Annotated in this window: 52 protein-coding genes (2 of these 52 cut by a window edge); 31 read left to right on the top strand and 21 right to left on the bottom strand. The window is 46.7% G+C overall.

The window, feature by feature from the left end:
- The 3 genes in view from AC3ITG_RS28025 to AC3ITG_RS28015 are tightly spaced (each overlapping or abutting the next) and all read right to left on the bottom strand, a layout consistent with a single transcriptional unit that may run on beyond the window.
- Positions 1 to 51, bottom strand: partial view of an energy-coupling factor transporter transmembrane component T family protein gene (locus tag AC3ITG_RS28025; RefSeq protein ID WP_489251974.1) — the start only. The gene continues 777 nt to the left of window position 1, outside the view; the window shows 51 of its 828 coding nt (coding positions 1-51); the start codon lies at positions 49 to 51; the stop codon falls past the left edge of the window.
- Positions 26 to 1,912 carry an ABC transporter ATP-binding protein gene (locus AC3ITG_RS28020; RefSeq protein WP_489251973.1) on the bottom strand — a complete coding sequence of 629 codons (1,887 nt, stop codon included), beginning with the start codon at positions 1,910 to 1,912 and terminating at the stop codon, positions 26 to 28. Before AC3ITG_RS28020 ends, AC3ITG_RS28025 begins: the two co-directional genes overlap by 26 nt.
- Positions 1,905 to 2,792 (bottom strand): DUF8171 family membrane protein, encoded by an 888-nt coding sequence (locus AC3ITG_RS28015; protein ID WP_489251972.1) that lies wholly within the window; start codon positions 2,790 to 2,792, stop codon positions 1,905 to 1,907. Before AC3ITG_RS28015 ends, AC3ITG_RS28020 begins: the two co-directional genes overlap by 8 nt.
- 439 nt (positions 2,793 to 3,231) lie before the next feature.
- Here AC3ITG_RS28015 and AC3ITG_RS28010 point away from each other — a divergent pair, with 439 nt between their 5' ends.
- From AC3ITG_RS28010 to AC3ITG_RS27990, 5 genes are all read left to right on the top strand, one after another.
- On the top strand, positions 3,232 to 4,065 hold the full coding sequence (locus tag AC3ITG_RS28010) for a MurR/RpiR family transcriptional regulator (RefSeq protein WP_413030600.1): 834 nt from the start codon (positions 3,232 to 3,234) through the stop codon (positions 4,063 to 4,065).
- A gap of 300 nt (positions 4,066 to 4,365) precedes the next feature.
- Positions 4,366 to 5,316, top strand: coding sequence for a methyl-accepting chemotaxis protein (locus AC3ITG_RS28005; protein WP_413373743.1), 951 nt, complete (start codon positions 4,366 to 4,368; stop codon positions 5,314 to 5,316).
- 148 nt (positions 5,317 to 5,464) lie between these two features.
- Entirely contained in the window at positions 5,465 to 7,159 is a 1,695-nt protein-coding gene (locus AC3ITG_RS28000) for a spore germination protein (RefSeq protein WP_489251971.1), read from the top strand.
- Positions 7,160 to 7,185: 26 nt separating this feature from the next.
- Positions 7,186 to 8,283, top strand: coding sequence for a spore germination protein (locus AC3ITG_RS27995; RefSeq protein ID WP_489251970.1), 1,098 nt, complete (start codon positions 7,186 to 7,188; stop codon positions 8,281 to 8,283).
- Positions 8,280 to 9,482: a Ger(x)C family spore germination protein gene (locus AC3ITG_RS27990; RefSeq protein WP_489251969.1), complete on the top strand. Its 1,203-nt coding sequence runs from the start codon at positions 8,280 to 8,282 to the stop codon at positions 9,480 to 9,482. The genes AC3ITG_RS27995 and AC3ITG_RS27990 overlap by 4 nt, the downstream gene beginning before the upstream one ends.
- 56 nt (positions 9,483 to 9,538) lie before the next feature.
- Here the strand turns inward: AC3ITG_RS27990 and AC3ITG_RS27985 are convergent, their stop codons facing one another.
- The 5 genes from AC3ITG_RS27985 to AC3ITG_RS27965 form a co-directional block, all read right to left on the bottom strand.
- Complete coding sequence (locus tag AC3ITG_RS27985) at positions 9,539 to 11,932, bottom strand: ABC transporter permease (RefSeq protein ID WP_489251968.1); 2,394 nt, start codon at positions 11,930 to 11,932, stop codon at positions 9,539 to 9,541.
- A 12-nt stretch (positions 11,933 to 11,944) separates the two neighbouring features.
- Positions 11,945 to 12,703, bottom strand: a complete 759-nt coding sequence (locus AC3ITG_RS27980; RefSeq protein WP_489251967.1) for an ABC transporter ATP-binding protein — start codon at positions 12,701 to 12,703, stop codon at positions 11,945 to 11,947.
- 121 nt (positions 12,704 to 12,824) lie between these two features.
- The gene (locus AC3ITG_RS27975; RefSeq protein WP_489251966.1) at positions 12,825 to 14,267 is read right to left on the bottom strand and encodes a sensor histidine kinase; all 1,443 of its coding nucleotides are present in this window, start codon (positions 14,265 to 14,267) and stop codon (positions 12,825 to 12,827) included.
- A gap of 21 nt (positions 14,268 to 14,288) precedes the next feature.
- Positions 14,289 to 14,993, bottom strand: a complete 705-nt coding sequence (locus AC3ITG_RS27970) for a response regulator transcription factor (protein ID WP_489251965.1) — start codon at positions 14,991 to 14,993, stop codon at positions 14,289 to 14,291.
- Positions 14,994 to 15,189: 196 nt separating this feature from the next.
- Positions 15,190 to 16,008, bottom strand: a complete 819-nt coding sequence (locus AC3ITG_RS27965; RefSeq protein WP_489251964.1) for a helix-turn-helix domain-containing protein — start codon at positions 16,006 to 16,008, stop codon at positions 15,190 to 15,192.
- A gap of 144 nt (positions 16,009 to 16,152) precedes the next feature.
- Between AC3ITG_RS27965 and AC3ITG_RS27960 the strand changes: the two genes are divergently transcribed.
- The gene (locus AC3ITG_RS27960) at positions 16,153 to 16,929 is read left to right on the top strand and encodes a sugar phosphate isomerase/epimerase family protein (protein WP_489251963.1); all 777 of its coding nucleotides are present in this window, start codon (positions 16,153 to 16,155) and stop codon (positions 16,927 to 16,929) included.
- 27 nt (positions 16,930 to 16,956) lie between these two features.
- Positions 16,957 to 17,976 carry a Gfo/Idh/MocA family protein gene (locus tag AC3ITG_RS27955; RefSeq protein ID WP_413030587.1) on the top strand — a complete coding sequence of 340 codons (1,020 nt, stop codon included), beginning with the start codon at positions 16,957 to 16,959 and terminating at the stop codon, positions 17,974 to 17,976.
- A gap of 331 nt (positions 17,977 to 18,307) precedes the next feature.
- Here the strand turns inward: AC3ITG_RS27955 and AC3ITG_RS27950 are convergent, their stop codons facing one another.
- Entirely contained in the window at positions 18,308 to 19,255 is a 948-nt protein-coding gene (locus AC3ITG_RS27950; RefSeq protein WP_489251962.1) for an aldo/keto reductase, read from the bottom strand.
- A gap of 21 nt (positions 19,256 to 19,276) precedes the next feature.
- A complete protein-coding gene (locus AC3ITG_RS27945; RefSeq protein WP_489251961.1) occupies positions 19,277 to 20,281 on the bottom strand; it encodes a Gfo/Idh/MocA family protein in 1,005 nt (334 codons plus the stop codon).
- Between the two features lie 118 nt (positions 20,282 to 20,399).
- Between AC3ITG_RS27945 and AC3ITG_RS27940 the strand changes: the two genes are divergently transcribed.
- The 3 genes from AC3ITG_RS27940 to AC3ITG_RS27930 all read left to right on the top strand — a co-directional run bounded on the left by AC3ITG_RS27940 (position 20,400) and on the right by AC3ITG_RS27930 (position 22,584).
- A complete protein-coding gene (locus tag AC3ITG_RS27940; protein WP_072735596.1) occupies positions 20,400 to 21,236 on the top strand; it encodes an AraC family transcriptional regulator in 837 nt (278 codons plus the stop codon).
- Positions 21,237 to 21,345: 109 nt separating this feature from the next.
- A complete protein-coding gene (locus AC3ITG_RS27935; RefSeq protein WP_063567075.1) occupies positions 21,346 to 21,753 on the top strand; it encodes an Rrf2 family transcriptional regulator in 408 nt (135 codons plus the stop codon).
- 381 nt (positions 21,754 to 22,134) lie between these two features.
- Positions 22,135 to 22,584: a nuclear transport factor 2 family protein gene (locus tag AC3ITG_RS27930; protein ID WP_413373735.1), complete on the top strand. Its 450-nt coding sequence runs from the start codon at positions 22,135 to 22,137 to the stop codon at positions 22,582 to 22,584.
- Between the two features lie 125 nt (positions 22,585 to 22,709).
- Here AC3ITG_RS27930 and AC3ITG_RS27925 read toward each other — a convergent pair whose 3' ends face one another.
- Positions 22,710 to 23,924 (bottom strand): sugar efflux transporter, encoded by a 1,215-nt coding sequence (locus AC3ITG_RS27925; RefSeq protein WP_489251960.1) that lies wholly within the window; start codon positions 23,922 to 23,924, stop codon positions 22,710 to 22,712.
- Positions 23,925 to 24,127: 203 nt separating this feature from the next.
- Entirely contained in the window at positions 24,128 to 25,504 is a 1,377-nt protein-coding gene (locus tag AC3ITG_RS27920; protein ID WP_489251959.1) for an MFS transporter, read from the bottom strand.
- A 211-nt stretch (positions 25,505 to 25,715) separates the two neighbouring features.
- Here AC3ITG_RS27920 and AC3ITG_RS27915 point away from each other — a divergent pair, with 211 nt between their 5' ends.
- The 5 genes from AC3ITG_RS27915 (at position 25,716) to AC3ITG_RS27895 (ending at position 29,431) form a co-directional block, all read left to right on the top strand.
- On the top strand, positions 25,716 to 26,039 hold the full coding sequence (locus tag AC3ITG_RS27915; protein ID WP_063567079.1) for an ArsR/SmtB family transcription factor: 324 nt from the start codon (positions 25,716 to 25,718) through the stop codon (positions 26,037 to 26,039).
- A gap of 141 nt (positions 26,040 to 26,180) precedes the next feature.
- Positions 26,181 to 26,369, top strand: coding sequence for a hypothetical protein (locus AC3ITG_RS27910; RefSeq protein WP_413373734.1), 189 nt, complete (start codon positions 26,181 to 26,183; stop codon positions 26,367 to 26,369).
- A gap of 84 nt (positions 26,370 to 26,453) precedes the next feature.
- On the top strand, positions 26,454 to 27,374 hold the full coding sequence (locus tag AC3ITG_RS27905; protein WP_489251958.1) for a helix-turn-helix transcriptional regulator: 921 nt from the start codon (positions 26,454 to 26,456) through the stop codon (positions 27,372 to 27,374).
- Between the two features lie 25 nt (positions 27,375 to 27,399).
- A complete protein-coding gene (locus AC3ITG_RS27900; RefSeq protein ID WP_413373730.1) occupies positions 27,400 to 28,398 on the top strand; it encodes a cysteine peptidase family C39 domain-containing protein in 999 nt (332 codons plus the stop codon).
- A 16-nt stretch (positions 28,399 to 28,414) separates the two neighbouring features.
- Positions 28,415 to 29,431 (top strand): hypothetical protein, encoded by a 1,017-nt coding sequence (locus AC3ITG_RS27895; RefSeq protein ID WP_489251957.1) that lies wholly within the window; start codon positions 28,415 to 28,417, stop codon positions 29,429 to 29,431.
- A gap of 172 nt (positions 29,432 to 29,603) precedes the next feature.
- Here AC3ITG_RS27895 and AC3ITG_RS27890 read toward each other — a convergent pair whose 3' ends face one another.
- Positions 29,604 to 31,166, bottom strand: a complete 1,563-nt coding sequence (locus tag AC3ITG_RS27890) for an FAD-dependent monooxygenase (RefSeq protein ID WP_489251956.1) — start codon at positions 31,164 to 31,166, stop codon at positions 29,604 to 29,606.
- Between the two features lie 178 nt (positions 31,167 to 31,344).
- Here AC3ITG_RS27890 and AC3ITG_RS27885 point away from each other — a divergent pair, with 178 nt between their 5' ends.
- Together AC3ITG_RS27885 and AC3ITG_RS27880 are read left to right on the top strand one after the other, a co-directional pair.
- Positions 31,345 to 32,052, top strand: coding sequence for a MarR family transcriptional regulator (locus AC3ITG_RS27885; protein WP_489251955.1), 708 nt, complete (start codon positions 31,345 to 31,347; stop codon positions 32,050 to 32,052).
- Positions 32,053 to 32,332: 280 nt separating this feature from the next.
- Positions 32,333 to 32,515 (top strand): aspartyl-phosphate phosphatase Spo0E family protein, encoded by a 183-nt coding sequence (locus AC3ITG_RS27880; protein WP_489251954.1) that lies wholly within the window; start codon positions 32,333 to 32,335, stop codon positions 32,513 to 32,515.
- Between the two features lie 55 nt (positions 32,516 to 32,570).
- Here the strand turns inward: AC3ITG_RS27880 and AC3ITG_RS27875 are convergent, their stop codons facing one another.
- Positions 32,571 to 33,449: an ABC transporter permease subunit gene (locus tag AC3ITG_RS27875; protein ID WP_163761596.1), complete on the bottom strand. Its 879-nt coding sequence runs from the start codon at positions 33,447 to 33,449 to the stop codon at positions 32,571 to 32,573.
- A gap of 12 nt (positions 33,450 to 33,461) precedes the next feature.
- A complete protein-coding gene (locus AC3ITG_RS27870; RefSeq protein ID WP_371129284.1) occupies positions 33,462 to 34,421 on the bottom strand; it encodes an ABC transporter permease in 960 nt (319 codons plus the stop codon).
- A gap of 265 nt (positions 34,422 to 34,686) precedes the next feature.
- Here AC3ITG_RS27870 and AC3ITG_RS27865 point away from each other — a divergent pair, with 265 nt between their 5' ends.
- From AC3ITG_RS27865 to AC3ITG_RS27845, 5 genes are all read left to right on the top strand, one after another.
- Entirely contained in the window at positions 34,687 to 36,447 is a 1,761-nt protein-coding gene (locus AC3ITG_RS27865) for a sensor histidine kinase (protein WP_413373723.1), read from the top strand.
- Complete coding sequence (locus AC3ITG_RS27860) at positions 36,422 to 38,014, top strand: response regulator transcription factor (RefSeq protein WP_413373721.1); 1,593 nt, start codon at positions 36,422 to 36,424, stop codon at positions 38,012 to 38,014. Before AC3ITG_RS27865 ends, AC3ITG_RS27860 begins: the two co-directional genes overlap by 26 nt.
- 99 nt (positions 38,015 to 38,113) lie before the next feature.
- Entirely contained in the window at positions 38,114 to 39,766 is a 1,653-nt protein-coding gene (locus AC3ITG_RS27855) for an extracellular solute-binding protein (protein ID WP_489251953.1), read from the top strand.
- 303 nt (positions 39,767 to 40,069) lie between these two features.
- Positions 40,070 to 41,758, top strand: a complete 1,689-nt coding sequence (locus AC3ITG_RS27850) for a DUF6138 family protein (RefSeq protein ID WP_489251952.1) — start codon at positions 40,070 to 40,072, stop codon at positions 41,756 to 41,758.
- Positions 41,759 to 41,827: 69 nt separating this feature from the next.
- Positions 41,828 to 42,874 (top strand): hypothetical protein, encoded by a 1,047-nt coding sequence (locus tag AC3ITG_RS27845; protein ID WP_489251951.1) that lies wholly within the window; start codon positions 41,828 to 41,830, stop codon positions 42,872 to 42,874.
- Between the two features lie 155 nt (positions 42,875 to 43,029).
- On the opposite strand, the gene AC3ITG_RS27840 is transcribed toward AC3ITG_RS27845, so the two are convergent.
- Both AC3ITG_RS27840 and AC3ITG_RS27835 read right to left on the bottom strand, forming a co-directional pair.
- Positions 43,030 to 44,133, bottom strand: a complete 1,104-nt coding sequence (locus AC3ITG_RS27840; RefSeq protein WP_489251950.1) for a stalk domain-containing protein — start codon at positions 44,131 to 44,133, stop codon at positions 43,030 to 43,032.
- Positions 44,134 to 44,807: 674 nt separating this feature from the next.
- Entirely contained in the window at positions 44,808 to 45,014 is a 207-nt protein-coding gene (locus AC3ITG_RS27835; RefSeq protein ID WP_076291194.1) for a hypothetical protein, read from the bottom strand.
- 329 nt (positions 45,015 to 45,343) lie between these two features.
- On the opposite strand from AC3ITG_RS27835, the gene AC3ITG_RS27830 reads away from it, so the two are divergent.
- The 5 genes from AC3ITG_RS27830 (at position 45,344) to AC3ITG_RS27810 (ending at position 50,287) form a co-directional block, all read left to right on the top strand.
- Positions 45,344 to 46,972, top strand: coding sequence for a copper amine oxidase N-terminal domain-containing protein (locus AC3ITG_RS27830; protein ID WP_489251949.1), 1,629 nt, complete (start codon positions 45,344 to 45,346; stop codon positions 46,970 to 46,972).
- A gap of 311 nt (positions 46,973 to 47,283) precedes the next feature.
- Positions 47,284 to 47,736 carry a disulfide oxidoreductase gene (locus tag AC3ITG_RS27825; protein WP_413373711.1) on the top strand — a complete coding sequence of 151 codons (453 nt, stop codon included), beginning with the start codon at positions 47,284 to 47,286 and terminating at the stop codon, positions 47,734 to 47,736.
- 17 nt (positions 47,737 to 47,753) lie between these two features.
- On the top strand, positions 47,754 to 48,200 hold the full coding sequence (locus tag AC3ITG_RS27820) for a FixH family protein (protein WP_413373710.1): 447 nt from the start codon (positions 47,754 to 47,756) through the stop codon (positions 48,198 to 48,200).
- Positions 48,201 to 48,373: 173 nt separating this feature from the next.
- Positions 48,374 to 49,855, top strand: coding sequence for an alpha/beta hydrolase family protein (locus AC3ITG_RS27815; RefSeq protein ID WP_413373709.1), 1,482 nt, complete (start codon positions 48,374 to 48,376; stop codon positions 49,853 to 49,855).
- Positions 49,856 to 49,879: 24 nt separating this feature from the next.
- A complete protein-coding gene (locus AC3ITG_RS27810; RefSeq protein WP_379447941.1) occupies positions 49,880 to 50,287 on the top strand; it encodes a MerR family transcriptional regulator in 408 nt (135 codons plus the stop codon).
- Between the two features lie 114 nt (positions 50,288 to 50,401).
- Here the strand turns inward: AC3ITG_RS27810 and AC3ITG_RS27805 are convergent, their stop codons facing one another.
- The 4 genes from AC3ITG_RS27805 to AC3ITG_RS27790 form a co-directional block, all read right to left on the bottom strand.
- Positions 50,402 to 51,079, bottom strand: a complete 678-nt coding sequence (locus AC3ITG_RS27805; protein ID WP_489251948.1) for a M14 family metallopeptidase — start codon at positions 51,077 to 51,079, stop codon at positions 50,402 to 50,404.
- Positions 51,080 to 51,174: 95 nt separating this feature from the next.
- The gene (locus AC3ITG_RS27800) at positions 51,175 to 52,143 is read right to left on the bottom strand and encodes an ABC transporter ATP-binding protein (RefSeq protein WP_413379838.1); all 969 of its coding nucleotides are present in this window, start codon (positions 52,141 to 52,143) and stop codon (positions 51,175 to 51,177) included.
- Between the two features lie 22 nt (positions 52,144 to 52,165).
- A complete protein-coding gene (locus AC3ITG_RS27795; RefSeq protein WP_489251947.1) occupies positions 52,166 to 52,966 on the bottom strand; it encodes an ABC transporter permease in 801 nt (266 codons plus the stop codon).
- The gene (locus AC3ITG_RS27790; protein WP_063567100.1) at positions 52,963 to 53,739 is read right to left on the bottom strand and encodes an ABC transporter permease; all 777 of its coding nucleotides are present in this window, start codon (positions 53,737 to 53,739) and stop codon (positions 52,963 to 52,965) included. Before AC3ITG_RS27790 ends, AC3ITG_RS27795 begins: the two co-directional genes overlap by 4 nt.
- Before the next feature lie 305 nt (positions 53,740 to 54,044).
- On the opposite strand from AC3ITG_RS27790, the gene AC3ITG_RS27785 reads away from it, so the two are divergent.
- From AC3ITG_RS27785 to AC3ITG_RS27770, 4 genes are all read left to right on the top strand, one after another.
- Positions 54,045 to 54,887 carry a DegV family protein gene (locus AC3ITG_RS27785; RefSeq protein ID WP_489251946.1) on the top strand — a complete coding sequence of 281 codons (843 nt, stop codon included), beginning with the start codon at positions 54,045 to 54,047 and terminating at the stop codon, positions 54,885 to 54,887.
- 135 nt (positions 54,888 to 55,022) lie between these two features.
- A complete protein-coding gene (locus tag AC3ITG_RS27780) occupies positions 55,023 to 55,742 on the top strand; it encodes a response regulator transcription factor (protein WP_489251945.1) in 720 nt (239 codons plus the stop codon).
- Positions 55,739 to 56,671 carry a sensor histidine kinase gene (locus AC3ITG_RS27775; RefSeq protein WP_413373699.1) on the top strand — a complete coding sequence of 311 codons (933 nt, stop codon included), beginning with the start codon at positions 55,739 to 55,741 and terminating at the stop codon, positions 56,669 to 56,671. The genes AC3ITG_RS27780 and AC3ITG_RS27775 overlap by 4 nt, the downstream gene beginning before the upstream one ends.
- Positions 56,672 to 56,799: 128 nt before the next feature.
- Positions 56,800 to 57,671 carry the 5' portion of an ABC transporter ATP-binding protein gene (locus AC3ITG_RS27770; RefSeq protein ID WP_413373698.1) on the top strand. Its footprint extends 52 nt past the window's final position, so the window shows 872 of its 924 coding nt (coding positions 1-872); it begins with the start codon at positions 56,800 to 56,802; its stop codon lies off the right edge, out of view.

The following is a 57,671-nucleotide window of genomic DNA, read 5'->3' as shown; positions in this document are numbered from 1 at the left end:
CTGAATGCGTTCAATGGATATTTTGTCAAACCAGTTGCGGACAAGCTGCATGATGCATATCCTCCTTGGTGAGTGATTGATTCAACAGGCTATCAACAAAAGCCTCGGTTGTCGGTGAAAGTGTCGGCAGTCCCATCCGGTGCGAGAGCTCCATGATCTGTGTAAGCGCAAGTCCGGAGCGACGTAGAAGGGATTCATCGGCAAACACGTCGGCAGGTGTGCCGTCTGCTTCCACCTGACCATTGTGAAGCACGATAACGCGACTGGCCCACTGAGTAACCAACTGCATGTCATGCGTGGCAATGATGGTTGTTCGCACATGCTGATCAAGTTCATCGAGTACACCTATCAGTTCCTCGCGAGTGGCGAGGTCCAGATTGGCGGTAGGCTCATCCAGTAGCATAAGTGAAGGCTTCATGGCTGCACCGATGGCAAGTGTGACACGCCGCTGTTGTCCACCACTGAGAAGCCGGGCATCCCGCTCTTTCAGCGGAGTAAGCCGGAAACGCTCCAGTACATGTGCAATTTGCTGGTCAGCTTCGGGGATGCGACGGTTCTTCAGGAAATACGCGACTTCTTTGCGTACACTGTCCTCGATAAACATATCGGAAGAGTTCTGAAAGATATAGGTGACCTTCCCCGCCAGCTGCTCCAAAGAGGAACGGTGGGTGACTTCACCCAGAACACTGACACTGCCTTCCTGAGGTAGACTAATGCCAGCCATCATCTTCAGTAAGGAGGATTTGCCGGCACCATTATTGCCAATCAAGGCAATCCGTTCTCCTTCATGGAGTGAAATATTAACACCACGAATGACTTCATGTTCTTTTTTGCCCAGTCCTCTGTAACGTAGCCGAGTTTGATGAAACTGTACAATAGGGATCAACGGTTCAGCAGCGGAAGCAATCGTTAGGCGCTCGGAATTTACCATCAGATTGGGAACGTCGTGTGCCAAGATCGAATAGGATGAAGGTTCATTTTGCAAAGAACCGGATGGAATGGATGGGTAATGCTCGGCAAAATAAACTTTTGCTTCTTCCACAGTAATCGGGAAGCGTTGTCCTGAACCTGAGGGGTCAGCATTTGTTTTTTGTTCCTGCGATATCTCCGCAGCCTGAATAGCCGCACGTGTCACCTCAGGAGGCTGAATGCCAAGCCGCTCCAGATCCGCAATGCGATTCAAACCTTCCCTAACAGGAAGATTCCACAAGACCCGGCCTTTGTCCATCAGTACCACATCTGCGCAAAAGTCGGCGATAAATTCAGTATGGTGTTCGATGACGATAATCGTCTTGGCATATTCCGTATTCAATCTCGAAAGGCACTCATAGATGAGTCTCGCATGCTGCGGGTCAAGCTGTGAGACAGGTTCATCCACGATCAGGATATCCGGGTCGAGCGACAGAGCTCCGGCCAGAGCGAGCAGATGTTTCTGCCCACCACTCAATTCCCAGATGTATCGGTTATGAATGGCATCCAGGCCACACATGGCAAGTGCGCGTTCACCGAGCTCCCGATAGTTGGGCAGTCCGTAATTGAGTGGTGCAAAGCAAGCCTCGTCCAAGACGGTGGGCCGCACGAGCTGGTTATCGAAATCCTGATAGACGTAACCGATCTTTCTGGACAGGTCTGCAACACTTCGGCCTTCGGCAGGCGTGCCAAGTACATGGACTTCACCGGAGAAGTCTCCTGTGTAGAATTGAGGGATGAGGCCATTGAACAACTTGCACAAGGTGGATTTGCCGCAACCGTTGCCCCCGATAATGGCTGTAAAACTGCCTCGTGGGAGTTCAAGCGAAGCTCCGTTCAGGACAGGCTCTTCCGAGCCAGGATACGTAAAGATGACATTTTGAATGGAAATGGCAGAATCCGATGCGGAAACAGAAGTAGAAGAAGAAATTTCATTATGCATAAGGGCGGTTCTCCGTACCGGGTACCGTTTTGTTTTTGCTCCGTTTAGCGCGCATGATCAGTAATGTCACCACGGCAACCAATGCAGCAGCTCCGATACTAATCCATATTGAAGCCGAACCATATTGATCTGCATAGTCCGTCTCCCAAACAGCGAAGTTGATGTCCATTTCGGACAGGGATTCCGCACCAAAGGCGAGCGCAAGCAGCAGCACACCGATCAGGACCAGTTTCGGACGGAAGAAGCCAATGCTTTCATATTTCATCCCTGGATTACGAGGTTTGATACCGAGCAGCGGTTCAATTTTGCCGTAGAGCAGGGGTACGAGATACAGCGTAGGCAGCAGAGCGAACAGGATACCTGAGAACAGTACGTCATTTAGAAAGCCAACCCCTTCGATCAGTACAACGCTTTCCGCAAGTCCAGGGACTGCTTCCAGCTGCTCCACACCGATCCACACTTTACCGATATCGACCAGCGAACTGAGGAACTGATGAATGATGACTCCTGTCATAGCTGCGACTCTAACCTGTCTGCGATTACGAGGATCACTGACCATACGTCCTGCGACATACATGGCAAAGGAAAAGGTAATGAATTTCTCCAGCTCGCCCAGTCCGCCGAATTGCCCCAGCATCAGCTCACCGAAGATCACTTCGCCAAGAGCCGCACCGAGGGCAGCAATCAAGGGATGGAACAAAATGCAAAGGGTTAACGGAATGAAGGCAAAGTATTCAACAGACAATTCAATCGGTCCAAGCTGGAGCTTGGGAATAAGCTCTGTGAACATGTTGGACAAGCCGTACAGTGACATGGAAAGAACAAACACCATCATTTTCTGTGAAGACGTCAGCGTATAACGCTCAGTCATCTTCTTCATCGATACATACCTCCCTGAAAGTTGGTGATCATCATAGCCACAGTCTAGGGGCAGAGTATTAACGGGAAAGAAGAGATTTGTAAATCGAATGTAATTTTTATTACACATTATAAAATTAATGAAAAAAATATTACATACATAAACCACTTCTTATTCTCTCAACTGATATACTGAGTGCAGAGCTATATAAATTGAACTAAACATTTACACGAGAACGTAGAGGACAGAAATAACCTGAAGAAGCGGAGCTAAAAGCTTTCTGAAAGAAAGCTACATCGGAAGCATACGCTTCGCCTTTATCCCCGGATTTTCCCCTTTGAAAAAAGGGAATCCAAAAAAAATCTGGGGGATAACAGCGATCGGAATGTTGTTCTGGCATCGAAGTGGCAAGTGTAAATATTCTTTAGTTCAATTTATATAGAAAAGGAGTGCATACGGAATGAATTTGTTTACTCATAAAGAACAGCTGTCACCAGGCCATCTGAAAATTGCTGATTTTGTTGAACGTAATCCGGAAGAGATTCTGTTCATGACGGAACAGGAGATTGCCGACAGGCTGGGGGTCAGTATTGCGACCGTATCCCGTTTCTGGCGTGCGGTTGGATATGACAATGCCAAAGCGTTCAAAATCCGGCTTCGTACATCCGAAGACACTACACCTGCCCTCAAATTAAATAAAACCATATCCCGCATGGATACGGACAGCCTTCCCGTTCAGTTACTGGAGGCCTCTGTCAGCCATTTGCAGGAGACGTTGTCTCATATGAAGCAGGGAGATCTGGAGCACGCAGCAGCCATCCTTGCAGAAGCACGAAGAGCATATGTATATGCTCCAGGGCCCTCCGCTGGTTTGGCGGAATTATTGTCCTTTCGGCTGTCCCGATTCGGATTGACGGTCATCCACCTCGCCGGAGGTGGTCATGAATTATTGGAATCACTGATGCACGTGCAACGGGAGGATGTTGTGCTGCTGATGTGTTTTACAAGACTCTTGCCTGAAGCAGAAGTCATTCTGGATTATGCCAGAGATACAGGCAGCAAAGCCGTACTTGTAACAGATCGGGAAGACTTGTTATATGGCTTGGCGACGGAGGTATCTTTTTACGTCAGCAGAGGGGAGCTTGGCGAATTTCATTCCATGGTTACTCCGCTCCTGTTAATGGAGCAGCTGGTGCTGGCGGTGGGATTGATGCAGAAGGACCGTGCGCTGTCCAAGCTGGAACGGCTGGCTGATCTGCGCAGTCGGTACGCAGACAAATTGCCGCGAGGCTGAAGGATGAAATAGGTAGCTTAATGCACAGAGATGACTACTGATAACATCAAAACTATGGAATGTTATCCCATAATTAGGGGCGGTTAATCCGTCCCTTTTTGTGTTAGCATTTGCTCATCAATTATAATGTTTAGACAGTTAGTTTATTGGGTATAAAAAGTCGAAACCGAATTGTTAAAAATTGATTTGGGAGTGATCCAATTGACTGCAATTGGAGTATACAATAATAGAGTCGTCTCTATTCAGTTGGATACATAATTGCACTATAACAGGAACTGCCAGAATGAGAACGGTTTAATCATGGGAAGAAGTCAGGGAGTGGGGATCGCTTTGCCTATATTAGATGTGGAAAAAAAAGATGTTGTCACCGATGCGCTGGTCATTAAGGCCATGGAGAAAAGTCTGGCTATCATTCGATTCGATATGGATCGCCGGGTTACGTATGTGAATGAAGTTTTTGCCCAGACGATGGGCTATACGGTAGCTGAGATGTACGGCATGCAGCATGAGCAATTTTGTTTCGACGAATTCGTGAAAAGCCCCGACTATAACGCGTTTTGGAGCAGTATATTTAACGGTACCAGCTTCCAGGACAAGGTTGAACGCAAGGATGCAAAGGGAAATCCCGTATGGCTTGAGGCGACATATATGCCCGTCTATGATGAGTTGAATCAGAATATATTGGGTGTGTCCAAAATAGCTACCAACATTACAAGCCGTCAGAATAATATTTCAGCTGTAGTTAACGAACTGAAGAAGATGTCACATGATCTGAACGAACATGCTGATATCGGCATTGAGCGAAGCCGTGAGCTGATGTCCAGTATCACGTATATATCTGAAGTTTCCGCCCACAACCGAGCGACACTGAACCATTTGCGAGAACAGGCACGTTCTATCCAGGGAGTTGTTAAAACGATTCGCGAAATTGCGTCGCAGACCCAGCTTTTGGCCCTGAACGCTGCGATTGAAGCGGCACATGCAGGCGAATATGGGCGCGGGTTCGATGTGGTAGCCAAGGAAGTACGCAAACTATCGGCCATGGTCGAAAATTCCATTAATGAGATTCGGGATAGTGTGAATGGGATAACGAAAGAGATTACGAACATTTCTGGCGGAACACAGAAGGTTGAAGGATATGTGGAGCGAAGTCAGCAGCAGATCGAGGTAGCTTTGAATGATTTTACTACCATCGCGTCATCTGCACATCTACTGGATGAGAAGGCACAGCACGTAACCAAAATCGTATAGACAAGGTAAACTCCATAACCCTGTAGGGAAGCGGGTGCCAATAGAGGCATCTGCTTTTTTTGTTGTGAAAAAACCGGGAATTATTGTGAGCAATCAGGGAAACAATACTCAATGTTACCAAGAAAGTCTAGATAATGGGGTGATCCGGATGTGGTCGAAAATACTTTCTTATTTGCCGGAGTGGCCTATTTGGGGACAGGCCTTTTTATTGTTTTTGTTGCCGATTTTGTATATGAAAGGGTACCAGTGGTTGCGATCATCCTTAAAGAAAGGGACCTTTTCCAATAAAGATCAACAAAATCAGGATGCATCGACCAATTCTTCTTCAAACGAAGAGACTGGAAGTTACGCAAATATACAGCTTACCGGGGATTATGCTAAGGATCTGATTAGTGTAAAAGCAACGTTTGGTCAGAATGCGGATGTATTTATACGGGAGTTTACGATAAGAGGAACTAATACGCCTGCGGCTGTGATATACGTTGATGGGCTAGTCGATCATGATCTGATCGATACGCACATGTTCACGCCCCTTATGATTAAGGGGGTTCCCGACACAGAGCGGAGAATATTTGAACAACCGAGAGATGCAAATGAACTCAAAGCTTACGTAAGAAGTCAGCTGCTGCCTGTTAGTCAAGTTCAGGAAGCGGAGACGTTGCAACAAGCGGCGCGGGCGGTTCTTACCGGCAAAAACGCTCTATTTATTGAAGGAATGACTGGAGCTCTTCTTGTTGGCTCAGCCAAGGGAAAAAGCCGCAGTCTGGAAGAGCCGGTATCGGAGGCACTGCTTCGCGGGCCAAGGATCGGTTTTACCGAGCGGTTAAGCGATAATACCGGAATACTACGGCAATTCGGAGGCAACAATGCCTTGTTTATGACCAAACATCAGGTGGGCACTAGGGTCAAGAGGGATCTGGTTATTGCGTATATTGAAGATATTGCCAATGCCGATCTTGTCATCGAGGTGGAAAAACGAGTCCAGAACCTTGACATGGATATCATGCTGGAATCCGGTTATGTGGAACAACTGATTGAAGATGATGAGCTGAGCCCTTTCCAACAGGTTCAGAATACAGAGAGACCCGACCGTGTAGTCAGTGGGTTGTTAGAGGGACGTGTAGCTATTTTACTGGATGGAACACCATTTGCATTAATAGTGCCGTCGACCTTCAGCATGCTGCTTCAATCTCCCGAAGATTATTACGAGCGCTGGATTCCGGGGACGTTTCTGCGTATGCTTCGTTTCTTGGCGGCCACGATTGCCCTGCTCGGACCAGCTTTATATATCTCCTTTATCTCGTTCCATCCGGGTCTTATTCCGACCAAGCTGGCTTTAACCATTATTCAAACCAGACAAGGTGTGCCTTTCCCGTCTATTATTGAGGCATTGATTATGGAAACTTCCATTGAAATTTTGCGGGAAGCAGGCATTCGTCTGCCCAAGCCAATTGGACCGGCGATGGGCATCGTAGGTGGTTTGATTATTGGGGATGCCGCAGTACAGGCCGGAATTGTCAGTCCGTTTCTGGTTATTGTTGTAGCAGTTACTGCCATTTCTTCGTTCGCAATCCCTACATATAGTGCCGGGATAACGCTGCGCATATTACGCTTTATAGGAATGTTCAGTGCAGCGATCTATGGATTGTTTGGGGTAGTCATGTTTTTCTTGTTGCTCTGCAGTCATCTGGTTCGGTTAAAGAGCTTTGGAGTACCTTATGTCACTCCGGCTGTGCCTTACAGCCTGTCGGATTGGAAAGATTTCTTTATTCGAGCACCGTTAGGAATGATGAAGCAGCGTCCAAGTATGATGCATCCGAAAGACCCTGATCGCAAAAAGTAGGCATATGGATATTCAGGAGGTGAACCATGAATCGTAAACAGGACCAACTGACGACAGTTCAAGCCGCAGCCTTTATCATCAATTACATGTTGGGTGCAGGAATTCTCACGCTTCCTCGAACCACGGTGACGGCTGCCAATACGCCTGACGTATGGATTTCAATTATATTGTCCGGCCTGTTAGTTATGTTGATGGGTATAATCCTGGTGACTCTGTGCCGACGATTTCCAGGGAAGACCGTTTTCCAATTCACTGAGGAAATTACAGGAAAGTGGATTGCTTATGTTCTGGGAGTAACGATCATCGTGTATTTCATTATCACCTCTGCCTTTGAAATCAGGGTGATGGCTGATGTCACCGGTTTATATTTATTGGAGGGAACCCCGGTATGGGCCATTGTCATGGTGTTTATGTGGATTGGTTTTTATCTGATCTCAGGCGGTGTCAACTCCATGGCTCGCTTGTATGAGATCATTTTGCCCATTACGCTTATACTTTTTGTGCTGGCCATTTTTCTGAGCAGCGATCTGTTTGAAATCAATAATTTGAGACCTGTGCTGGGAGAGGGGATTATGCCTGTTATTAAAGGACTTAAGCCTACGACTCTTGCGTATACAGGTTATGAAATCATGTTTGTAGTTATGGCTTTTATGAAAAATCCGGAGAAGGGAAAGAAAGCCATGGTCTGGGGAATCCTTATTCCTATGGGAATCTATCTCATCACATTGGTTATGGTCATTGGCAGCTTGTCTATTGAGGGCATGAAAACAAGAACGTGGCCAACCCTTGACTTAATGCGCAGCTTTGAAATTGAAGGGTTGGTCTTTGAACGATTCGAATCCTTGTTGCTGGTTATCTGGATTATGCAGATTTTCTCTACTTCTACCATTACCCATTATGCTGCTGCTCTCGGATGTTCGCAATTGTTCAAGAAGAAACTGCTGTCATTTATGATTATTTTGCTTCCCATCATTTACATCATTGCTATGCTACCAGAGAATGCGAATGACACATTTAAACTAGGCGATGCTGTCGGAAATGTTTCCATTTATTTGTTTGGTGTCATACCGCTATTGCTGCTGCTGTTGAGTATGATCCGAAAAAAAGGAGGAAAGCACAATTGAGCAGGTTCGGAAGACAATTAACCATTTTGTTTACGTTGTTGCTGCTAGTGTTTACTTCAGGGTGTTGGAGCAGTAAAGAAATCGAGGATCTAAGTGTTTATGTGGGTTTAGGATTGGACGTAGCTGATGAATCAAAATTTGAAAAGAGTATTAATGAACAAGGAGGTCATTATCCCAAAAATAACAATTTTACAGCTACAGTACAGATCGTTCCACGGATTGGGCCCAAACAGGAAACTCAAAAAAGTGCCGGTGCTTCCGTGGGGCAGTCTTTTTTGAATGAAAGTTTAACCGGAGATTCCCTGTTTCAGATCTTTCGTCAGTTTGCTCTAAGAAGAGACCGTCCGCTCATTGGTCATCATTTAAAAGTCATTGTTGTTTCCCATGAGTTGACCAAGAAATATAGCCTGGAGCAGCTGCTTGATTTTATTTTGCGAGATAATGATATCCGTCCCAGTTCCCTTGTTCTGGTGAGCCATGGAACAGCCCTAGAAGCTCTTAGCTCCATAGAGCCTGGGGAAATCCCAGCCTTTTATTTAAAGGGAGTGGTGGCTAACTCCTACCGTTCCAATAAGATCCTTCCACCTGTATCTCTTGCGAAACTTGACGGGAAGATGCAATCAGGAGCAAGCTTTTTGCTGCAGAATGTCCTTACAGCTGAGGGGGAACATAAATTTTCAGGGGCAGAGATCTATAAAGGAGAAACGAAAAAGTGGATCGGCTCCTTTAACCAAATTGAGGTTGAAGGATTGTCCTGGATCACAGGGGAGGCCCAAGAAGGAGCTGTGAAATCGTACGCTCATCCTAAGGGACATACGGTAACGTATGAAATCAAGTCCACCAAGAGTAAGATTACTCCAATAATCCAAGGCAATAACATTTCTTTTCATGTAAAGATTGAATCAGAGGGCCAACTCATGGAAGATTGGAGTTCTCCAGAGATCCCTTCAACGGATAAGTACATTCAGGATCTGGAGGTACAGTTTGCTGATACGGTCAAAGAACAAATACAGCAGGTGATGAGCAAAATGCAGAACACCTATCGGGTGGAAGTAGCCGGATTTGGCGATGAGCTGCGGATCAAATATCCGAAGGTGTGGAAAAAAGTGAAAAAAGATTGGGATGAAACGTTTAGTCAAATTCCTGTGACATATGATGTGAAGTTGAATATTAAAGATTCCGGTTCATCGACGGATTAAAAAAATGAGGGGGAAGTCCGAATTCCCCCTCTTAGAATGTTATTCTTTTGCCTACGTTATTCAATGACCAACATACGTGGGGATGCTTCACGAATAATTCTTGATGAGAACCAGGAGCCAAGAGCTGCTGCGCCAATGCTTAGGCAAGCGAACAGAATAATGCCTCCCCAATTTAAAATAAGCGGAAGATGTACGATGCCATATCCAGAAAGGACCGTCTCAAGTAGCATAGGTAGTACATACACACCTACTGCGGTACCCAGTATCGCTCCAATGGCAGACAAAATCGTTATTCCCATGGCAACCGACAATCGAATACGACGGGAGGTCATGCCAATGGATTTGTAGATTCCGTACGTTCTGCTCTCTTTACGGATACTGATTCGGCAGGTACTGAAAATAATGATGAATGTAGCAAGGATAAATAATAGCCCAATCAAGCTCATGGGATAGATGAGGATGTCAGCGGCTTCTGCATAGACCGAATCGAGCAGTGTCTTTTGGGTTACGACTGAAGCGGAAGCTTTGAATTGCTCATTTAATTCCCCTGCAATCGTATCTGCTTGCGCTGGATCTTTTAAGTTGATGAAAATGGCATCGAAATCACCGTAAGAAGGGTTCACCGTTCTCATGGCATCGATGGTAATCCGCCCTGATACGGACATGTTCGCGATCGCCTGATAGATTCCGGTGATGATGAATGTGCGTTTTTCTCCCTCAATGTAAAGATCTATGAGGTCACCGAGTTCTTTATTTAATGCCTTAGCGACACTTACACCAATGGCAACTTCATTCGCTTGACGAGGATTATCTCCTTTTAGCGTCTCAAACCCAAGCTCCTGATAACTTCCGTCGAGTACACTCAGATATAGGCTGGTGGATTGGCCCTGCATTTCTGATGAAGACTCCGGACTAACTACTCCGGTAATATTTCCTTGCCAACCCACATTTCTAATCCTCGAATCCTTTTCTAACACGTGCTTCAGCTCAGCCTGGGGAAATGTATTTTTGTTAACAACTACAGCTGCGATATTGCTATTGTCATAACCCCATTGGGCGGCAGTCTGATAAATTCCGGTGATACTGGTCAATAGAACATACCCCAGTACCAGTACGGAAGAAGCCATTGTGGTCAGCAGCAGCATCAAAACAGAACTTTTGGTGTTCTTGATCAAATTGCGGATTCCGATGACCACGGCTACAGGCAATTGGGCAAAACCAATCCAGTTACCTAGTGGCGAATTTATTCGGTTTGCCATGCGAGCATGATCCGTCTCTGACATTCCATAGCGGATGGCCTGCACCGGCTGAATGCTGCGTGTTTTTATGGCATACAGAATGACGAATAATATTACCAGTGAAAACATGGACACACCTACTAACATGGCTTCACTAATTCCGTTAATCACAATATGACGATTGCCTACCTGGAGGGAAGACACGGAGATATTAATGATAAATTTCGATACCACCACGCTCAGTGCGATGCCTGGGAGAATGGCAATAACGGATAGTAAGGAATACTGAATAACATATGTACCTATGGTTCTGCTTGAAGTAAGACCCAGTGATTTGAGAATGCCGATCGTTTTGTAGTTGGCCAGAATGGCATCCGAAATCGTGAATCCGATAGTAATAAGGGCGATTACAAGCATAACAATACCTAGAAATATCATGATGAATCCAATGATTTGGTTGATGATCAGATAGAAAGAGGAGATGCTCTCGAACTCCATCTTGGTTTCCAGGAAAGGATTTCCCATCTCGCTCGCATAACGTTCCCAATAGCTTGAATTGGTGCTGTAATCGTCGAAATGGATACCCATCATATAATTGTCTTTACCCGCGATTGAATCGAAATCCGTTTGATAATCTGTGGGATTCATCCATACTCGTGCTGTGTTGGTGAAGGGGGCTCCATATGGCACATCGACCACAATGCCGGATACCTTCAGATCAAGTGTGCTGGAACCTGTCTTGAAGCCTATCGTATCTCCTGCCGAGATATTGTAGGCATTCGCCAATGAAGTGGGAATCCAGACCGTACCTTGCTCAGGAATAGCGCTTGAAGTTCCGTTTGAAAAAATGAGTTCATCCACACCCCATGGGGGTGGAGGGGTGTTGAGCATGTAAAGATAAACGTTGGGAATATCCGTACCCTTAAAGGCGATACCTGATAATGTGCGATAGGTCAGCAATGGAGATACTTCGATTCCTTCCTGAGCAGCCCACCATTGATGTATTTCGTTGGGATTATTCAACCCTTTCTCAAACGTCAGAATCTGATGAGATCCATTGGTTTGATCATGCATATCTTTAAATTGATTGCCTGTGTTGGTCAGGATGATGACCGCCGTAGATACAAGGAGTGTAGAAAGAAGAATCAGCAGAGCGATAAATAGGTTTTGGATTTTACTTCTGCGCAGGTAGGAGAGGCTCAGTTTCAACATGGCACCCATAGATTACTCCTTCCCCGACACAAAAGCAAAGACCATCGATTCCCGATCCTGGATCTGATGTTCGTCATATTTCTCAAACTCCATAATGCCGCCAACCTTACCATCCCGGATGAAAATAAGCCGGTCTGCTCTACAGGCTGCCTTGATATCATGTGTAACCATGACAACGGATTGTCCTTTTTGGTTGATATCCGTCAAGATATCCAACACGGCTTTGCCATGCTCATAATTCAAGCTTCCAGTTGGTTCATCGGCAAAGAGAATATCTGGAGAATTGATTAGAGCACGTGCAATGGCAGCCCTTTGCTGCTGGCCTCCCGAAGTTTGAGAAGGAAGTCGATTACGCTGACCGTCAATATCCATGGCATTCATTAGTTGAGCGGCTCTTGTTTGTACTTCGTTTTTCTTAGTTCCGGCAATATATCCCGGTAAAGCGATATTTTCTTTGATGGAAAGGTCAGGGACCAGGTTGATGCTCTGATAGATATATCCGATCCTACGAATACGGAAGTCGGACATTTCCCGTTCACTAAAGGCGTCAATACGTTGATCCTGAAAATAGACTTCGCCGGCCGTGACATGGTCAAGCCCGCTCAACAGATAGAGTAGCGTTGATTTGCCTGAGCCGGAATTGCCCATGATGACCGTGAAGTCCCCTTCATAAATATCAAGATCGACGTTGCGAATGGCATGATATTGTTCACTGCCTGTATTGTACGTTTTGCACAGATTCTGTGCACGAATGATGGTTTTTTTCGCCACGTATGATCACTCCCGATTGTAATATAGGGTTCATTCTAAAGGAGGGATATTGATGAAGCCTTATCAAATTATGAATAAAGTATTACAGGCACCATATGGCCAGACGGGGTCTCTTATTCGCTCAGCAGATCGGGAGATTAAACTGAAAGATTGTACCCTGTCCTTCTTTGCTTGAAAAGGAGATATGTCCTCCGTGCGCCTCAATAATGCTTTTGCAGATAGACAAACCTAGGCCTGTCCCTTCGTGAGCGTTTCTGTTTGACCAGGAAGTCTGGCCTTTAAAATAACGTTCAAAAACAAAAGGCATGTCCTGTGCACGTATTCCCTGACCTGAATCAGCGATTGTAAAGTTGAGTTGGTCACCTTCCAGCTCTACGTTTATACGAATGGCGTCTCCCGGAGCAGTATGCTTAAGAGCGTTTGAGACGAGATTGGATATGACTTGTTCAATTCGAACAGGGTCCATTTGGATTAATACATTTGGAATGTTTTTGGGTGCTTCATAGATCATTCCACTGGTTAGAACAACATGTCCAATCGGTTTTAACATACGCTCAAAGGTGGGGCTGCTATATACTTCATACGGCTCCACAGAAATCTGCCCCAGCTCCTGCAATGCATGAACAAGCAGGTCCTCGACAAGACGGGCTGTTTTGTCCGTATTGGTCTGCATGACTTTCATATACTCCATCAGAGTTTCTTTATCGGAGCACATTCCTTCCAGAATGGCTTCTATGTACACTTTTACTGTTGTAATCGGTGTTTTGATATCATGAGAAATATTTGTAATGAGTTCTTTTTGCGCAGTTTCCTGCCGGATACGAAGTTCGCTTAAATGCATAATTTCTGTACGCATTAGATCAAACATGGCGTATAGTTCGCTCATCTCATCCATCCGGTTATACTGAATCGGTTCACTATATTGTCCTTTGAGAATGGATTCGGCATGTTGCTTCAACTGATGAATGGGGGAGAGCAGCTGTGTCTTGAATTTTCTCTTCATCAACACCAGATAAATGCCAAGAATCATGGAAGTGACCAAGAGCGCGCCCAAAATAAAGAAAGGGAATATCACAGTTTCTTTGACCATAACCATTGCCTTAGGGATCGTGAAGATGGCATTGCCAATCTGGCTTCCTTCGGGACCAGCCATAACAGGGAAAGCGATGTTAAGCGAAACGTTTCCGTTCGTGGCCTGTACGGCATGATTCAGATCATAATGCAGGGCTGATCGCAGATTGACTTGTTTTCCTTCGGAGTTGGGAGAAGAGGACAGCAATATAGTCCCATCCAATCCAACATAGGAAAGCTCAACCCCGTTTTCCTTTACGATGGAAAGAAGGTTATCTCGAACTCTTGGTTCCTGCAGTAGATGATTGTTCTGCTCCAGGTTGAGCAGGACGGGGTTAACCCGGAGACGAACTTGCTGGATGGACAGTTTAGAATCAGTCAAATTTCGGTTTTCAAGCAAATTAAGAAATAGAACCAGACTGGATCCGATCAGAATAAACAGGAGGATGAATGATGTTTTGAGCCATCGTGCGGACCAGGTGTTCAGTGACATGTTGCCTCCTCCGATCTTTACCTATTCATGATTGAATTTGTATCCAACGCCCCAGACAGTCTTTAGAACAGTCGGGTGGGAGGGATCTGCCTCAAATTTTTCTCTCAGCCTGCGAATATACACGGTTACCGTATTTTCATCTCCGTATGCAGCATATCCCCAGATCGCATCGAGCAATTGAGACTTGGAGAAGACCTGATTTTTGTTGCTCGCCAGATAATGCAGCAGCTCGAATTCCTTGGCGGAGAGAGAAACCTCGTTACCGTCTAGGGTGACTTTATAGGCTTTCTTGTCAATTTCCAGGTTAGCCAGACGTAGCATATGTGTTCTGTCCCGCTCGCTCGCTAAAGCTATACTGTCATATCGTCTAAAGTGGGCATTAATTCGTGCGAGTAATTCGCTCAGCGAGAAGGGTTTGGTCATATAGTCATCCGCCCCGAATCCCAGACCGAGCACCTTGTCTGTATCACTGCCCCGTGCACTCAATATGAGAATGGGAATGTTATTTCTCCGGCGAATTTCCCGGCATACATCGATCCCGTCCATATCCGGAAGCATGATGTCCAGAATAATATAATCCGGCTGCAACATGTCCATCATTTTCAACCCGTCTTGTCCATTGCTGGCCACTGCGGCTTCATACTGATTTTTGGTCAAATAGTCTCGCAAAATGCGCGAAATATCTTGTTCGTCTTCAATAATTAAGATTTTACGTTTGGTTTCCATTGAAATCTCTCCAAATAGTAGAGTGGTAGAGTATAAGATTGACCTATGTATGAATCCGTAAGTACTATATTTCAACTATACTGGTTTGTTTTCATGATGTCATGGGAAGTAGAAGAGGTTCTTTTGAAGAAAGAGCCGATTGGAAATCAGCTGCTTTCTTCCCTGAAGTAAAGAGATAATCAAGCTACAACTACACTTATAGATGCTCCAGATCGATGGATTGATGGGCCTGGGATTTGAGATATTCAGCTGGGGACATTCCAAAATGGGATCGGAATACCCGGTGAAAATAGGAATAGCTTGCAAAGCCGCATGTTTCGGCAATATGCTCTAGGGTCATATCGCTGTACTTCATACGCTCTAAGGCAGCGTTCAGCCGAATCTCAATCGCATACTGGATCATCGTTTGGCCATAGTGCTCCTTGAACAATCGCACCGCACGAGACAGGCTTAGTCCTGCGTAGCGGGCGGCTTCTTCGAGTTTGAAGGTGACGGTAGCATGCTCTTCAATGAATCGTTTCAGCTTCAGTGTCGAGGAAACAGAACGATCCGTCTGGATATTCTCCTTGATGGCCCGATCGATATACAGACACAAACCGCGCAGCAGTGCATCACTCAGTTCTATATTTTCCTCCAGCGGTCCACGGCGTTTCTCCAGGAGCATACTGCGCCAGAGACTGACCAATTTATCATCCAGCCCGATGTGGCTCACCGTGGATCGATGGTGACGCTTCCACCAGCTATCAATCCAATCCCCTTCACAGAACAAATAATAGTCTCCGCTGGATAACCTGCCCTCCTTATGAAGTTCTTCTACCACGAGGTGATAGTCGTCTCCGGGTTTAAGCAGTAGTAAATCGCCGCCAGTCATCTTAAATTCTTCATCTTGCACATATACCTTGCAAGAGCCTTCGGTTTGCAGACGGAACAGATAAGTCTGCAACTCGCCCTTCATATTATGGTTAAACGCCTTATAGTGATAGGAATAGTCACAGATCAGTACTGAGGTTTCCAAAAGATGTAATCCTCCAAATTTAAAAATTTGATCAGATAGTTCATGTTCTGACGATATTGTATATGTTCATTCTAGCCTGTTTTGCGTTAGGATGAAACCAGATAGAGCAATGAAAGCAAATTTGAGAGCAGAGGTGCATCTATTATGAAAAAACTTAATATTGGTTTGCAATTGTTTACACTCCGTGATGAAACTGCAGCAGATTTCCGTGGAACTTTGCGCAAGGTAGCAGAGCTTGGTTATGAAGGTGTCGAATTCGCCGGACATGGTGACATTCCTGCCGAAGAAATGAAAGCGCTATTGGATGAGCTTGGACTGAAAGGTTTCAGCAGCCACGTTTCATTGCATGCCATGCGTGAAGATCTGCAACAACAAATCGACTACCTCAAAACTATTGGGGCTCAATATATGATCTGCCCTTACCTGATGCCTGAAGATCGCCCAGAGAATGCAGAAGGCTGGACCAAACTGTTCAACGAATTGCAACAATATGGTGCAGAAGCGACCAAACAAGGTCTGATCTTCGGTTATCATAACCATGATTTCGAATTCCACGGTCAGGTTGGCGACGAAAATGCCTTTGATGCGATGTTTGTTCAAACGACACCTGAAGCGGTTCAAGTGGAAATGGACGTATGTTGGGTACAATTTGCCGGACAAAATCCGATTGAGTATATCAACAAATACGCAGGCCGTCTGCCGTTGCTTCACTTGAAAGACTTCAGTAAAGACGAACAGGGCCAGATGAAGACACTGGAACTGGGACAAGGTTCAGTTAATCTGCCAGCTGTTATTGAAGCGGCTACAAGTGCAGGTGTAGAATGGCTGATCGTGGAACAGGACGTTTGCCAGAATCCACCACTTGAAAGCGTAGCCAACAGCCATAACTGGCTGAAGCAGAATTACTTGAACCAATTCTAATTTATTTGTCAAAGGGGACATTTGTACATGAGTAAAATTAAAGTTGCTGTATTCGGCTGTGGAGCCATTGCCGAGCGCAGACATATTCCAGAGTACGCTGCCAATGAGAACGTAGAACTTGTCGCTTTTGCCGATCCGATCGTGGAGCGTGCGGAGAAGATGGCCGAAACTTACGGCGGTAAAGCTTACTCTAGCTACGAAGAATTGCTTGCAAGCGAAGAAGTGGATGCAGTCAGCGTTTGTACACCGAACTACCTGCATGCCTCGATGGCCATTGCTGCTGCGAATGCCGGTAAACATGTACTGGTGGAAAAACCGATGGCGGTTACAACCGAAGAAGGCGAGCAAATGATTGAAGCTGCCAAGAAAAACGGTGTGTATCTGATGGTTGGACACAACCAACGTTTGATGCCTCCACACGTAAAAGCCAAAGAAATTCTGGACTCCGGCAAACTCGGTAAAGTCCTGAATTTCCGTACTTCCTTTGGTCATCCAGGTCCGGAAGGCTGGAGCGTAGACGGTGCAGAAAGCTGGTTCTTCCGCAAAGAAGAAGCGATTATGGGAGCCATGGGTGACCTGGGCGTGCACAAATCGGACTTTATCCGTTATTTGCTGGATGATGAAGTATCCGAAGTTGCTGGTTTCATCAGCACACTGCACAAGGAAAATACCAAAGTGGACGATAACGCAACTTGCCTGCTTCGCATGAAGAGCGGTGCAATCGGTACGCTGGTAGCGAGCTGGACACAATACAGAGCAGGAGATAACAGTACGGTTCTGTGGTGTGAAAATGGTGTGATGAAGATCGGAACGGTAGAAGGAGACGAGGTTATCGTTGAGCTGACTAACGGTACGGTTGAAACATACAAAGTTGGCGCAATGTCTACCAACGAGAAACAAGTACCAAGCGGCGTTATTGACGCTTTTGTGGAGTCGATTGTAACGCAAACACCTCCAAGCATTTCCGGTGAAGAAGGTCTGCGTTCCCTGCAAGTGATTCTGGCAGCATTTGAATCCGAGAAGACTGGTCAGATCGTGAAGCTGTAATCGTAACGATATCATCGTCATTACTTTAATTAGTGTGACTATCTCATATTAAAAAGGGGCTTACCTCCAGAGAAATATTTCTGGTGGGTAGTCTCTTTTTATTACTTTTTCATGGCATCCAGATTGGTAGAATCCGCAATAGAGGACAAGTCTGGACCCGAAGTTTGGCGATATGCTGGTCCTAGCGAAAAGCGATTATTGATCCTGCCTGCGGCATGGCTACAATGGTTGAATGGTTAGCTGGCATTCCAAAAAGGACTGACTACTCCGCTATATCGCGGAAGAGTCAGTCCCTTTACCATCAAGATTGAATTAAAAGTGTATGCCAGTTTTACACGCTTGGTTTCACATTACTGCCCAAATCCAGCCAATCCAGTTCTTCACGAGTTAGTGTGATGCGAGAACCTTCGTCACAAGACAAAAGTTCTTCCCGATTTTGAGCACCAATCAGCGCACAGGTTGGAAACGGTTGGTTCAATACATAAGCAAGTGCAATCTGAATTGGCGTGGTATTTTTCGACTCGGCCAGCTGTTCCGCCCGGTGCAAACGTTCCCAGTTGCCGTCACTGTAAAATACACGAACCAGATCTTCATTATCCCGCACTTCAGGTGTGAATCGTCCGGTAAAGAAGCCACGAGCCTGGGAAGACCAGGACAGCAAAGGAAGTTTGGTGCGCTCATGCCATGCCAGCGTCTCTTCGTCTGCCGATACACAGCCTGCCCAGAACGGTTCGTTCGCTTTGGCAAGACTGAGATTCGGACTGCTGAATGTGAATCCTTTCAGACCGTTAGCAGCTGCATATGCGTTAGCTTCCTCCAGCCGCTGCCAGGTCCAGTTGGAGGCGCCGATCGCGCCGATTTTGCCGGATTCAATATGTTCATTCAACGCTTCGAGAATCACGCCAACAGGTATGTTTGGATCATCCCGATGCAGGGCATATAGCTCTACATGTTCCGTTTGAAGCCGCTCCAGACTGGTAAGAAGATCGCTGCGGATAGCATCAGCATTAACGCGTGGGCCGTTCTGGTCATGATGCGCACCTTTGGTCAAAATAACGATCTCGTTACGGTTACCCCGTTCCTGCATATAACGTCCGAGCACTTCTTCACTCTGCCCGCCACAATAAATATGCGCGGAGTCAACGGTATTACCGCCAATCGCCAAGAATGCATCCATGTTCGTAGCTGCTTTCTCATAGGAATCATGGTAAAAATAATCGGTTCCTTTAATCAATCGGGAGATAGGTTTACCTGCACCAGCAATTTCAATGTATTCCATAATTCAGTTCATCCTCTCTTCTTATAGTGTAATACGTGTACGTTCTTCCGCTGAACGAAGGCAAGCTTCGAGTACTTTCATATTGGCTATAGCATCGGATGGATCGAAGCGCAGAGCTTTACCTTGAAGCACAGCCCGTGCCATATCGTCCCCCTGGAGGGAGTAGTGATTCACCTGTGGGACTTCAATCTCCTTACGCTCACCGTCAACAGTTACGAAGAAGTTGGAGCTGCGGTCCCGATTACTGATAAAGGCAGAAGGAACCTCAATGATGCCATCCGATCCAAGTACCTCCAGTGTGTTGCGGAAGGCTGCCCACATGCTGCTGTCAAAGGTGACGCCAATATGATTGTCGAACTCAAGCAAGCCGGAAGCCATCATATCCACATGATCATGTTCAGGGGAGAACATGCCAATGACGGTTGCCGCCGAAGGCTCTTGGCCAAGTAACAGGCGTGCTGCACTGATGGAATAACAGCCGATATCATACAGCGCACCGCCACCCCAATCACGCCGAAAGCGAACATTACCTGTTGAGCCTGAACTGTTGAACGAAAATGTACTATGAATGCCGCGGATTTCACCAATTTCTCCGCTGGCGATAATATCCTTAATCTGATCATAACGTGGATGGTGTCGGTACATGAGAGCTTCAGCGAGATGCACACCAGCGTCTTCGCAGGCTTGCACCATTTCCTGAGCTTCCTGCTCCGTCAGTGCCAATGGCTTTTCACACAAAATATGTTTACCAGCTTCTGCGGCACGGAGTGTCCACTCCCGGTGCAGATGGTTCGGAAGCGGAATGTAAACCGCATCAATGGAATCGTCAGCAAGCAAAGCTTCATAGCTGCCATAAGCTTGAGAAATGCCGAGTTTGTCAGCAGTTTGTTTTGCTTTTTCTTCATCTCGACTAGCAATGGCAGTCACTTCATTCAACTCGGATTGCTGCAAACCTGGAATAACGGATCCTACGGCAATGCTAGCGCTACCAAGAATTCCCCAGCGCAGTTTTCGATCTGAATTCATTTGTTGTTTCCTCCTATGAATGAATGTATATTGTGATTATAAGTAATAGATGGATGAATGAAAATGATAATATATTGAAATGAGTTAACACAATATTGTTTAGAAAAGAGAATGGGCCATGATGAGACAGACTGTACTGCTAACCTTGCAGGATATTCCATATTTTTGTTATCCAGAATCTGTTGGACTTTATGTCGACCACCCTGAGCACACCGTATTACGTGAGGCTGGCGCACTTAACAACTTCAATATTCACTACGTTGCTGCGGGCAAGGGGTACGTGGAAGTGGAGGGAGTAGTGCATGAGCTTCGTGCGGGTCAGGCTGTACTGTATTTCCCGCTGCAGCGGCAGCATTACTACAGCAGCGAAGATGATCCATGGGATGTGCGATGGGTTCATTTTTACGGTGAACGGCTGCATGATTATATGATTGAGCGGGGGTTGCATCGTAATCTGTTGTGGACGCTGCGGCAGCAGGCTCCATGGGAAGAAGCACATATGGCACTACTGAACGAAGCTGAGCAGAACCGGATGCTGCGTCCTGCCCAACTATCTACCCTGACCTACGCTGTGCTGGCCGAGTTCGTGCAGCATGCTGTTCCACTGAAAAGCACACGCACAAGCAAGGCTGAGAGTCGTATCCTTGGACTGCTTCCACAGATGCAGCAGGAGGCATGCCAACCGTTTTTGTTGCAGGATTGGGCGGATATGGCGGGTGTGAGTTCGTATTACTTTTGCAAAATGTTTAAGAGTGCCGTGGAGATGACACCGATGGAATTTATAACCCGTTCGCGGTTGCAGATGGCGAAGCAGTGGCTGCTGGAACGGCCAACGGCCAACATTGGACAGATCGCAGAGGAGGCGGGGTATCCCAATGCCAGTTATTTTAACCGCCAATTCTTAGCCCATGAGGGCATGACTCCAACGGATTATCGCGGGCTTTACCACAGTTAAATGTAATGATGTCCGTTTGTTTGATTCTGTGGAAATCTTCGACGTTTGACAGAGCGTTCAATCAAGTCTATTATAGATAAATTAAATCCGTATATAATGAGGTGCCCTCATGAAATATTCGAAAGCTACAAACTATGCCCTGCACACCATGCTTTTCCTGGTTGCGACCGAACCGGAACAACTGGTCAGTGTACATCAATTAGCTGAGATGCAAAAAGTATCTCCAACCTATTTGTCTAAAATATTGACCAAGCTGGTCAAAGCCGGTATGATCGAATCGACTTCTGGTGCCAATGGTGGTTATCGGCTTAGCCGGAAGAATCCGGACCCTTCATTTCTGGAGATTATCCATGCCATTGAAGGACAGGCTTCCCTGTTCGAATGCTCGCAGGATCATAACGAAGGCTGCCTGATTCAGCAGGTGATGGTCCGTGCGGAAGAAGAGATGGAGAGCTATTTGAACAATAAAAAAATGTCTGAGCTGGCTGCCCAAATGAAAGCTGCACATTCCGTATAACCTGAATCGGAGGTGCAGATGATCCTAAACGCAGCGCCCGATGAAGGGCGAATTTAAAATCCTTCCTCTCCCGCTTAAGGGAATTGGAAGGATTTTTTGCTGTACTCGGATGTGGGTCGAAGTTATAAGTTTCAGATGACTCTGGAAGACAAGAGGAGAGGAAATGATGCTCGTGGTCTGACGATTGAGCAGATGCGTAACCCGGACCCCATTGAACAATGCAATGTATACCCTCAACATCGGGAGTGTTCAAGATGGGGCGAATGATAGTATACAAACGTATAATATGCCATTGTACCTAATATGAGCGGAATGGTACAATAAGGAAAAAATTTATTAATACATATTTGCTTACATCTTAGATTTCTGGAGGGACAACACATGAGCCAATCAACTATCACAGGACTGGAACAACTGCTTGCACTGGAAAACATTCGGAATACCAAAGCTCGCTATTGCCGTTATATTGATACGAAGCAGTGGGATACATTAGGTGAAGTGTTCGCTCTGGATGCCGTAGCTGATTTCAGTACAGAAGGCAATCCAATCCCGGTATTAACAGGTCGCGACACCATTGTTCAAGTATTCCGAGATTTGGTGCATGTTGCCGTAACTGTGCATCATGTACATAGCGCGGAAGTTGAATTTGTAGCCGAGAATGAAGCCAAAGTAATCTCTCCAATGGAAGATTGGGTTACGTTCCCTGAAGGTAATGACAATAAATCCTTTCACGGATTTGGACATTACCATGAGACGTTTGTCAAAATTGATGGTCAATGGCTCATCCAGCATACCAGCCTGAAGCGTCTTCGTCTGGATCTGTTTGAATAATGTTTGTATTCATATAAAGAATATTAAAACGATAATAACCAAAGCCCCAGGAGCGCTATAGCTGCGTCCTTGGGGCTTTGTTTTGTTCAAGCTTTTACGTTCACTCAGGCTTGCATGCGGATTTGCTAGAGTGAAAGTGTCTGACGTTTTTCTTTTGAAAATTGTTGTGTGACAATAAGCATACCTAACGAAAGCAGAACGAGCAGCAGACATACCCAATAGGAATTTCGATACCCCAACGCTCCAGCTGTCCATCCCCCTACCAGACTACCAAATAATCTTCCCAACGTGGAGGCATTGGAATAGAGTGTTGACGCATAGCCGGGCATGGAAGGAAGCAGATCCTGCATGTAACTGATCCCGATAGCAGAGATGACGGCGACAAAGAATGCGAGCAATAGTTGTCCGGCCAGTAAGTGCCACAGTTCCGTGGAGAACAAAACTATTACATAATAAGCGGCACCCATCAGGGAGCCCCATAACATGAGTGAGCGGTTGGGATACTTAGAGGCGAGCAGACCCAAGCCTAGCATAATGGGAATCTCGAGCCCTGCGCATAGACTGGAGATCCAGCCAACTTCCCGGGTTCCCCCGCCCAGATGGTGAATAATGAACAGTGATGCATTCAGATTATTCATCCAATGTGCCATATACAGGAGTGTAGTAATGAGAAAAGGCATATAGATTCTTGCATCCTGATGCAATTTCATGTGTATGCCACCTGTAGATGCACGGAGGGTAGGAGGCTCGGGAGCCTTTTTTAAGAGAAAGAAAAATAATAGCGCATTGAACAAAAAAATAAGACATGTTGAACTGAAAATACCGGTGTATCCAATATACGCAATCAGTAAAGTTCCGAGTAAGGGCCCCGTGATAAACCCCAGTGAAAAGGCGGAGCGCAGGGTTGAATTGGCCACAGCATGATCGACGTCCGTTGCGGTATTGACCGCTTCTCTTGCAGCTGCGAACAATTGTGGCATGGCGGGAGATCCGAGCGCAGTCAGCACCGTCATATAGATAAATAATAAAGTGAAGTCGTGAATCCACAGATATCCGGCAAAAGCCAGAGCATTGCAAATCATGGCGGTCACCAGAATTTTTTTACGAGCCCCGGGTTGATCCGATCGTCTGGCGATCCAGGAACTGAACAACACACCCGCCATAAGAGTTACGGCAGTGAATAATCCAAATGTAGCGATGGATACTTCGAGACGGGTTGTAAAGTAGACCGCCAGAAAGGGAGCGCTGATTGAAATAGCCATACCTTGCAACAACATACAAATGAGAAACAGCCGGTATGTAGGGATACGAAATAGTGAATTAAACTGTTGAAGCTTCATGTGTGAAAGACATCCCCTTGGTTTTATCATTTTCAAAATATCTATACATCTGGTTATAATATAAGAAATTCAGAGATAAAGTAATACCTATTGATTTCTTATAATCTAATAACAAAAAAAAGCCAGAGATCAGACCCTATCGGTCTAATCCCTGGCTTTCTTATATGAAGAATCTATTATAAGTAAGATCCTTTATAACCTGCTTAGTTTGAAGCAACGGTTTTCTTCCGTGATTGCATTCTCAGATACACCTGGGAGAAAATAATGGATGCCAGAGCAACCACAGTCATACCCCAGAAAATATTGGTGTACGCCGAGGCTAATGGTAATTGCTGCATGGCTGTCAATGCCACACCAGTTACGGCAACACTAAATGCTCCGCTGAAGAACTGGCTAAGCTGGAACAGTCCCATGCCAGCACCAACCTGATCCATCGTCAGATTGCCTGACAATTCATTGGATACACTCGTTGTCAGTGCAGAGAAACCTACGCTAAGCAGAATGTATACGGCCATAATGGCATAGATGCTGTCGTCTGCAAATAGAGCAAACAATCCGGCAGCAGCGAGCAGCAACCATGGTGCGAACTTGAGCAGTTGTGTATTGCCGTGCCGGTCAATCATGCGGCCAATCCGATTGGATAACAGCATGGACACGATTGCACCCGGGAAGATGACAAGCCCGGACTGGGCCGGAGTCAGGCCATACAGATGTGCCAGAATTTGCGGTAGCAGGAACAGCGTCGAGAAGTTGTTAATATACGAGACAATCCCCAGTGAGCTGAGCATCATATATTTTTTGTTTTTGAATAAGGCCGGTTGAACGAAAGGATCGGCTGCACGGCGAATTCTTAACCAGAACAGAATGAGTGCAGCCGCACCTACGACAAGGGTTACCCATTCACGCGAAGTCAGGAATAGTAGGACGCCGGTTGTTCCGATCGCCAGTAACAACGCGCCGAGCAAGTCGAATGAACCCTTTTGCGGCATCTCACTTGGAAGCAGTTTGAAAAATACAGGGATCAGAAACAAGGTTAGTCCGGTAACGATAAACAGATCATGCCATCCGAGAAACTGTGTAATACTGCCGCCGATCACAGGTCCAAGTCCAAGACCCAGTGAGCTGGCAGACATAACAACAGCCATGGATTTACCCCGGCGGTCACTTGGAATGTAACGAGTAATAAGAACGATAGCTAGCCCTGGTACAGAAGCTGCACCCGCAGCCTGAATCAGACGTGCAATGAGCAGAAGGATAAAATGGTTACTGAAGAAACCAAGAACGGATGCCGCACCAAGCAGTGTAAGACCGGTCGTAAACAGCGTGCGAATCGGAATAAAATCCGATAGACGTGAGAACGTGATCGAGGAAATAGCAAAAACGATGGAATAACCGGTGACAATCCAGGAAGAAGAGACAGATGAGAGCATAAATTCAGCTGCAATTTTGGGTAGGGCCAGATTGAACATCATCGTATTCATAACGACAAGCACAACCGTGAAGCCAAGTAGACTTACGATTAACCCTTCCTGTATTCCTGCTGTCCGTTCCCCAGATGATGCAGTTGCGGTGTTGTTCATAAAAACCTCCTAGATTGATGTGTATTTCGCAACATTTCAGAAACGGTGTGTAACATTTGCAAAATGTGGTATAGAGTGAATCCCATGCCTGACAGCAGGGATACATAAACGAAATATGTTTGTAAGTTCGATTGGTATCGAACATTAGAAATATATCATGGAACTATGCTAAAATACAATGGATAGTCTGAAAAAAAAGGAGACTACAACGATGAAAATTTTGCACCATCCTCAAGTGCAGGATATCGAACTTTCTTCCGTATTGTACGCATTAAGTGATCCGATCCGTCTTGGGATCGTAACCGAAGCAGCCAGAAATGGTGAGCAGCCATGCAGTCATTTTCGTGTACCTGTTGTAAAATCTACGATGTCACACCATGTTCGGACCCTGCGGGAAGCCGGAGTCATTCGGGTAAGAGTACAAGGTACACAGCATTTCCTGACGCTAAGATCCGAGGATCTGGAAGTGCGTTTTCCTGGTCTGTTGCAGCCTTTGTTACAAGCGGCAGCTCAGTCTGAAATACATGATTCCTAAAAAATGTCCTTTCTTCAAGTTGAAGAGGGGACATTTTTTTATGTTTGGTATATTCCATACTGCTGCGACATTCTATGTCGTACCATGCCCTCTATAATAACGGTGAACACACAAACCATATCGAAAAGAGGTTCACAAACGTTGGCAAAAACAAAAAGAGGACGCGTCCTGTGGAATCTACCATCCCGAGGAAGAGGAACATGCCCGGTGTGCAGCAGCACCCGGATTAAATTGTTGTATTCGCAATCGAAAACAGATGGTACGAGTCTGAAAGTATGCAAGAAATGCTCCAAAGCTGTGCAGTCCAGAGTGGACAAGGTAACTGTATAACATAACAGGCCTGTTCTTCGGAACGGGCCATGTCTTTTGGTATAATACAATTACTAAATACGGAATGAGCCAGGGGGCGGGGAAATGAGCAATATGCATCGTATTCACTGGTTTGACGAGCAGATTCGGAGTGGACGTTTTCCGAACAGCAGCTGGCTTGCACGTGAATTTGAAATATCCCGGCGCCAGGCCCAACGCGATATTGAATATATGGCTATTTCTCTACGTGCCCCCCTGGTGTATATAGCAAAATATCGAGGGTATTGTTACGAGGATCAGACTTACCGGCTGCCCCATTTATATATGACGGAAGAAGAACAGCGGGTGCTTAAGTATCTGGCACATCGTTATCGGCATTACAATTATGATCAGTCGGATGCGGTGAAGCGTGTGGCACATTTGCTGGAGCGTTTTACGCTCGAGGAACAGCAGACGGGAAGCAGTCAGCTTCCTGTGTTTAAAGCAGATCCGCAGCAGCTTCAGTTCTTTGAGATTTTGTCTCATGCGATTGCCGAATCCCGCAAAGTACATATCCATTACAGAGACCATGCCGGAGAACGGCAATTTACCTGGTGTCCATTGAAGATGCTGTCCCAGTTCAACGCCGATTATGTGGTTGGTTACGAAACGGACCCTTTACAGCAAACGGCCATCCGGCTGGAGGGCATGATTCGTGTGCAGATTACGAACGAGACGTTTCAGTGTCAGACAGACGGGTTGCTGGGTGCATGGGAAGAGGCGCTACCTGTCCGTAAACCGTTTGTCGCTGAGATAAGACTGAAAGAAGTGCAGCAAACAGAGCTGTGGCAAGGATATCGGATTCGGGAGAAGCAAGATCAGGTTCATTGGATTGAATTTTATGATACGGATGCTTTCCTACAGCATTTGTTCATTAGTGAGTGGGAAGAACTGTTGTCTCCAACGTGGCTTAGACGAAAGCTTCAGCAAAGTGCTGAAGGAATAATCGACAGGCTCGCCGTACAGCGCAAGGCAAACGTGAATTAGAACAACCATGGAGAGGAGATTTTTTTTGACTGAAGTTGTGTTAGAAAACCTGATCATGAAGCGGGAGTCCAAATCGTATGTGGATAGCCTACACGCTGTATTGACCCATGCGGGTCTGTTTCAGGGTTCCAAGTATGGGATAGCTGGATATACGGGTATGGCATTCAAACTATCGGTGCATCGCAGACTACTGCCCATGTCGGTTACAGCCTATGGTCAATGGGGAGAATCCCATCGCCCTGGAATCGATAACTTGGGGATATTCACGATCTGGGATGGGGGACGGACACGTCATCCCACATTCGGGTATTACCAGCGGGATGCGGTGAGTGGGGTAAAACGCAGTTTGGATGGAGGCATCGGGGTGATCTACTGGATTCCGGAATTTGGTGTCATTCAAGGGTATGATGACGGTGATCGCATCTTTTATGTGCAAGATGGCTGGAGCAAGGAACCACAGATCTTGCTGTATGACAATTTCGGATTAAACTTCACCGGGTTTTGGTATTGTCAGGTCTTTGGTGACCAGGTGCATATCCCCGAACAAGAGATGCTGTTGGAATCATTGAGATTGGCGATTGAGGATTGGGATATCCCTTATCGTCTACTGCCTGATCGGAATATCGCTTCGGGCAGACTGGCGTATGATGTGTGGGTGCATGCCCTTCGGAGTGGAGATTATGATGAATCAGGTGCTGCGTATATTTTGGAATCCTATTGCCAGTCCCGAACTGAAATTCAGATGTATTTGCAGGATGCGCGGGGGATATGGACCGAACTGGACCAAGCCTATGCATGCTATGAACAGCTTGGAGCATTGATTATACAGATGAAGGGATGCATGATTCAGGAACATAACAGATGGATTATACAGGCAGATGCCACAGAGAAACTGGCACAGGCATTATTGGAAGCGAGAGCACTGGAAGAGCAGGCTGTTGATTATTTTCGTTTGATATCCCTAAAGTACCCTGATCGCAAACGGTCCACTGTGCCACGGTGGGGAGCGCACTCGGCAAGGTAGAAGGGAGGAGTAGAGGATGGAGAGCAAAATATTGCTGGATTTAATTCATTTTCCACAGAGCAGGAATTCTGCACGTGAACACATATCATGGAACGGAACGTGCTCCTATATAGATGCGATGTATCGGATTCTGGTGCATAAACAGTGGACGGATTTGCCACGTCACATGATTGCGGGTATGACCGCAAGTGTGTTTCGATTAGTAGTGGACCGGCGTCTAACGACAGAATCGATCTCAGCGTACAACTGGATGGCCGAGAACTTTGTAGCTGCTGATTTCATTGGTGTGACAGCGAGTCAGTCAGGGGGATTTTCGTTCGTGCCAACCTTTCCGCTCTATCAGAAGTGGGCCCTGTTGGATATTAAAGCTTCCATTGACCGAGGTGTAGGGGCCATTCTGTGGCATGATCAGTTTGTCATTTGCACTGGATATGATGATGGGGAGCAGGTGCTATTTATCTGTGAAACTGAAGGAACTGAGGTCGTTCATCTGCCCTATGATTCTTTTGGTCGGAACAGTACACCATACTGGTACTATCAGGTGCTTGAATCCCATACAACCGTAGACATATGGGAAGTATGTAAGGAATCATTAATTCAGGCCGTATACAAATGGGAAACCCATGATTATATGCTACCTCCTCAGGATTACGCCTGTGGACCCGCTGCTTATGCAGCCATTGCTTCTGCCCTGCAATCTGGGACATATGAAACCGATCAAGCTGCCATAGTTTTGCGCTATTATGCTAATTCAAGAAAGGATATGGCCTCCTATGTTGCAGAGCTTGAGCATTTGTCTAATCAGATGACTCATGTTGTGCAGGAGTATGCGTTACTCGCAGACCTATATGCTCAGATGATGGAGAAGGTTGAGGATTCAACAGCTTGGGATGCGAGGGAACCAGGGCATGTGCTAAGGATGATCCATCTGATTGAGCAAGCAGGGGAAACGGAACAACGTGCCATTGATGCGATTAAACAAGCATTCCCAGAGACGATTGGCAATCGTTTTGAGGATATCGGATTAAGATGAATGGAACAGTGCACATAGTTCAAAATGGAAAGAGTACAGACTAATAAGACCGGAAATGGCCCCTGCGTGTGGTCATTTCCGGTCTTATTTGCGTTTTGTTTAGCCACATATATGGCCGTAATGACGACCCTCATACATTAGCTGCATCAGCATTCATTTTCTCGCATGAGCTTCAATTCGAAATTGGCTCCGATGGAGCGCGGGGGGCCAACATTCTGGCTACGTTGTCGAAGGTTGCCTGCCAATCGGTCGTGATGATGCTCCCGATATAACCATCTGGCCGTATTATGACCAGCGTGTCGCTGGTGATGCCATAGATATGGGTCAGTTTGCCGCTGCAGTCATGGAGGACGTTCTGATCAGATTCGTGTGCGGTACCAACGACGTAGCAGTGTAATTCGGCACCGCTGGTCGGCCAGTTCAACTTGGGAAGTATCTTGGCAGCATTAGGGCCAAAGGCAAGCAAAGTAAAGTGAGGCCCCTGATAGATGTCGAACAGACGCCGTTCCCCACCGGGTCCGTTGCAGGGAGCATCTGGCGCCCGGTCACCTACATGAAGGGTCTTCGTGGCCGATTCTTCGCTAGATGCGAGCGGCCCACCATGGTACGAAAGTCTAAGCTGTCGCTCTTCGTCTCCGCGCTTGAGGCTAGCCAGGCGATTCTTGTCTAGACTTGCGTAAAGCTCGCTGGATTTGCTGAGGACACGAGCGGCAATCGGTTGACGCTCAGCCTCGTAGCTGTCAAGCAGACTATCAGGTGCACCAGCAGTGACCTGCCCTATTTTCCAGCCGAGGTTATAGGCGTCCTGTATACCCGTGTTGAGACCCTGTGCACCGGCCGGGGTATGGACATGAGCAGCATCGCCTGCAATGAAGACACGACCCGAGCGATAGTGCTCAGCCAGTCGAACGTTGGGACGAAACACCGAACTCCAGGTAATGTTGTAGAGACGCAAACCTGTAAGTTTGTGGAATTGAGCGGCCAGTGCGGCTTCGTCTAGGTTAGGCTTTTCATCCGGTGCCAACCTGATCATGACTTGGAACTGATCGGAGTGAGGCAGCGGGCAGGCTCCGACAAACGTGCCACGTGTGCGTGGCCACATATGCCACCTATTGCGAGACAGTTTGTCAATCGACCCGTCAATGATGAGCGTACGGTCAGAGTCGGTAGTCTCTCCGATAAACCGAATACCTGCCCCTTTGCGAACGATGCTCGAACCTCCATCTGCTCCGACGAGATATCTGCTGCGAACCTTCTCCCCGGAAGAGAGAGTCACCGTCACTCCATCGGCATCCTGTTCGAATTGCTCCAACCCGTTGTTAAATTCAATGATTAAGCCGAGACGTTTGAGCAGGCGGTGTAAGATGGTATCCGTTCGGTGTTGCGCCAACAGGAGAATGTTTGGATACGGATCGTTGGCTGTTGGTTTATTTTGCTGCTGCATGCGCCAAGGCACAGTTAACGGTCCAATATGAAAACCGGCAAGCGGGTAAGAACTTCCCTCTGACTGAGCCTCTTCCAGCACGCCGAAGTCCTCCAATACCTCCTGGGTTCTTGGTTGAACTCCCTTGGCACGGGAGCCTTGAAAGGCGTGAGGGGCTTTGTCAACGAGTCGGACACGAAGGCCGCGTCGTAGCAGGTCGACTGCAAGAGCGGAGCCAGTCGGGCCAGCTCCAGCGATGAGTACGTCAATATCGTAATGTTGGGTCAGTTGAATCTCCTCCTGATCACCCATATCGCAATGGATTAGATATCATGCTTTGTTTATTGTTTCTCTAGAAACTTTTTAATTTCTAATGAAACAATAATAGGTTAATCCCTCTCTATTGTCAATATTGTTTCCAGGAAACTTTAATTGTCGGACATACCCTGATATACTGGTATGAAGCTAACAATCGTTGGAGGAAAATTGAATGATCAACCCATCGGAAAATCAAAATAGAGATCACTTAATTCAAGAAGTATTGGAAGCAGTGAAAGATATACAGATCAGATTCCAATCAGAAGATGACGAAGAAAAACAGTGGCTGATCCAAAATAGTCCTAATCCGGCTGTTGAAGAGCTAATCAAAGAAATGACGGTTACGATGCTGCATGTGCTGGATGCCATTGGTACACTCGAGCCAGTAAACGGCATAACCATTTCAAAGCAATTCGGCTTCTCCAAAGGGACGGTCTCCAAAATCACGAGAAGACTCTTGTCTCAAAACATCATCGTAACCGAGTCACTTCCGGATAACAAAAAAGAAGTTCTGTTCCGTACTACATCGCTTGGAAAAGAGATTTATCGTTTGCATCAGGGCCTGCATCATCAGATTGATCTTGGGGTTCATCATTTCTTGCAACGGTATAACGTGGATGAGTTACAGTTTCTCGTCAACACCCTCCAAAAGACGTTGCATACATCATGGATTCATTCGGAAACAGAGGAGGGGGCCAGTGAACCCGTCCGAAGAGAGGCGCCTACAAGCAAGGATTCAGTAGCATTTAAGGCCAATAGTTCTTCGTCATTGATCGAGGAAATGAACGAAATCATGTCTATGCTCAACAAGTTGGATTCCCGTAATTTGAAGAAAGCAAAGACCATTTTGAATGATGTTTTTTTTGCAGACTATGAGTGACTAACTAACTTCAGCATATTTCATAAGGTAATGTTGTTTAGGGTTCTGCGAACAATAAATTAAGGTATAACAAAATACCGGATAAGGCTGATAAGCCTATCCGGTATTTTTTCGTATTTCGCCACATCTGAGTCCGTAGCTTATCCTTATTTCAACCTATACAAGAAAAAATAACCATAAATTCGATTTTGGGGTAATGTGCAGCTCCCTTTGTTCCGAATATTATAATAGATGGTCTTTTTTGGATGGAGGATATTGAAGGACAACAGGGGGCGGGAGTATGGTGCATAATCCGGAAACCATTCAGGAATGTATCGAAAAGGCACGACAGAGGCTCTACCAGATTGCAAATTCTCATAAAGAACTGTGGCATCCGGAGGTCATTCGTCAATCGATGGTTCTGGATGAACTAATTAATCAATATAACAACGCCATTCGCGGAAAGTCATCCCGAAGTGAATAACAGCGCGTTATAAACCTCGGGATAATATGATGCGAATGCATTCAGTATACGAACCCTATTCTTTTACAGCCCCAAGCACAATTCCTTTTACAAAGAAACGCTGCAAGAATGGATATACGAGCAGGATTGGCAGTGCCCCAATAAAGATCTGGGCTGCGTTAACCGTACGCTGCGACATGTTTTGAAGCTGCGTCGCATCGACATTCATATTGGAGAAATCCTGCTGTACAATAATCGTTTGCATCAATGTAGCGAGCGGATATTTGGCTGCGTCATTCATATAGATCAACCCGTCGAACCAGGAATTCCATTGCCCCACCATCGTGAATAGAGAGATCGTTGCAATGGCCGGCATGGACACAGGCAGATAGATACGGAACAATGTGGTGATATGGTTGGCGCCATCGATGAAAGCTGCTTCTTCGAGCTCTTTGGGTACGTTGCGGAAGAAGTTCATCATGAGAATCAGGTTCCAGACCGCCACAGCGCCCGGCAAAATCAGAGCCCACAGGGTGTTGATCAGTCCCAGCTTCTGAATCAGGATATAGGACGGGATCAGTCCGCCGCTGAACAGCATCGTGAAGATGAAAAACCAAGCATACAGTGAACGTCCCTTGAAATTCAGACTTTCCTTGGATAAAGGATATGCCGTCAGGGTGACCAGCACCATACTGAGCAGCGTACCGAACACGGTACGTTGCACTGAGATCCAGAGCGCGCTGAGAAAGTTACTATTACCAAACGTTTTGGTATAGGCATCTACTGTAAAATCAATCGGCCAGAGCGTTACCAGATTGGCGGAAGCTGCCGCTTTACCGCTGAAGGAAACCGCCAGAATGTGGATAAGCGGCAGCACACACAGCAGCGAGACGGCCGCGATGAAGAACAGGTTGAAGCCGTTAAATATACGGTATCCGGTCGTTTTGTGATACACCTTAATTCCTCCTTAGAAAATGCGGTAATTGGCGATTTTGTAAGCCATCCGGTAGGCAGTAATAACGAGGAACATAGCAACAAAGGATTTAAACAAACCAACCGCAGTCGCAAAGCTCATTTTGCCATTCAAAATACCCATCCGGTAAACAAACGTGTCAATAATATCGCCTTTATCATATACAAGTGGATTGTACAGGTTGAAAATTTGGTCAAATCCGGCATTAAGAATATTCCCCAGTGATAGTGTCCCCACCACAATAATCATCGGCACGAGTGCAGGCAGCGTAATGTGTAGGGTCTGTTTAAGTCGTGTTGCCCCGTCAACTTCGGAAGCTTCGTACAGAGCAGGGTTAATGCCCGCAAGGGCTGCAAGAAAGACAATGGTACCAAATCCGAATTCCTTCCATACATCACTAATGACCACGGTTACACGGAACCAGTCGCCATCTCCCAGAAAGAAGATTGGTTCAACGCCAACGGCCGCCAGAACCTGGTTAATCAGTCCGCCTTCGGGGGAAAGCATGTCCAGCAGGATGCCGCCCAGTACAACCCAAGACAAGAAATGGGGCAGGTATACCAGCGTCTGTGAGAACCTTTTGAACGTGGAGTTCCGTACTTCATTCAGCAAAATGGCAAACACAACCGGGGCCACGAGTCCAGCCACAATTTTCATGGCAGCAATCAGCACCGTGTTCCAGATGACCTGAACACTGTCCGGATATTCGAACATGAATCGGAAGTTATCCCATCCTACCCATTTGGAGCCGGTGAATCCCAGCCATGGTTTGAAATCCTGAAACGCAATAATAATGCCGCCCATAGGCACATAGGCGAACAGCAATGTGAGCAGTACCGAAGGCAGCAGCATCAGATGCAGCGGCCAATTGCGTTTGAAATTCCAGCGGGTACGTTTGCGTGGATTGTGTGTTGCCTGCCGCACCGGCGTATTGGTCGTTAGTGGTTGTTCCATAGCCATCAGGTCCCTCCTTTATATCGTCCAGCCTCTGCATAATGAGGCCAGTCAGCCTCTGCAAATAGTGGAGCAACTGAATTATAGCAATGGAAACGGGCGGGCTATAGAACAACATTTCAAGGCGGATGTTGATTTATTAACTTGTTAAAAACGTATACCGAATAGTGACTCATTTGAAATTCAGTATAGATATGTAAGGGGTTTCAATATAAAATAGGACTTCGATGTGTATCTTTACTTTAATCCGGGACAGGGTGAAGCAATGAAATTTACAGTATTCTCAAAAACAGTCATGCTGCTGGTCTGCTTGCTGGTACCAATCTTGCTGCTATATACCTACGCGAATCAGGCGAACGTGGATATGATCGTCGAGGAGAAGCAACAGTCCAGCTTGAACCAGTTCAATTATTTTAGCTCTCAGGTGGATAAAAATATTGAACAGCTCTCGCTTTACGGGCTGACTTTACTGCGTGATCCAAGCATTTTACACTATCGTTACATGACTGAATCGACCAGCCAATATGAGAAAAACAGCATCTATCTCGATATTCTCGACAAATTGTCGCTATACCAGTCCACCAGCCGTTGGAAGAACGATATAACCATTGTGCTGCCTCAGGCAGAGCTGGTCTTATCCACCATGTCGAACCGGACGGTCTTCAATGAGAAGATGTTGAAATTTCCACAGCCAGGCCGATGGCAGTTGAACGAAGGCAGCTTCACTTATTTCTTTACGGATAACTACGAGTGGAGTGAAAAACCTGTGACCACAGATGTGCGGACGGTGATGGAGATTGATTTTGACCCGATGAATATTGTTGCCATGCTGGATGATTTCAAGGAGGCTCAGGGAGGAGATCCCTTTCTTCTCGTTCCGGGCAACGAGCCTCTGTTAAATCGCAGTGCGGACCCCGAGCTAGTGGAAGCCGTGATGCGGGACATGCCATTAACCGAACTGGATAGTGAAGGTAACCATCAGCTGGAGGTGGGGGGCAAGCAGTACTTGGTCAGTTATGTGCTCTCCAAACAGCTGAACGGAATCTATGTTAACCCGGTTGTACTGGATGATTTGCTCACACCGATGGACAAGAGTCGAAATATGTTCATTACTTCCACTTTGCTGCTGCTCGTGCTCAGTATTGGTGCTGCACTGTTGTTATACCGAAAGGTACAGGTGCCGATACAACGTCTGATGAGAGGGCTGCAACAGATTCGGAAAGGACAGCTGTCCACACGAATTCCGGTCGATCACTCTCGTGATGAATTCGCGTACCTGACTCAAAGCTTCAATCACATGGCCGAGCAGATTCAGGAGCTGATTGAAAAGGTGTACGAGGAACGCATCCGCTCGCGGGAAGCGACGTTAAAGCATCTGCAATCACAGATTAATCCTCATTTCCTGTACAATTGCCTGTTTTATATTAAAAATATGACACAGCTGGGCAACCGCGAAGCGGTTATTGCCATGTCGCTCAGTCTGGGAGATTATTATCGCTACATCACACGTGATGAGAACGATATGACGACCGTGGAAGAGGAAATTCGGCTGTTGGACAATTATTTGTCCATCCAACAGATGCGCACCAACCGTTTGTCGTATGAGATTGCTGTACCGCAAGAACTGATGCAGCAGCACATTCCAAGGCTGTTGATCCAGCCTATCGTAGAGAATGCAGTCATTCACGGCATTGAACCGATGGAGGGTAGCGGCCACATCGTGGTTACAGGCATGGCAGCACAAGAGCAAATCGATGGAAGGGAATACACACGATACAGTCTGTTTGTCGATAACGACGGTGTTACTTTGACGCCGAAAGAGATTGCCGCTCTTGAGCGGGAAATCAATGAACCGATGGGTGAAGAAATTGGCACGGGTACCTGGAATGTACACCAGCGGCTCGTTACACGATATGGTCATTCTTCGGGGCTTCATTTTGCAGCGATCCCTTATGGGGGTCTCAGTGTGGAAATACGATGGTTTGAGGAGGAATATCCTAATGATGAATCTAATGGTCGTGGATGATGAACACTCAGCGGTGGAATCGATTGCAGCTTCCATACCGTGGAGGGAACATGGGATTGGACATGTATATAAGGCTTACTCGGTTAAAGAGGCATTGCAGCAAATGGCGGCAAATCAGGTCCATATTATCATCACCGATATTCGTATGCCGGGCTTGTCCGGTCTGGATCTGGTGAGTCATATTCGGCAAAAGTGGGAGCGGACCAAATGTATCATTTTATCTGGACACGCATCCTTTGATTATGCGAAGCAGGCACTCCGTCATGGAACAGTGAGTTATCTGCTGAAGCCAGTGCGGGATGAGGAGCTGATTGAAGCCGTGCAACAGGCCTCCGTCCAGATTCGGCTAGAGGGAGAAAAACAGTTGATGCACCAGCGCGCCATGTATTCGGTGAGGGAACATTTACCGGAGAAGCGGGCGGGATTAATGAAGGATGTGCTGCTTGGACATAAATTTGCAGAGAGCGAACTTGTGGAGAAGCTAGAGCAATTGGAGATTGGATTCCGTCCTCAGGATAAAATGCAGCTGCTGCTCATCCGCTATGATGACCCACAGCCAACGCACAAGGCATTCCGTCTGATGAAATACGCCATCTCCAACGTCGTGGAAGAAATCTTTGGCAGCAGCTATCATCTGTGCCATACGGACGATGCGTATGATGATCTCGTCTTCATGGCAAGCCCCAAACAGGCACAGTCTGAACCGGAACTGCTGATGGGGCGGCTCGGAGAACGGCTGCTTCACAGTGTGAAGCAGTATTTGAATGCGACGATTTCACTGTCAGTCAGCCGGATAGGCCGTTTTCCAGAGCATGTTCCACAATTGTATCATCAGGCTGTAAGTGCCTTGCGCAAGCAGGCGGAAGCAGGCAAAGGACTACATCTCAATGTGGCTGCCGGCTCCCATGGGGCAACATTGAAATCACTTGCGGCGCTGTATGAGCCACCCGGATTAACCTCACTGTTGGAAGCAGGACGGATGGAGGATGCCAATCGCAAGATTGATTCGATTTTCGCCGAGTTATCGGATAGTGTGTTCCCGGAGCATGTCTATGTTGCTTTTCACTATCTCGCAGCCGCTTTCTCGTACATGGCTCATCGGGAGGGCAGACAGTTGTCGGATGTCCTTGGTGAGCAGTATCAGCAACTGTTGAAGGATGGTTACGGCGTGTCACTTCGTAGTCTGGAAGCATGGACCCGGAGCGTGATGGAACAATGGGCTCTAAGCACAACCGACACGGGCCAGGAAAGTGGATCGAGCATGATCAGGCAGGTTCAGCAATGGATTGACCATCATTTGGGCGAAGATCTTTCCTTGCAGGTTATTGCCGGGGAGGTACATCTGCATCCGGTATACTTATCCAAAATGTATAAACAATCGACGGGTGAAGGCATCAGTGATTACATTATCCGTTCCCGAATGGAACGTGCTGTTCACTTGCTGAAGCACACGGCTATGAAGATATACGAAGTCGGTCAAGAAGTGGGATATAACAATACTCCTTATTTCATTCAAGTATTCCGCAAACATTATGGCCTGACCCCGCAGGATTTTCGGAACGGTTAACAAATCAATATGAACATTGAAATTGTGATATATGTTTGCTTCCCCGGCTGCACTATCCTTTTCATGTAAGGGTATTCAAAGTGATTGAGGAGGGGTTTCATGTATAGAAAAATGATGAGTGCATTGCTTGCACTGACGATGGTTGCCGTAACGGCATGCAGTTCGGGGGCAAAGGAAGAACCATCCAAGGAAGCGGCTACGCCACTTGCGTTGCAAGACGGTAAGTATGAACCTGCGGTTCAGATGAGCTATTTGCGAGCCTGGAATGATGATACAAAGTTTAAGAACGGAGAGACAGCACAGAACAACGTGCACACCAAATGGGCCAAAGAACGTTTGGGCATCGACCTGACCACACCTTGGGCTGTGTCCGTGACCAATGATGCGTTCTACACGAAGCTGCGCCTCTCTCTTTCGGCTAACGAAGAGCTGCCGGATATCGTCTCCATTCGTGGTGACTACAATCTGGTACGTGAGTTGATTGAGTCGGGTAAATTCGCCGATGCAGGTGAACTGTTCGACAAGTATGCATCCGACACATGGAAAGGGGCTGCCGAATCCGCACCGGAAGAGTGGTACCCGTACATGTATGAAGGCAAACGGTATGGTATCCCGATCTTCGACTATGCCTACAACGGCGACCCGGTTATGTTCATCCGTGAAGACTGGCTGAAGAAGCTGGGACTGGAAGAACCAAAAACGATCGATGAGCTCGTCACGGTGATGGATGCATTCACGAATAAAGACCCGGATGGTAACGGTAAGAAAGATACGTACGGTCTGACGGTCGGCATGAAAATTGCTCTCAATACCTGGATGACCGAATCCGGCTGGATCTTCGGAATGTATAACACAATGCCGGGACAGTGGAATTTGAATGCAGAAGGAACATTGGATTACGGCTCGATTCAACCGGGTGTGAAAGAAGGACTTGCAACGATGAAAGACTGGTTGTCCAAAGGCTATCTGCCGAAGGAAGCTGGCGTATATGATGAGATTAAGGCAGCCGAACTGTTTACAGCAGGAAAAGCCGGAATCATTGTGGGACCACACTGGATGCCGAACTGGCCGATTGATGATGTGAAGAAAAATGTGGACGGCGCTACCTACAAAGCAATTGCCCTGCCAACCGGACCGACTGGCGAGAGCCATCACCACGGTTCAGGTGCCGGCAACGGGGTCGTGTTGATCAATAAGGATATGGCAAACCCAGAAATTTTCTTCACATATCAAAATTATTTGTTTGATAACTTCGCCAATCCAGAAGTGGGTGGGGAGTTCGAACATGGCTTTGCCCAAGGATATGACTTTGATATTGTAGATGGCAAAGTGCTTGGCGAAGCTGATTTGAAAGACGGCGTATCCCCACTGAAGTATACACTCACTTATGATGGTGCGCGTATTCCGAACCTGATGATGGATACACTGGCTGAGCTTGCTACAGGCAAGGAACCTGAAACACCATTTGAGAAAAATACAAGTATTGCAAACAAACCGGAAGTGTTCGCTGCGGCTCAAGTCGTGGTAGCTCATAAGGATGATGCAATCAAGAACAAATTCACGGGTGCACCTACGGATACGATGAAAATGAAGAAAGACGCGCTCGACAAGCTGGAGAAAGATACGTTCAGCAAAATCATTTACGGTCAGGTTGGCATTGATGAATTCGACGCGTTTGTAACGAAGTGGAAATCCATGGGTGGCGATGAAATCACAACTGAAGTCAATGAATGGTTCAAGACAGTCAATTAATAGCGTGAATGATTCACCAGATGAATCATACTAAAGTAATAAAAGAAGGAAGAAGTATTTCGTGAATACACCGGATTTGGGCGGGAAATCGCCTGAATCCGGTGTTTTTGTTTTGTGTGCGGGACGCATAGACATGTACGGAAGAGCTTATCTATTAATTTCTCGGCGTACAACCGTGCGTAAGACTTATTGTTTCGCTGGTGCCTGAGAGAGTAAAATACTAGGTAATATACGAACAACAATACGTATTTTTAGCATAGATGGTTTGAGGAATGATCTGATAAATGGGAAGGCGGTCGAAGCATGAGTACACTCTATGATCAGGCAATGGAAGAAATGATTGCGGTAATTCATGAATGGTTTGATGAACAGATGAAGCGGGGTGACCTGGAAAAGGCTGTGAAGCGAACAACGCTGCAAATGGGGATCTTTAATGATATTTTGCTGGATTACAGACCTGGGCGGACCACGGTAGACAGTGTGGATCTTGGATTGGATGAAGGATTGAAATCGAAGAAGACCGGTCCCTTTACGGAGGAACAGGTACGGAATGAGATCCAGCCCAGGCTTGTAGAGGTTGTTCAGGGGAAATTGGACGAGCTGGCGGATACACCGTTGATCGACTATCGTTTTACCTTTCGCGGGAAATTCCCAACGACAGAAGGAAAGCTGCAAGTGACCATGCTCGAATATATCAACGAAGGGAAAAGGCAGCAGTTGCTTGAGCGCATTCATACATACGTAGACCAAAAGTTGCTGGAAGGTTCATATCCAACAAAGCCATTGGAATCCTTTTTTTTGACGCGTCACCTGCTTGATCCGAAATTGTTCCCTGAACTGGACGTAGCGTGGACAATAGCGCAATATGACCGCATTCAGGAGTTAAACAAAGGGCGTCAGGAAGCCCTGGCGGAGCATCGTGGTGACATTATCCGTGCGATAACGTCATGGGCAGATAATCATTTTTTGCCACTCTACTTTGATGTACAGCCTTCTGCGTACAGCGCCAATGTATATACACTTAAGCCAGATGCTTCTTTGGAGGAGGACCAGCCACAGAGTGAGTATGGGCATCATGTGGCACAGCCTATTGATCTGCTGCTATATGCAGCTGTGATGATTCTTCGTTATGAGCCTAGTTACAGTAAACCGAAAGGCCTTACTTTCTTGGAACTGGCCAAACAATTGGGTAGTAGCCGTGCGGTTCGCATGATGACGGAAGGTAGCGGAACCTATGCCAAGGAAGATATCCATTTGAAAGATGAGCAGGTGGAATGCACAGCCAACGATGTGTTCGCGATCATTACCATCATCATTCGCAAGGAAGAAGCATCTGCCTACGAACAAGCCCTTGGTTTTATCACCCGTTTGCTGAAGCAGGGCTTCCCCAAAAGTTACAAGATCAAGCTCAAATCCAGCGTGAAGAAGTATCTGCCTGTTAAAGGGCTTGCGAAGTCGGATACCCATCGATTTTTCTCAAACGCGCTGGAGTACCCGGAGCTGCATCCGCTGCTTGAAGAATATGCACGTGCGGCGATCGAAGAGTTCGAATTTTATGCGGATACAGAGGGTGAAAAGAACTGTATGCCAGGCAGTTATGCAACCTTTGGACTTGGACTGTCGGATGAGCGGTATTTCCCTTTGGTTGAATATTACATGGGTGAAGTGGATGATGAGCACCAGTTGGTACAGGATAAGTTCACCGTTGCCTTTGCTGAGATACATGGTGTAACGGCCAGTTCCGTACCTGCACTAGTTGCCTGCCTGCGTCATTCTACGGATTCCCTAAAGATGAAGATCCAGCCAGAGCTGGAGGATGAGGAGAAACTTGAACTTCTGGTCCAATCGTTGCAAGGAATGGAAACCTATGAAGTGGAGCGTGTGCTTTATCCAGTCTGGGGCAAGGTGGAGAAGCTTAAAACGCTGGCACGCAAGGCTGAGGGAAGACGGAAAGAGTTGCTTTTAGAGCTGTTAAAGGCCGCAGGGAAATAAGGATATACCCGTGAGGGCTTTTCAAGGCTGATGTGATGTATAAGGATACAAGTAAAGGTGGATGAGTGTATGGAGCCATTAAATCGGGATGTATGGGAAGGGTTGTCTGCTCAGGAAAAGGAGAAGCTGCTGCGTGATTTGGTCAATCATTTTCCGACAGGTATGAAGTATGAAGGATTGGAGTCATTTGAACGATTCGGTCAGCGAATCGAGACAGGTGTATTTTCGTATGATGAGCAGAGATTTGTGTTTGTGCCTGGTAATCGGGTGACACTCGGCTGGGATCGCTGTCAGGATGGAATGAATGAGCAGACTTCCACTGATTTGCTGGAGATGGTCAGTGAGTATGGTGTGGATGACGTGGATTCTTTTTTAAGTAGCCAGATGTCTCCAGTTAGGGAAGTGCACATTGCTCCCATGTTGGTGGAGTGCAGCAACCATTCACTTGGCTGGAGTGAATTGACGGAAGCTGAAGCGATGGCGCAAGAGAGTTCCTATTTTGCCGAAGAGTTGGAGAAATTCAAGCTGTCCGATCTTAATCAGTATGAACTGCATCAAGAGTTTCGTTTGGTTCGTCAAGGTGAGGTAGTACAGATATTTTGGTTCAATGAAGATTTGACGCTGGATTATTTAATCGATGAAGAAGCAAAAGCGGGTTTTGGTTTGCTTACTGAAGATGAGTGGGAGTATCTGTACGGAGGGGGCTGTCGCACGTTATTTCCATGGGGAGACAGCTTCGACTACACGATGAAATTGAAGCATTTTGGAAGCCTCGAAGAGGTGGAGGGAATTGTGGATGAATCGGCAGAGTCGGACCCTTTTCTAGTAGTTGAGAATGACCGTCCGTATGACTTGGAGCTGCCCAACTTTTTTGGTGTCCAGTTTGCTGGAGACCCCTATAACTATGAGCTTACGCTTGATGCGTCTGGGAACATGATGCCCAAAGGTGGCGACGGTGGCGCGATGATTTGTGGTGGCATGGGTCCGTTGGTCGGTTTCCTGCCCGCTGCGGCCGTATACTATCGTGATAGTAATGCAGGGGAATTGGATTGGGAGGATATGATCGATTATATGAACTATCGGAGAGTGATTCGTTTAGCGGGTTTGTCGGTGTGATCATATTGCAGACAAGAGGCAACAGCAATTTTAAACGAACCATCCTCGATCAGCTGAGGATATCTATAGTCGTTAGTGATATTAAGACAAAACACACATCAAATCTGCTTTCATAGGAAGAGCAGAATGATGTGTGTTTTATATGTCGTTTTATTTTATTTCATTTTTTGCACAGATACAGCCATTTGCTCCAGCTGTGTATGAGTCAATGCGTTATTTGCCGAACTGAGAGTCACATAGCGATCATCTAGTTTGAATGTCAGCATGTCGGTTTGATCCGGTGTGTACCACTTGGCGGTAATGCCATTTGGCAATTTAACATTTTTACCGTCATAGCTGAAGGAATAGTCTTTAGGTGACACAGTGACATTCATGTGATTGAAAACAAAGTTTACACCATCCCCGCCAGCAGCTACGTTTTTGAATGAATCCCCGGCAATCATGTGTTGTGGTGCGTACGCAGTCTCGAATCCTTGGAATTTCGCAAAGGCTTTGCGGATGGCAGCCGACTGGTCTTGTGTATATTTCACATCAGCGAAGCCCGTAACGCCCTGATCATTGCCTTGTACCTTTTGCACAGATACAGCAACTTGCTGCAACTGAGCCTGAGACAGCTTATGGTCAGGCGAGCTTATTGTGACATAACGATCATCCAGTTTGAACGTGAGCATACCCGTTTGATCTGGTGTATACCATTTGGCTGTGACGCCATTGGACAATTTTACGTCTTTGCCATTGTAACCGTCCGAATAATCTCTTGGAGACACATCCACTTTCATATGAGTGAAAGTAAAGTCTACTCCGTCGCCGCCAGCGCCTACACTTTTGAACGTGTCACCCGCAATCATTTGTTGAGGAGCGTATGCTGTCTCGAAGCCATCAAACTGTGCAAACGCCTTTTGAATGGCTTCTTTTTGCGCTACGCTATAGGTTACATTGCTCAAAGTGGAAGGATTGCTTGTAGCTTCTCCGATGATAACCTGTCCTTTTTTACCGTCATACGATACAGGTACATGCAGCGCATCAGCAATGGCACGTACAGGCAGATAAGTTGAATTGTTGTAAGTGATTGGAGCCAGTTTCTTGCCATTGCCATCCGTTGGTGAGTATGCCGCGCCATCTACATTGAAGCTGATCCCATGGTTGAGATATGCCGAGATTTTCTCCAGTTGAGTACCTGCGAATACGCCTGTTGCTCCTGTTAATGTCATGCCCAGTACCATCATCGTTGCTGCGGATTTCTTCAAGTTTTTCTTCATGTGTAAAACTCTCCTTTAATTTATATAAGTTGATTTGGGGGATTTACACCTTACCACTCCGAGTGCAGTACCAACTTCCGATCGCTCTTATCCCCAGATTTTCTTGAATCCTTTTATAAGGGGGAAATCCGGGGATAAAGGCGAACGCTACGCTTCTTCAGATTGGTTCTGCCCTCTCCGTTATGGTGTAAAAGTCAGATTCAACTTATATATTTTGTTTTTTATAATGGCTTGCTGTCCTTATGGCTTTATATTACCCGCTGAACATATCCAGAATAATTCTGAATTATCTCCAACTTGTAAACATGTGTAAGGATCTTGGCATTTGGAATTTGTTATTTACAGAGGAGAGCATTCACATTATAGATGTTGGAGAAGCAAGGAGAGGGGATATTCATCTCGATGTGGCAGCCGCGCTGACTTCCTCCATTCCCACATCTGTTACAGAGAGAGAAGTGGGAGAGATTGTAGCTGATTTTGAGCAGGGGTATACACAGGAAGGTAAGTCTTTCAGCAGGAAAGTTCTTTATGAACAAATGCATTTGTGGGTGATACGTGGACTCTTGGCCATCATAAGAGAGAGGGGAATGGTTCGCCAAACCATCCCATATGTACAACGAAACCTTGAACTACTGGAAAAGTTCAGACATGTACTTTGCTGAGAGTAAGGCTATTCAGTTTACTAAATACAGGATGAAACCGCCTATGCCAAGAACGATGGCACCAACGTATACATAGGTAAGTTTGCTCAGATTTTGCTTGGTCCTCCGATCATACTCGGGGTTGCTGGTCTGATTCGCTTTCGAATTCCCGATGATCATTGTAGCAATTCCACCGAACAGGGCAATGCCAACAATTAAAATATAGGGCAGCAATGTCATGCGATGACCTCCTTCATTGAAATCAATCGTTCTGTTCATTGTACTTCAAGTTTACCTTGGATGTAAGCTTTTGTTGATAAATAAAGGAAAATAAAGTCCTTCACTTACAGTATGTATGCAGTGCTGAATGGAGCGGATCACTATAATTTTAAAATTTTGAATTTGAGATAAACCTTGTTGTGGCGCGTATTTGCGGCTTTCCTGGACGGAGGCTGCAATTTTTTTTGCCCTGAGAGGTGATCCAGATTGAAGAACCCTGCGTTACACCCTATGAAGACGACGACGAGGAAACAAAGGATAAACAAAACTAACCGAGGAGTGAACACGTAATGAAAATGAAGAAATTTATCGCACCCATGCTGAGCTTGACGTTATTGATGCCAGGAATCGCCGGGGCTGCTGCAGCACCACAGACACCGATGACTACAATGAAGGCAAGTGTCAATACACCTGCTGCTGACCTAAGAGCGAGCCTGGATCACCTGTTATCCGAACACTTTGCACTCGCAGTAACCGCAATGGCGAAGGCATATGACGGAGCAAAAGATGCAGACGCAGCTTACAAAGCACTCGACCAAAATGCATTGGATATGCAGCCGGCAATCGCTTCCCTTTACGGTGATGCAGGAGCCAAAGAATTCGAACGTATCTTCCGCGCTCATAACAAATATACAGACGATCTTGTGAAAGCAACTAAAATGGGTAACCAGTCTGGAATCAAAAAGGCACAGGATAATATCAACGGTTTTGTAGAAGAATTCTCTACATTCCTCAGCACCGCAACGGAAGGCAAATTGCCAAAAGCAGCAGCCAAAAATGCTCTGAGAGTACATGAAGATCTCGTGCAAAAAGTATTTGATGAATATGTAGCAGGTGATTACACAGATGCATACAAAGCTTACCGTGAAGGTTTCAAAGAAATGTTCGATGTGAGTAAAGCACTTTCCACAGCAATTACAACACAAATGCCTGAGAAATTCGAGAACAGCAAAGCGGACACACCAGCAGCTGATCTGAGATCTGCATTGAATCACTTGGCTTCTGAGCACTTTGCTCTGTCGGCTCTGCAAATGCAAGAACAATATGATGGTCGCACAGCAGCATCCAATGTTCTGGTTACGGCTGAAGCTGGAAACACAGCAGATTTCAAAGCAGCGATCGCTTCCATTTACGGTAATGATGGTGCCAATGCGTTCGAGAAAATTTGGGTAACCAACCACGTGAATGCACAAAGTGACTATGTAACAGCGGTTAAAAACAGTGATGCAACAGCTCGTGCAGCTGTCGAGAAACGTATTGACGGATTCACAACGAAGTTCGCGACATTCCTGGATTCCGCTACAGCGGGTAACCTGCCAAAAGCTGCCGGACTACAAGCATTGACGACACATGAGAAGCAAGTACAACAAGTATTGGATCAATACGCTGCGGCTAACTACGAAGGTTCGTACACGACCAATCGTGAAGGATTCAAAGTCATGTTTGGTGTAGGTCAAGCCCTGGGTAATGCAATCGTGACGCAATTCAATGATAAATTCCAAGAGCAACCCACTACACCAACAATGCCTGAAACAGATACAACAACCGTATGGATGCAGCTGAACAGCAAAACGCTGAAAATCAATGACAAAACAACCAACATGGACACCACACCAATGCTTTGGAAAAACACAACCTACATTCCACTGCGCTTCCTGAGCGAAGGAATTGGTGCAACCGTGAAATGGGATAAAAAAGCACAACAAGTAACTGTAATGGCTGGCAATGATACACTGAAGTTCTGGGTGAACAACAACGTTATGGAAGTGAACGGCATGAAGAAAAATGTGGGTGCAACGGTCTTTGTTAACAAAGATGGACGTACACAAGTGCCACTGCGTTTCATCGCTGAGCTTCTTGGCTGGGATGTAAAATGGGCGCAAAAAGATGGCTCCATCACGCTAACTAAATCCATGTAATCACTATTTATAAAAGAAGAACGAAAAAAGCTGCCCCCCATACGGCAGCTTTTTTTATTGTCGTTTCAGCAACCTTGACCTCATCCTACTCGGTGAATCTGCAATCCATTCTGCATAACATGGACGCAAAAAGGCCGCATCAAAATATTCAAATATTTGGTATAATCAAGGGAGTCAGCAACCTCGCCGCAACTTGTTATTTATCACGGTACGGTGGTGGACTGTACATAATCGTAATCGCTAGCCCGTTGGAGTCATGTATGTTGTATTATTATTCGGTATGATCAAACAAGAAAAGGGGGTTCAAGCGGATGGACACAGCTTCAAAGCCTGAGCGACGGGCAAAAAATATTGATACCCGTCTGTTTATTGCCTGGGCCATATCAGTCATTGCGACTGGAGGCAGCCTTTATTTTAGTGAGATTAAGGGATACATCCCCTGTGATCTGTGCTGGTTCCAACGGATCTTCATGTATCCGTTAACGATTTTACTGGGCATTGCCTACTTCAAGGATGACGTGGGCATCACCAAATATGTTCTTCCGCTTAGTTTCATTGGAGGCGGAATCTCGTTATACCATGTAACGATTCAGCGTATTTACTCGGCTACGGGCAGTTCAGTGGCATGCGGACAAATTCCGTGTTATACCGATTACTTGAACTGGTTTGGTTTTATCACGATTCCGTTACTTGCACTGATCGCATTTATCATCATTATTGTTATGCTCTGGGGAATTGGCAAAACAGCAAAATCTTCTTCATAAGAAAGGACAGATGATTGATGAGCGGAAAAGTCCGTTGGTTCATGCCCTTCATCATTCTGATCCTCCTGATCGTGGGGTGTTCGGAACAGAAGCAGACCCAGTCAGGTGAGATGCCGGAGATGATCAAGGTGAAGCTCATGGTACCGGACAAGGTGTCCATTAAGGAAAATGTTGCCCTGCAAATCCAGCTTACACAAGGGGGGCAGCCTGTGAATGATGCGGACCATGTGCAGTTTCAGATCTGGAATGAACAGGACGAACCCGAGGCACCATCTCTGGAACAAGGCATGATGAGTGCAGAAGAGCTTGAAGCCAAGGGAGCCATCACCGCGAAATCAGCAGGTGAAGGTTTGTACGAAGCAAGCTACGCGTTTGAGCAAACCGGAGTCTATATCGTTCAGGTCCATGTCACTGCTGGTGCAATGCATACCATGCCCCGAACGAAGGTAACTGTGGAAGAATAAATCGATGAATACAGCCCGATAATGTTGACGTACAAGCCACTTTCGGCCGCGTCGTTTATCGGGTTTTTGCACGTGTAATTAGCGATTGTAAATTTCTCGTTTTTATACCTTGACCTTGAAGTATACTTCAATGTTTATCCTTGATGTACTACAACATGTTGGAGGTAAGATCGATGAGAATTTTGGAATGGATTTTGGTCATTGTGACGGTTATTAGCGCAGTAGTCATGTTGACGGCTCCCAAACGTCGGGCAGTGAGAGTTGGTACGTTGTCGGCACTGGCATTGGCTATCCTGCTGCATGGGGTAATTGATCATTTTCGTGTGCAGTTGCTGCCCACCTATATCGTGGCCCTTGTTTTACTGATTGTATTGGCGATTCAACTGTGGAAGTCCGGACGCCATATGCAGAACATACAGAAACCAAAACGTCGTTCGGGGTTCAAAACCATCTTGGCATCTATTCTGGTGCTGGCTCTCAGTGCAGGTTCAATTGTGCTGACGTCTCTTTTCCCTGCATTCACGATGCCTGAACCGACAGGTTCATTCGCCATAGGCACCTATTCGCAGCAGTTAACGGATGAATCTCGGGAAGAAACCAAGACGGCTGAAGTGGGTGATAAGCGAGAACTTATGATCAATGTCTGGTATCCTGTAGACCAGGAAACAGCCAAAGGATTGCCGCTAGAGCATTATCCTGCCGAGTTGGGAGAGGCGATTAGTCTCGTATTTGGAATTCCACCGATGGTGTTCAGTTACCTTGATACGATTCCCACGCATGTTGTTAAAGGCGCTGAGGTGTCTGCCGCACAGAGCAAGTATCCAGTATTGCTGTTCTCACCTGGAATACGCTCAGCACGCTTTCAAAGTATGACCGCAATTGAGGAACTGGTAAGCCACGGCTATATTGTTGTTGGGATCGACCATCCATATACATCTGCTCAAGTAACATTCCCGGATGGACATGTTGCTTCTTATGAGCCGGATCCTGACTATCCAACGTCAGAGGAACTATATCAACATAATATAGAAGGTGTTGGCATTCGTGCAGCTGACGCAAGTTTTGTACTGGATACGCTCACCCAGTGGAATAAACATGATCCGAATCAACTGCTCGAAGGCAAGCTTGATCTGGATCATGTGGGTATCTTTGGTCACTCCTATGGTGGTGCGACAACAGCGGAAGCGCTAGCGCAGGATAGCCGTTTCAAAGCAGGGCTCAGTTTGGAAGGCGGATTCTGGGGAACCGTATCCACGACAGCCTTGAAACAGCCGTTTATGTATATCATGTCGGGTGGAACAGCCAAAAGTTTGGACCCGAACGCCAGTGCCAAGGATAAAGTGTTTTATCCCGAGTTTGAACCGGATTTGGATCGGGTGATGACAAGCAGTCTCAATGACACGTATTACTTGACCGTGGATCATTTCTTCCATCAGAGTTTCACGGATATTCCGTTAATTTCACCTATCATGTTTGCCAAAGGCATAACACCAGAGCATAATGTGGACATTACAAGATCATATACATTGGCATTCTTTGACCGTTACTTGAAGGGAGAAGAGCAGCAGCCTTTGCTGGAAGGGCCGTCAGACCGTTTTCCCGAGGCCACTTATGATACCAAGTATACCAAGGTGCGGAACAATCAGGCGGAATAACGCGGAGATGGATGGAGGAGTAGCATGAAAACCATGACAAGAGGAGAGTTGGCCAAACGTACGGGTGTGAGCATGGCAACGCTCCGGTATTACGAGGACAGTGGAATTCTGCCTGCTCCCCGTCGTTCGTCCAACGGATATCGTGTGTATACCGAGGATTATCTGGTTAAGGTCAAATTCATTAAGGATGCTCAATCGCTGGGTTATTCCTTAAAGGAAATACAGGATACGTTGCAACTGCTCAGTCAGGAGGACATGGAGAGTGAAGCACTAAAAACACTTGTACGTGACCGAATTGAAGAGATTCAGTTGCATATCGATAACCTGCAGCAGATGCAGACGCTTCTTGCCGGGTTGCTCCTGACGCCAGAGCATGATATTCACAATTACATTGAATCTTTTCGGATCAACAAGGAAGATGGCAATTCATAAGGTAATCTTGTAACCAATAGACACCTTCGAAGATCATCCCTGACGCGTTTGGCGTGAGAGATATCTTTGAAGGTGTCTTTTATGTTTCCGGCTCTTCATAACGATTCAAGCAATTCAAAACAGGCCTGCTTCGCGCAGGAAATGGTGCACAATTTCCGTCTGATACTTGATCCGGTCTGATCGGTTCAGACTCCAGCAGGTCTCCACCGTAACCGAGCGGGCTTGAAGCAGGCGAGCTGCGGCTGTTCGTGCTGAACCGGGCAACTCGTGTTGCTTTAGATTGAAGTGCCTGTCACGAATGGGAATCGACTGATTCATTCGCCCTATAATTCGTTTGCATACCGGAACAGCCATGCTGCCTGGATTGGTAATCAGGGTTTGTCCCAGTACCCGTGAGCTGCGTTGGGATAATCCATTGGCTTCATGCAGGTCCAGCCACCAGGCAGGTCCATATTGACGGGCAAGCCGAAAGACAGCGGAAGCAAGAGGATGTTTGGCTTTGCCAGAAATATGCCGCGGGAAGGTGCGATTTAAATCAGGTTTTCCTCGGCTTTTGTTTCGATAAGCCTTTTGATTCACTCGTGGAACAATAATGAGGAGTCCGCGAACCACGTGTCGCCGCCCTGCCATGCAGTCATTAGCCAGCTTCTGCGCAGCGGCTATGCTCGCGGTTTCATTTCCGTGAACTCCCGATGTAATCATGATAACGGGTCCGGGCTTCGTGCCTCGAACGAGGTAATAGGGAGTGGCGTGTGCACTGGATGCAGCAAGTGTGTGTTTGGTAACAAGCATGACACTTCACCTCCGCTATTACAGTACGTCATGTCCTTCCCGCATGTAACGGCATTTGAACAGGCCCTCATCCAGTTCTGAATAAAATAGGCCTGTCAATACACTCGATGAATAATATCCTCGAAATCCGGTTCTTTCATCTCGACATCCTCAATCTCGCCCCATTGTTCGAGCTGCTTCAGAATGTCCATTGTGCTCCATTCTTTTCGGTTTACTTCGACAGTGACGATCTGGCTCTCTGCCCCTGTGATCTGAATGGCGGATGATATAGCATCTGGGATATGATACGAGCCGCGATACGTAACTCGGATAAGTGTTGGCAGACCGATGGTGTCGCGCAGAGAAGGGATCGAGCCGTCATACGTAAGTTGACCGTGATTGATCACCATCACCCGACTGCATAGCTGCTCAATGTCGTCCATGTCATGAGTGGTCAGCAAAATCGTTTTGCCAAACTCTTCATTTAATGTACGAAGAAATTGACGAATGTTCCGCTTCGCGTTTACATCCAGTCCAATCGTTGGCTCATCGAGAAAAAGCAGTTCCGGGTCATGAAGCATGGAAGCTGCCAGATCGGCACGCATCCGCTGTCCAAGCGAGAGCTTGCGGACAGGTGTAGACCAGAACGATTCCAGATCCAGCAGCTCGGCGAACTGGGCCAATCGTTTCGTTTTGTCCTCCGCACGGACTCCGTACATCTCGGCCAAAATATCATACGAATCCTTCACAGGCAGATCCCACCAGAGCTGGCTGCGCTGTCCGAACACGACACCGAGACGTCCAACCGTGCGGCGTCTTTCCTGGTGTGGATTCATGCCATCGAGCAATACCTCTCCCGAGGTCGGATGAAGGATACCCGTCAGCATTTTGATCGTGGTGGATTTGCCAGCCCCATTCGGGCCGATATATCCAACAAACTCTCCTTTGCCAATATCAAAGCTAATGTCTCGAACCGCTTCCTTAGACAGATACTCACGTGAAAACAAGGTGCGAAGGCCGGAGAACCGGCCCTCACGTACCACAGGGGTTTTGAATTCCTTTTGCAGATGCCGCGCTGTAATCATAGTCATGACGATATTCTCCTCCTTAGCTACCTGTACTTTGATATTTGGTTAAACCAAATTTCCAGAAACGCAGACTTGCGGCCAGACTCAGGACGGCCACAATGACAATGGCACCAAGAACCCACGCACCTAGTTCGCCGCGAAGCAGATAGAGTGACGGAACATAGTTGACGAAACCCACCGGGATTACGGTCAGCAGAATGCCAGACATCCATTTGGGATATAGCGTCAGTGGATATTGAGCAGCCGTACGCGCCGCATCCTCGGTGATGGTCTGCAGTTCTTCAATACGTGTGGTCCAGAATCCAAGCGTTGCCGTGGCAAGCCCAATCGAAAAAAGAATAATAGCTCCGGTTAGGATGACGAGCAGAGAGAAGGGGATGACAGTCCAACCGATCTGTCCGCTATGCATCATGCCTGCCAGAGACCAACAGAGAATAAACCCGCCTTGTAACACTTCACCAGCCATGATGCGGAAGTTTTGTGGTAGTAAGGCCAGCAATACGGGCATAGGACGGGTTAACAGTTGATCAAGTTCGCCGCCGACCAGATATTTTTCCAAATGATGCACTTCGTTGCCAAACGTTCGATATAACGTCTTGGATAGGGTCATGATCGCGAAGAGGTAACCGATTTCATGAAGGGACCAGCCTTTAATGGCTCCGAATTTGTGCAGCACCAGAGCAACCATCAGAAACTCGGAGATTTGAATCAATGCGGCCAGAACGGAGGCCATGATGAAATTGAACTTGTATTGCATCCGACTGCGGATGCTTGTTCGAATGAGCATTTTATATAAAGTGAGCCAGGAAGTTGTTTTCATCCGCCCTGCACCTCCACTTTACGGCGCAATACCTGGGTGATCGCCAGACAGACGAACGTCATGAGGACGCACCAAATCAAGGTTCCCCATAACAAGGAGCCATTTTCATAACCCAGATAGATTCGGGTCGGGACATAGAGCAGGAAAGGATAGGGAGATAACCAGGCAATTCGTTCAAGCCAGTCTGGCAGCCATTCCAGCGGAATGAAGAAACCAGCAAGCAGATTCATCATGGCGTGATTGCCCCAATGCAGCCAGGAGGACTCCGTAGTCCACATCGCGGTGGCGCCAATAATGTAATTCATACAGATGGATAAATAGGATGCGCCGGCAAGACCAATTGCGGCAAATAGCAGGGTTGAAGCTTCTGAGGGCCATTGCAGAGAAAATACGATGGAGAAGAGCAAGTAAATCGGAATGCTTTTGTACACGAACTGGTAGGCAATCTGCCCCCATTCACGTGCCATCAGGTGGGTGAACAGATGAACCGGCCTCATGAGATCAAGCGCGATCTGCCCTGTCCTCACCGTGAGTGGAATACCAAGTCCATTGGTGAGAAAACCCGAGATCCAGAGAGAGGATTGCGTAAACGCAATGTAACTGACCATCCCCTGTGTCCCGTATTCTCCGAGAGAGTGGTCGGCCCCGATGCCAATCCAGAGACAGGCATACATGTAACCGAACATGGCGCTTGCCAGGTTATGTACCATGTGGGCCCCGCGGTATTGCAGGTTCCGGGAGTAGGCTTTGGAAGCCAGAGTGAAATAAAGCATGTGACACCTCCGATAAGTTGGTTGAACGGCGGTTCCGTTCACTTCAGTCAAGGCGAAAAAGAGAGAAGGACAACAGCATACCAATATATTCCTTCACAGGCAAGACATTTTTTTGGCATATACCGGAAGAAATGAGGCTGTTCAACAATGCGCCACAAGACAGTGGTTTGTCCGTTCCTTTATAATTGGGGGGCAAAGACGCAAACGTTTACAATATGAACTATTCAAATTTTAAATAATCCGCCGGGCATGTGCCTGACGATTGAGGATACAGCTTCAACAATCCGGCAAGAGAGAAGGTTGGAATGAGGAAAATTGCATGGGTCACGGACAGTACGAGCACACTCGATCCGCTATTTGCTGAGCAGAATCATGTGTACATCGTACCTCTGCGCATCGTTTTTGGAGAGGAATGTTATCGAGAGACAGAAGACATCTCGTCGGAATTATTCTATGAGAAACTTGATGGGGCTTCACGCGCAAGCAGCTCACAGCCGCCGATTGGTGAATTTATTGAACTGTATGAGTCGTTGAAAGGTAAGTACGATGAGATCATTACCATTCATTGCTCCACTGCGCTTAGCGGTACGCTGCACACATCGATGCAGGCTGCCGAAATCGCAGGTGTGACGGTTACCGCCATTGATTCCAGAGCAGGGGCTTATCCGCTGCGGGAGATGATTTTGCAAGGATTGGAATGGCAGAAGCAAGGCCAGACAGCATCCGAAATCAAACTTCACATCGAACAGATGATTAATAACATGTCCTTTTACCTCATTCCGGCCAGTCTTCAGCATCTACACCGCAGTGGGCGTGTGTCGGGGACCCAGCTTATTCTTAGCCAATTGTTGAAAATTCATCTGCTGCTTCGATTCGAAGAGGGCAAAGTGGTTGTGAATGAGAAAATTCGTACGTTCAAACGGGCCAAACAGCGCATGCTGGATGTGCTCAAGGTGGATATGGGGAAAGTGAAGCATGTATGTATCATGCATGCGAACAATCAGGAAGAAGCCGTTACAATTAAACAGCAGATTGCAGATTTGCTTCCCCGCTTGAAGACGGAAATTATGCCTTTTATCCCTGTGGTAGGGATTCATGCAGGTGCGGGCACGATTGGACTGTGCTGGATACGAAGCGAGACGGTATAAGGTTGTAAATGAGACCTGACAGGAGGTTCACTTTGAAACATGAAGTGGCGATCCTGCCGGGTTTTTCGTATTTCATTGCCAATTGATGCAAACTGTGAGGTAATAAAGGAAAACGTTCATCTTGGAGGGAATTTCGTGTCAAGTTATCGCTTGCTGCTTGTTGAAGATGATCGCTCAATTAGTGAAATGGTCGGTCCTTATTTGGAAAAAGAGGGTTATGACGTCTCTTATGCATATGACGGACTGGAGGCGGAACGTCAATTCAGCCAATCACCGTCAGGCTATGACTTGGTCATTCTCGATCTGATGTTGCCACACAAAAATGGGATGGAAGTGCTCCAGACCATCCGTGCCACCAGTCTTGTGCCTGTGCTCATCCTGTCTGCAAAGGACGGAGAGGTGGACAAAGCCCTTGGCCTGGGATTCGGCGCTGATGATTACTTGAGCAAACCATTCTCGTTAATCGAGCTGACCGCTCGTATCAAGGCGGCTATTCGTCGTGCCAACTATACCGCACAGCCTGCAGCTGCAGCCGCCCCGAAGGTACAGCGCATTCACATTGGCGGACTTGTGGTCGATACGGAAACGTATGAGGTAGAGCGTGATGGCATACCTGTAAAGCTTACTTCCAAGGAATTTGGCATTCTCAAAATGTTTGTCACCCACCCTGGCAAAGTATTTACCAAGGCTCAAATCTACGCTTCTGTCTGGAATGATCATTATTACGGCGACGAAAATATCATTAATGTTCATATGCGCCGTCTGCGCGAGAAGCTGGAAGTTGACCCGTCCAATCCCCGGTATATCAAAACATTGTGGGGTATCGGTTATAAGCTGGAGGTGGACCCGGCGTGACGTTGATCTTTGCCTTTTCTACCGGGATCTTGGCTCTTGTCGTCATTTTGTTGAGCGTAAGGCTGCATAAACGCAGTACCCATCTAACTTACATACATGAGAAATTGACCGCTATTATAGATAAAAGCACGTTTGAGCGTCTGCTCGTCTTTAACAGTGATCCCCAAATCAGTCAGCTCCTTAAGGACATGAATCAGTTACTGGATCATGCACATCGGGCTGAGGCGGGTTATGCCAATCAGGAGAAGGAGATGCGTAACATGCTCTCCAATATCTCACATGATCTGAAGACGCCGCTCACGGTTGTGCTTGGTTATAGTGAAACGCTGCTGCACAGCACTTCCCTAACAGATCAGGAACGCGTGATCATGACCAGCAAAATCCAGGATAAGGCGCAGGAGGTACTGCGTCTGGTTCATTCCTTTTTTGACCTAGCGAAGCTGGAGTCCGGGGATACCGAGCTTGCACTGACCAGGGTCAATGTAAGTGAATTGTGTCGCTTGAAGATGATATCTTTTTATGAAATGTTAACGAGTCTGGGTCTGCAAGTGGAGCTGTCCATTCCGGAAAGCGATATCTTCGTGAATGGCAATGAGGAAGCACTGGACCGTGTGCTGGATAATCTGATCACGAATGCCATGAAATATGGAGCCGATGGCAAGGTGCTTGGCCTTTCACTCGATTATTCAATAGGCGAACAAGTGACACTTAGCATCTGGGATCGGGGCAAGGGCATTCCTGAACAGGAGCACAGCCGTGTATTTGAACGTATGTATACGCTGGAGGATTCCCGTAATCGTCTCTATCAGGGCAGTGGTCTGGGTCTGACCATTACGAAGCGGCTGGTGGAGCGGATGGGCGGAAGTATTGAGTTGCATAGCGTACCTTTTGTGCGAACTGTATTTTTGGTTTCTTTAAAACCTTGTTAGGTGCATTTTGTAACTTCCCCGGTAAGCTTAAGGTTTTTGTAAGATTTGATTAATAAAAAAGAAGACTTTTCTCTTTACAATACAGATATAAGAACCCGTCAGGGACGAACGTAAAGGAGAACATCAACATGACATATATTGCGCGGACCATAGGTGTGACCAAGACGTATGCAGGGGCAGAAGTGGTATCAAACGTCAATATGAGTATCAAGCAAGGGGAGATCTACGGGTTTCTTGGTCCGAATGGAGCAGGGAAAACGACGATGATGAAGATGCTCACTAACCTGGTGAAGCCGACTGTAGGCGAGATTGAATTGTTCGGAGAAAAGCTCACGCCTACTTCTTATGAATTGCTGAAACGAATGGGCAGCATCATTGAATATCCCTTTTTCTACGATAATCTGTCCGCCAAGGAAAATCTGGATCTCCATTGTGAATACATGGGGTTTCATAACAAAAAGGTCATTAACGATATGATGGAAAATGTAGGTCTCAAGGATACAGGCAAGAAGCCTGTCCGTGACTTCTCTCTGGGGATGAAGCAGCGACTGGGCATCGCTCGAGCGCTTATCACAACACCGGAACTGCTCATTCTGGATGAACCGATCAACGGGCTCGATCCCGTAGGAATCAAGGAAATGCGCGATTTGTTCAAACGTCTCAGCTCCCAATATCGCATTACCTTGTTGATCTCCAGCCATATCCTCGGGGAAATCGAACAGGTTGCAGACACCGTTGGCGTCATTCGGAATGGGCGTCTGGTTGAAGAAGTATCAATGGACAGCATTCGCGGGAGCCACAGCGAGTACATTGAGCTGCAAACGTTGGACCCGCGTAAAGCGACCTATGTGATGGAGCATCAGCTGGGGTTGAAAAATTATAAAATGATCGATGACCATACCGTACGCATCTATGATCCGGGCATTGCCCCATCCGAATTGACAAGCAAGCTGATCGGGCATGGCGTTGAGATTGAATCCATTTTCAAACGGGCACATTC

This window comes from Paenibacillus sp. GL_099_B (assembly GCF_057835695.1).
The sequence above is the reverse complement of the archived record's forward strand: the minus strand, read 5'-3'. Positions and strand labels throughout refer to the sequence as shown.

Bases quoted from the DNA above. Each gene is read 5' to 3' on its own strand.
- AC3ITG_RS27945 (WP_489251961.1), bottom strand. From the start codon at position 20,281: ATGAATTCAGATCGAAAACTGCGCTGGGGAATTCTTGGTAGCGCTAGC.
- AC3ITG_RS28005 (WP_413373743.1), top strand. From the start codon at position 4,366: ATGGGAAGAAGTCAGGGAGTGGGGATCGCTTTGCCTATATTAGATGTG.
- AC3ITG_RS27790 (WP_063567100.1), bottom strand. From the start codon at position 53,739: ATGCTTTATTTCACTCTGGCTTCCAAAGCCTACTCCCGGAACCTGCAA.
- AC3ITG_RS27850 (WP_489251952.1), top strand. From the start codon at position 40,070: ATGAGTACACTCTATGATCAGGCAATGGAAGAAATGATTGCGGTAATT.
- AC3ITG_RS27860 (WP_413373721.1), top strand. From the start codon at position 36,422: ATGATGAATCTAATGGTCGTGGATGATGAACACTCAGCGGTGGAATCG.
- AC3ITG_RS27825 (WP_413373711.1), top strand. From the start codon at position 47,284: ATGGACACAGCTTCAAAGCCTGAGCGACGGGCAAAAAATATTGATACC.
- AC3ITG_RS28000 (WP_489251971.1), top strand. From the start codon at position 5,465: ATGTGGTCGAAAATACTTTCTTATTTGCCGGAGTGGCCTATTTGGGGA.
- AC3ITG_RS27955 (WP_413030587.1), top strand. From the start codon at position 16,957: ATGAGTAAAATTAAAGTTGCTGTATTCGGCTGTGGAGCCATTGCCGAG.
- AC3ITG_RS27985 (WP_489251968.1), bottom strand. From the start codon at position 11,932: ATGTTGAAACTGAGCCTCTCCTACCTGCGCAGAAGTAAAATCCAAAAC.
- AC3ITG_RS27830 (WP_489251949.1), top strand. From the start codon at position 45,344: ATGAAAATGAAGAAATTTATCGCACCCATGCTGAGCTTGACGTTATTG.
- AC3ITG_RS27885 (WP_489251955.1), top strand. From the start codon at position 31,345: ATGATCAACCCATCGGAAAATCAAAATAGAGATCACTTAATTCAAGAA.
- AC3ITG_RS27815 (WP_413373709.1), top strand. From the start codon at position 48,374: ATGAGAATTTTGGAATGGATTTTGGTCATTGTGACGGTTATTAGCGCA.
- AC3ITG_RS27930 (WP_413373735.1), top strand. From the start codon at position 22,135: ATGAGCCAATCAACTATCACAGGACTGGAACAACTGCTTGCACTGGAA.
- AC3ITG_RS27935 (WP_063567075.1), top strand. From the start codon at position 21,346: ATGAAATATTCGAAAGCTACAAACTATGCCCTGCACACCATGCTTTTC.
- AC3ITG_RS27970 (WP_489251965.1), bottom strand. From the start codon at position 14,993: ATGGAAACCAAACGTAAAATCTTAATTATTGAAGACGAACAAGATATT.
- AC3ITG_RS27840 (WP_489251950.1), bottom strand. From the start codon at position 44,133: ATGAAGAAAAACTTGAAGAAATCCGCAGCAACGATGATGGTACTGGGC.
- AC3ITG_RS27915 (WP_063567079.1), top strand. From the start codon at position 25,716: ATGAAAATTTTGCACCATCCTCAAGTGCAGGATATCGAACTTTCTTCC.
- AC3ITG_RS27855 (WP_489251953.1), top strand. From the start codon at position 38,114: ATGTATAGAAAAATGATGAGTGCATTGCTTGCACTGACGATGGTTGCC.
- AC3ITG_RS27795 (WP_489251947.1), bottom strand. From the start codon at position 52,966: ATGAAAACAACTTCCTGGCTCACTTTATATAAAATGCTCATTCGAACA.
- AC3ITG_RS27820 (WP_413373710.1), top strand. From the start codon at position 47,754: ATGAGCGGAAAAGTCCGTTGGTTCATGCCCTTCATCATTCTGATCCTC.
- AC3ITG_RS27950 (WP_489251962.1), bottom strand. From the start codon at position 19,255: ATGGAATACATTGAAATTGCTGGTGCAGGTAAACCTATCTCCCGATTG.
- AC3ITG_RS27975 (WP_489251966.1), bottom strand. From the start codon at position 14,267: ATGTCACTGAACACCTGGTCCGCACGATGGCTCAAAACATCATTCATC.
- AC3ITG_RS27785 (WP_489251946.1), top strand. From the start codon at position 54,045: ATGAGGAAAATTGCATGGGTCACGGACAGTACGAGCACACTCGATCCG.
- AC3ITG_RS27835 (WP_076291194.1), bottom strand. From the start codon at position 45,014: ATGACATTGCTGCCCTATATTTTAATTGTTGGCATTGCCCTGTTCGGT.
- AC3ITG_RS27810 (WP_379447941.1), top strand. From the start codon at position 49,880: ATGAAAACCATGACAAGAGGAGAGTTGGCCAAACGTACGGGTGTGAGC.
- AC3ITG_RS27960 (WP_489251963.1), top strand. From the start codon at position 16,153: ATGAAAAAACTTAATATTGGTTTGCAATTGTTTACACTCCGTGATGAA.
- AC3ITG_RS28020 (WP_489251973.1), bottom strand. From the start codon at position 1,912: ATGCATAATGAAATTTCTTCTTCTACTTCTGTTTCCGCATCGGATTCT.
- AC3ITG_RS27895 (WP_489251957.1), top strand. From the start codon at position 28,415: ATGGAGAGCAAAATATTGCTGGATTTAATTCATTTTCCACAGAGCAGG.
- AC3ITG_RS27995 (WP_489251970.1), top strand. From the start codon at position 7,186: ATGAATCGTAAACAGGACCAACTGACGACAGTTCAAGCCGCAGCCTTT.
- AC3ITG_RS27870 (WP_371129284.1), bottom strand. From the start codon at position 34,421: ATGGAACAACCACTAACGACCAATACGCCGGTGCGGCAGGCAACACAC.
- AC3ITG_RS28010 (WP_413030600.1), top strand. From the start codon at position 3,232: ATGAATTTGTTTACTCATAAAGAACAGCTGTCACCAGGCCATCTGAAA.
- AC3ITG_RS27925 (WP_489251960.1), bottom strand. From the start codon at position 23,924: ATGAAGCTTCAACAGTTTAATTCACTATTTCGTATCCCTACATACCGG.
- AC3ITG_RS27940 (WP_072735596.1), top strand. From the start codon at position 20,400: ATGATGAGACAGACTGTACTGCTAACCTTGCAGGATATTCCATATTTT.
- AC3ITG_RS27880 (WP_489251954.1), top strand. From the start codon at position 32,333: ATGGTGCATAATCCGGAAACCATTCAGGAATGTATCGAAAAGGCACGA.
- AC3ITG_RS27890 (WP_489251956.1), bottom strand. From the start codon at position 31,166: ATGGGTGATCAGGAGGAGATTCAACTGACCCAACATTACGATATTGAC.
- AC3ITG_RS27805 (WP_489251948.1), bottom strand. From the start codon at position 51,079: ATGCTTGTTACCAAACACACACTTGCTGCATCCAGTGCACACGCCACT.
- AC3ITG_RS27865 (WP_413373723.1), top strand. From the start codon at position 34,687: ATGAAATTTACAGTATTCTCAAAAACAGTCATGCTGCTGGTCTGCTTG.
- AC3ITG_RS27920 (WP_489251959.1), bottom strand. From the start codon at position 25,504: ATGAACAACACCGCAACTGCATCATCTGGGGAACGGACAGCAGGAATA.
- AC3ITG_RS27845 (WP_489251951.1), top strand. From the start codon at position 41,828: ATGGAGCCATTAAATCGGGATGTATGGGAAGGGTTGTCTGCTCAGGAA.
- AC3ITG_RS27800 (WP_413379838.1), bottom strand. From the start codon at position 52,143: ATGATTACAGCGCGGCATCTGCAAAAGGAATTCAAAACCCCTGTGGTA.
- AC3ITG_RS27905 (WP_489251958.1), top strand. From the start codon at position 26,454: ATGAGCAATATGCATCGTATTCACTGGTTTGACGAGCAGATTCGGAGT.
- AC3ITG_RS28015 (WP_489251972.1), bottom strand. From the start codon at position 2,792: ATGAAGAAGATGACTGAGCGTTATACGCTGACGTCTTCACAGAAAATG.